The 55,896-nt window shown below is 44.7% G+C and carries 40 protein-coding genes (1 of these 40 running past the window's edge); 28 read left to right on the plus strand and 12 right to left on the minus strand.

The features are described 5' to 3' along the window. The 9 genes from HJG39_RS07300 to HJG39_RS07340 form a co-directional block, all read left to right on the plus strand. On the plus strand, positions 1-1,624 hold the 3' portion of the coding sequence (locus tag HJG39_RS07300; protein ID WP_268408233.1) for a non-ribosomal peptide synthetase. It extends 1,658 nt beyond the left edge of the window; the window shows 1,624 of its 3,282 coding nt (coding positions 1,659-3,282); the start codon falls outside the window, past its left edge; the stop codon is at positions 1,622-1,624. Further along, positions 1,624-8,979 (plus strand): type I polyketide synthase, encoded by a 7,356-nt coding sequence (locus HJG39_RS07305; protein ID WP_268408234.1) that lies wholly within the window; start codon positions 1,624-1,626, stop codon positions 8,977-8,979. Before HJG39_RS07300 ends, HJG39_RS07305 begins: the two co-directional genes overlap by 1 nt. Before the next feature lie 69 nt (positions 8,980-9,048). After that, positions 9,049-10,305, plus strand: coding sequence for an ABC transporter permease (locus tag HJG39_RS07310; RefSeq protein ID WP_268408235.1), 1,257 nt, complete (start codon positions 9,049-9,051; stop codon positions 10,303-10,305). 18 nt (positions 10,306-10,323) lie between these two features. Next, entirely contained in the window at positions 10,324-11,577 is a 1,254-nt protein-coding gene (locus HJG39_RS07315) for an ABC transporter permease (protein ID WP_268408236.1), read from the plus strand. A 34-nt stretch (positions 11,578-11,611) separates the two neighbouring features. Beyond that, positions 11,612-12,391 (plus strand): ABC transporter ATP-binding protein, encoded by a 780-nt coding sequence (locus HJG39_RS07320; RefSeq protein ID WP_268408237.1) that lies wholly within the window; start codon positions 11,612-11,614, stop codon positions 12,389-12,391. Continuing rightward, a complete protein-coding gene (locus HJG39_RS07325; protein ID WP_268408238.1) occupies positions 12,384-13,229 on the plus strand; it encodes an outer membrane lipoprotein-sorting protein in 846 nt (281 codons plus the stop codon). Before HJG39_RS07320 ends, HJG39_RS07325 begins: the two co-directional genes overlap by 8 nt. Before the next feature lies 1 nt (position 13,230). Then, positions 13,231-14,604 carry a hypothetical protein gene (locus HJG39_RS07330; protein ID WP_268408239.1) on the plus strand — a complete coding sequence of 458 codons (1,374 nt, stop codon included), beginning with the start codon at positions 13,231-13,233 and terminating at the stop codon, positions 14,602-14,604. Positions 14,605-14,637: 33 nt separating this feature from the next. Continuing rightward, the gene (locus tag HJG39_RS07335) at positions 14,638-15,354 is read left to right on the plus strand and encodes a thioesterase II family protein (RefSeq protein WP_268408240.1); all 717 of its coding nucleotides are present in this window, start codon (positions 14,638-14,640) and stop codon (positions 15,352-15,354) included. Positions 15,355-15,457: 103 nt separating this feature from the next. Further along, on the plus strand, positions 15,458-16,213 hold the full coding sequence (locus HJG39_RS07340) for a class I SAM-dependent DNA methyltransferase (protein ID WP_268408241.1): 756 nt from the start codon (positions 15,458-15,460) through the stop codon (positions 16,211-16,213). Positions 16,214-16,281: 68 nt separating this feature from the next. Here the strand turns inward: HJG39_RS07340 and HJG39_RS07345 are convergent, their stop codons facing one another. Next, positions 16,282-18,126 (minus strand): IucA/IucC family protein, encoded by a 1,845-nt coding sequence (locus HJG39_RS07345; RefSeq protein ID WP_268408242.1) that lies wholly within the window; start codon positions 18,124-18,126, stop codon positions 16,282-16,284. Positions 18,127-18,447: 321 nt separating this feature from the next. Here HJG39_RS07345 and HJG39_RS07350 point away from each other — a divergent pair, with 321 nt between their 5' ends. From HJG39_RS07350 to HJG39_RS07385, 8 genes are read left to right on the plus strand one after another with little or no spacing between them, the layout of a single operon-like run. Continuing rightward, the gene (locus HJG39_RS07350) at positions 18,448-19,722 is read left to right on the plus strand and encodes an MFS transporter (RefSeq protein ID WP_268408243.1); all 1,275 of its coding nucleotides are present in this window, start codon (positions 18,448-18,450) and stop codon (positions 19,720-19,722) included. Then, positions 19,719-21,953, plus strand: coding sequence for a TonB-dependent receptor (locus HJG39_RS07355; RefSeq protein ID WP_268408244.1), 2,235 nt, complete (start codon positions 19,719-19,721; stop codon positions 21,951-21,953). Before HJG39_RS07350 ends, HJG39_RS07355 begins: the two co-directional genes overlap by 4 nt. Positions 21,954-21,985: 32 nt before the next feature. Continuing rightward, complete coding sequence (locus HJG39_RS07360) at positions 21,986-22,768, plus strand: ABC transporter ATP-binding protein (RefSeq protein WP_268408245.1); 783 nt, start codon at positions 21,986-21,988, stop codon at positions 22,766-22,768. After that, positions 22,765-23,832 carry an ABC transporter substrate-binding protein gene (locus HJG39_RS07365; RefSeq protein WP_268408246.1) on the plus strand — a complete coding sequence of 356 codons (1,068 nt, stop codon included), beginning with the start codon at positions 22,765-22,767 and terminating at the stop codon, positions 23,830-23,832. Before HJG39_RS07360 ends, HJG39_RS07365 begins: the two co-directional genes overlap by 4 nt. Further along, complete coding sequence (locus HJG39_RS07370) at positions 23,829-25,814, plus strand: iron ABC transporter permease (RefSeq protein ID WP_268408247.1); 1,986 nt, start codon at positions 23,829-23,831, stop codon at positions 25,812-25,814. The genes HJG39_RS07365 and HJG39_RS07370 overlap by 4 nt, the downstream gene beginning before the upstream one ends. Beyond that, a complete protein-coding gene (locus HJG39_RS07375; protein WP_268408248.1) occupies positions 25,798-26,448 on the plus strand; it encodes a nitroreductase family protein in 651 nt (216 codons plus the stop codon). The genes HJG39_RS07370 and HJG39_RS07375 overlap by 17 nt, the downstream gene beginning before the upstream one ends. Further along, positions 26,441-29,206 (plus strand): GNAT family N-acetyltransferase, encoded by a 2,766-nt coding sequence (locus tag HJG39_RS07380; RefSeq protein WP_268408249.1) that lies wholly within the window; start codon positions 26,441-26,443, stop codon positions 29,204-29,206. Before HJG39_RS07375 ends, HJG39_RS07380 begins: the two co-directional genes overlap by 8 nt. 11 nt (positions 29,207-29,217) lie before the next feature. After that, a complete protein-coding gene (locus tag HJG39_RS07385; protein ID WP_268408250.1) occupies positions 29,218-30,543 on the plus strand; it encodes a lysine N(6)-hydroxylase/L-ornithine N(5)-oxygenase family protein in 1,326 nt (441 codons plus the stop codon). 419 nt (positions 30,544-30,962) lie between these two features. Here the strand turns inward: HJG39_RS07385 and HJG39_RS07390 are convergent, their stop codons facing one another. Both HJG39_RS07390 and HJG39_RS07395 read right to left on the minus strand, forming a co-directional pair. Next, complete coding sequence (locus HJG39_RS07390; protein ID WP_268408251.1) at positions 30,963-31,421, minus strand: MarR family winged helix-turn-helix transcriptional regulator; 459 nt, start codon at positions 31,419-31,421, stop codon at positions 30,963-30,965. Positions 31,422-31,654: 233 nt separating this feature from the next. Beyond that, on the minus strand, positions 31,655-32,617 hold the full coding sequence (locus HJG39_RS07395) for an MBL fold metallo-hydrolase (protein WP_268408252.1): 963 nt from the start codon (positions 32,615-32,617) through the stop codon (positions 31,655-31,657). Positions 32,618-32,859: 242 nt separating this feature from the next. On the opposite strand from HJG39_RS07395, the gene HJG39_RS07400 reads away from it, so the two are divergent. The 11 genes from HJG39_RS07400 (at position 32,860) to HJG39_RS07450 (ending at position 46,207) form a co-directional block, all read left to right on the plus strand. Then, positions 32,860-34,563, plus strand: a complete 1,704-nt coding sequence (locus HJG39_RS07400; RefSeq protein ID WP_268408253.1) for an FAD-dependent oxidoreductase — start codon at positions 32,860-32,862, stop codon at positions 34,561-34,563. Positions 34,564-34,566: 3 nt separating this feature from the next. Continuing rightward, complete coding sequence (locus tag HJG39_RS07405) at positions 34,567-34,791, plus strand: DUF2783 domain-containing protein (protein ID WP_268408254.1); 225 nt, start codon at positions 34,567-34,569, stop codon at positions 34,789-34,791. A 70-nt stretch (positions 34,792-34,861) separates the two neighbouring features. After that, positions 34,862-36,166: a homogentisate 1,2-dioxygenase gene (hmgA, locus tag HJG39_RS07410; RefSeq protein WP_268408255.1), complete on the plus strand. Its 1,305-nt coding sequence runs from the start codon at positions 34,862-34,864 to the stop codon at positions 36,164-36,166. Positions 36,167-36,368: 202 nt separating this feature from the next. After that, positions 36,369-37,997 (plus strand): response regulator, encoded by a 1,629-nt coding sequence (locus tag HJG39_RS07415; protein WP_268408256.1) that lies wholly within the window; start codon positions 36,369-36,371, stop codon positions 37,995-37,997. 91 nt (positions 37,998-38,088) lie between these two features. Beyond that, complete coding sequence (locus HJG39_RS07420; protein WP_268408257.1) at positions 38,089-39,912, plus strand: ABCB family ABC transporter ATP-binding protein/permease; 1,824 nt, start codon at positions 38,089-38,091, stop codon at positions 39,910-39,912. 8 nt (positions 39,913-39,920) lie between these two features. Then, a complete protein-coding gene (locus HJG39_RS07425) occupies positions 39,921-40,160 on the plus strand; it encodes a DUF3820 family protein (protein WP_268408258.1) in 240 nt (79 codons plus the stop codon). Between the two features lie 562 nt (positions 40,161-40,722). Next, positions 40,723-42,207, plus strand: a complete 1,485-nt coding sequence (putP, locus tag HJG39_RS07430; RefSeq protein WP_268408259.1) for a sodium/proline symporter PutP — start codon at positions 40,723-40,725, stop codon at positions 42,205-42,207. Positions 42,208-42,228: 21 nt separating this feature from the next. Continuing rightward, on the plus strand, positions 42,229-43,341 hold the full coding sequence (gene proB / locus HJG39_RS07435; protein WP_268408260.1) for a glutamate 5-kinase: 1,113 nt from the start codon (positions 42,229-42,231) through the stop codon (positions 43,339-43,341). Positions 43,342-43,399: 58 nt separating this feature from the next. Then, positions 43,400-44,305, plus strand: coding sequence for a mechanosensitive ion channel family protein (locus tag HJG39_RS07440; RefSeq protein WP_268408261.1), 906 nt, complete (start codon positions 43,400-43,402; stop codon positions 44,303-44,305). 14 nt (positions 44,306-44,319) lie between these two features. Continuing rightward, entirely contained in the window at positions 44,320-44,739 is a 420-nt protein-coding gene (locus HJG39_RS07445; RefSeq protein WP_268408262.1) for a hypothetical protein, read from the plus strand. A gap of 91 nt (positions 44,740-44,830) precedes the next feature. Beyond that, the gene (locus tag HJG39_RS07450) at positions 44,831-46,207 is read left to right on the plus strand and encodes an alpha-amylase family glycosyl hydrolase (RefSeq protein ID WP_268408263.1); all 1,377 of its coding nucleotides are present in this window, start codon (positions 44,831-44,833) and stop codon (positions 46,205-46,207) included. A 129-nt stretch (positions 46,208-46,336) separates the two neighbouring features. Here HJG39_RS07450 and purF read toward each other — a convergent pair whose 3' ends face one another. The 9 genes from purF to HJG39_RS07495 form a co-directional block, all read right to left on the minus strand. Beyond that, positions 46,337-47,866, minus strand: a complete 1,530-nt coding sequence (purF, locus tag HJG39_RS07455; protein WP_268408264.1) for an amidophosphoribosyltransferase — start codon at positions 47,864-47,866, stop codon at positions 46,337-46,339. Positions 47,867-47,881: 15 nt separating this feature from the next. Then, the gene (locus HJG39_RS07460; RefSeq protein WP_268408265.1) at positions 47,882-48,370 is read right to left on the minus strand and encodes a CvpA family protein; all 489 of its coding nucleotides are present in this window, start codon (positions 48,368-48,370) and stop codon (positions 47,882-47,884) included. Positions 48,371-48,441: 71 nt separating this feature from the next. Then, positions 48,442-49,005: an SPOR domain-containing protein gene (locus HJG39_RS07465; protein WP_268408266.1), complete on the minus strand. Its 564-nt coding sequence runs from the start codon at positions 49,003-49,005 to the stop codon at positions 48,442-48,444. 175 nt (positions 49,006-49,180) lie between these two features. Continuing rightward, a complete protein-coding gene (gene folC, locus HJG39_RS07470) occupies positions 49,181-50,431 on the minus strand; it encodes a bifunctional tetrahydrofolate synthase/dihydrofolate synthase (RefSeq protein WP_268408267.1) in 1,251 nt (416 codons plus the stop codon). Then, on the minus strand, positions 50,428-51,282 hold the full coding sequence (gene accD, locus HJG39_RS07475) for an acetyl-CoA carboxylase, carboxyltransferase subunit beta (protein ID WP_268408268.1): 855 nt from the start codon (positions 51,280-51,282) through the stop codon (positions 50,428-50,430). The genes folC and accD overlap by 4 nt, the downstream gene beginning before the upstream one ends. 212 nt (positions 51,283-51,494) lie before the next feature. Further along, complete coding sequence (truA, locus tag HJG39_RS07480) at positions 51,495-52,283, minus strand: tRNA pseudouridine(38-40) synthase TruA (protein ID WP_268408269.1); 789 nt, start codon at positions 52,281-52,283, stop codon at positions 51,495-51,497. A 92-nt stretch (positions 52,284-52,375) separates the two neighbouring features. Beyond that, on the minus strand, positions 52,376-53,134 hold the full coding sequence (locus HJG39_RS07485; RefSeq protein ID WP_268408270.1) for a metallophosphoesterase: 759 nt from the start codon (positions 53,132-53,134) through the stop codon (positions 52,376-52,378). 505 nt (positions 53,135-53,639) lie between these two features. Beyond that, entirely contained in the window at positions 53,640-53,906 is a 267-nt protein-coding gene (locus HJG39_RS07490; protein ID WP_268408271.1) for an acyl carrier protein, read from the minus strand. Between the two features lie 342 nt (positions 53,907-54,248). Next, positions 54,249-55,896, minus strand: a 1,648-nt coding sequence (locus HJG39_RS07495) for a FimV/HubP family polar landmark protein (RefSeq protein WP_326849247.1), incomplete at its 5' end; no start/stop codon positions are given.

Here is a 55,896-nt window from a genome sequence, read left to right on the forward strand (position 1 = left end):
GCAATATGCTGGCGCGGCGTGGTTGCCACTGGATATTAAAGCCCCCGCCGAGCGCTTAGCCTTTATTCTGGAAAACGCAGAAAGTAAGTTAGTGATTAGTCATGGAGACTACGTAAGTGCGTTGCCAGCCAGTGTTAGCCGCATATTAGTTGAGTCGCTGTCTGATTCCGAAAATGCATCGGATGCAGGTTTTCCCAAAGCGCTCACACCAGAAAGTCCGGCCTACATCATGTATACCTCTGGCTCTACCGGCCAGCCAAAAGGCTGTACCGTTATTCAGAAGAATATTGTGCGTTTGGTGAAAAACACCAACTTCGCAACCTTCGATGAGAAGCAAGTGATTTTGTCGACAGGTGCGCCAGTATTCGATGCCACCACCTTTGAATATTGGGGCGCGTTATTAAATGGCGGCAAGCTGTGCATGTACGACGACAGCGTGATTTTAGACGCCAGCCGTTTAAAAATGCTGTTTGCCATGGAGCAAGTCACTACCATCTGGTTAACCGCAGCACTCTTTAACCAGCTTGTGGATACCGATATCACGTTATTCTCCAACATTAAACAACTGTTAGTTGGCGGCGATGTGGTGTCATTGGTTCACACCCGCAAGGTGCTAGAAGCCAACCCGAACATACACATCGTTAACGGCTACGGACCTACAGAAAACACCACGTTCAGCGCCACTTATCACATTGCCGAACCGTCTGAGTTCCGTTTCCCTATCGGAAAACCTATCAATAACTCCACCTGTTACATCGTGGATGAGCAACTCAACTTGCTACCACCGGGCGCTTATGGCGAGTTATGCGTGGGTGGTGATGGCGTAGCCCAAGGCTATATCAAACGACCAGAATTGAATGAACAAATGTTCGTTGATAACCCGTTTGAACCCGGTGAGCGTTTGTACCGTACCGGCGACATTGTACGGTGGCTGCCCGATGGCAACATCGACCTTCAAGGTCGCAAAGACTTCCAACACAAAATTCGCGGTTTCCGTATCGAGCTTGGCGAAATTGAATGGGCCATCAACCGTGTTGAAGGCGTTACGGAATCCATCGTGATGGTAAAAGAAGATGAAAACGCAGGTAAACAGCTTCACGCTTGGTTTGTCAGCGAATCGCCCACCATCGACGAAAAGAAAGTGCGTCAGAAGTTACTTCAGCAATTGCCGGGTTACATGGTGCCGGGCCACATGATGCGTTTAGACAAATTCCCGCTCAATACCAACGGCAAAGTCGACCGTAACCAGCTTCGCGAAATGCAAGCTGTGAAACTCAGTAACGACAACGCGGTTGCACCAAGAAATGATATTGAGCGTTCAATTGCTGACATTTGCCAACAGGTGCTTGGCCTTGACCAAATTAGTGTGTTCGACAATTTCTTTGATGTCGGCGCAGACTCGCTGAACCTGATCACCATTAACAACCGCTTGAAAAAAGCGCTTGAAAAAGACATTCCGGTGACAGCCATGTTTGAGCACACCTCGGTAGCGCGTCTTGCAGACTATTTAAACCCGAATGAAGAAGCACAAAAACAGCAGCAAGCAGAAGAAGCGGAAGGCTTAAATAACGCCCGCAAGAACCTAATGAAATCCCGTAAACTACAACGAGCGATGGAAGATTAATGGCTATTAAAACTCACCGCACAGGCTTTGAAGTCGCCGTCATAGGGATGGCTGGCGCGTTTCCGGGCGCAAGCTCCATAGATGAATTTTGGCAAAACTTGGTATCTGGCCAAGACTGTATTGATGTGCTCACGGATGAGGAATTATTGTCGGCTGGCGTCGAGCCCTCGTTATTAGAAAACCCAAACTATGTGCGCGCCAAAGGCGTGTTCCCGAACCTCGATAAATTCGACGCAGATTTCTTCGGCTATACTCCGGGTGACGTCACCATGATGGACCCGCAGGTGCGTATGTTGCACCAAGGTGTGTATCACGCCTTAGAAGACGCAGGTTATGCCAACGACACCCAAGGTAAGAAACGCAATATTGGCCTGTTTGCTGGGGCATCCGGTAACTTTACTTGGGAATTAGACACCTTCTTGCAAGCCACGCAATCCGCCGCTGGGCAATTTGCCGCGTTGCAATTAAACGACAAAGATTTCCTTGCGACGCGTTTGGCCTACAAACTGAATTTACACGGCCCTGCGATTTCCATTCATACTGCGTGTTCCACCTCTTTATTAGCGGTAGATATGGCGTGCCGTCATATTTATACCGGCGCTTGTAATATGGCGGTTGCCGCTGGCGTGGGTTTAACCCTGCCAAGCAAAAATGGTTACGGCTATGAAGATGGCATGATTAAATCCGCCGACGGCAAATGCCGCGCCTTTTCTGAAGACGCCAACGGCACCATTGAAGGCAATGGTATGGCGGCCATCGTGGTGAAATCCTTAGAAGATGCCGAAGCTGATGGCGATCACATTTATGCGATTATTCGCGGCAGTGCAATCAACAACGACGGTGAGCGCAAAGTAGGCTACACCGCGCCAAGCGTTGAAGGCCAAGCAGAAGTCATTCGTCGCGCCTTATTCTTAGCGGAAGTTGAAGCGGACTCAATTAGTTATGTTGAAGCCCACGGCACCGGCACCAACTTAGGCGACCCGGTAGAAATTGAAGCGCTGAAAAAGGCTTTCCGTACCGATAAACAGCATTTTTGTGGCATTGGTTCGTTAAAATCCAACATTGGTCATATGGACACCGCCGCAGGCGCAGGTTCTTTCATTAAAACCGTGTTGTCGTTACAACATAAAACCATTCCACCTTCCATTAACATCACCGAGCCGAATAAGAAAATTGATTTCAGCAGCGGGCCATTTTATCTAGTGGATGAAACCACTCAATGGCAACGTTTAGCGGATGCAGAAAACCCCACAGACCAATTACCGCTTCGCGCAGGTGTTAGCTCTTTCGGAATTGGTGGCACCAACGTACATGTGATTTTAGAAGAAGCGCCAGAAAGCCAATCTGGTGAATTCGACAAGCCCTTGCACGTACTGTCGCTGGCGGCTGCCGACAAAGACGGCCTAAGCCGTATTCAGCAGCAATTAGCCGACTTTTTACAGCAACACCCAGACACCAACCCAGCGGATTTATGCTGGACATGGCACGCTGGCCGTGGCGGTTTACCCGTACGCCAAGCCATTGTTTTTAACGATGTTGCTACGCTGAGCGAATCGCTGAAAAGCAATCAATACAACCCCGAACTGATGGCTAAAGATCAGCTTACTCAAGCAAGAACCGCCTTTATGTTCCCGGGACAAGGCACGCAATACGCGGCCATGAGTCAACAGCTTTATCATGCCCTGCCTGAATACGCAGCAGCATTAAATAGCTGTTTAGAAAGTTGCGACGCTCAAGGTTTGCCAGTGAGAGCCTTGTTATTGGGTGAGGCCAACGATAATAGCAAAGCCCAGATAGACCAAACCCACATGACTCAAGTGTGTTTGTTCGTGGTGGAATATGCCCTAGCCAAAACGCTAATGGATTACGGCGTGAAACCGGATGTGATGATTGGTCACAGCTTAGGAGAATTTGTTGCCGCGACCCTTGCAGGCGTATTCACCTTAAAAGATGCCATTGCCACAGTAAGCTTGCGCGGCAAGCTAATGCAGTCGATGGATGCGGGAGCAATGTTGGCGGTGAACTGCGACGAAGCCACGCTAACACCTTTCCTTGAAGAAGCCCTTAGCGAGAAAGAAGCCCTTAGCGAGAAAGGAGCCTTCAGCGAAAAAGGCGGGCTTAGCGAACAAGTGAATTTAGCGGCAGTTAATGGACCAAAACAATGCACAGTAGCCGGCACGTTCGCCGGTATTGAAGCATTTTCGCAGCAACTATCCGAAAAAGACATTAAAAACAAAATCCTCAACACTTCCCATGCGTTCCACTCTTTTATGATGGAACCAATGCTGCAAGAGTTTGGCGATTTTGTTGCGGCGTTGCCATTAAACGCGCCCAGCATGAGTTACTACTCTAACGTGACCGGAGAGCTAATTAGCGCTGAACAAGCCACCGATGCAAGCTACTGGCAACAGCACATTCGCCAAGCCGTGCGTTTTCATCAAGGCATTGCCCAAATTTGCTCGGACCCAACCACCCTATTGATTGAAGTGGGTCCGGGTACGGTGCTCACCGCCTTTGCCAAACAAGCTGCTGGCAAGCCCATTCGCACTATCTCTACCTTAGCCTCAGCTTCGGTGAAAACAAGCGCAAATGAAAACGCCGCTAATGACCTGCAACTTTTTGCCCAAGCTCTTGGTGACATTCAAGCCAATGGTGTTAACGTGGATTGGAAGGTATGGTACGGCGTTACCGAAGATACACCAACCAAACGCCAAAAACTGCGCTTGCCACTGTATCCGTTTGCACAACGAGAATTCCCTATTGGGCGAGGCGATATTGGCACCTTATTAACCAGTTTAGACCTTGACGATAGCGCCGCCTCAACATCATCGGCAAAAATGACCGTGCCAACGGAAGTTGCAGGGCCACATAGCTTTACATGGCAAAAAGCCCTCGCACCGGTGCAACAATATAGCGAAGGCGTGCAACCTTGTTTGTATTTCCAAAACGATAACAGCAAACCTGCGTTAATTAGCGCTATTGGCGGCTTGCGTGTATCCCATGTGATGCATGGCATAAACCCAGAGTTGGGCGATTTATCCCTTGGTAACAACAAATACAAGGCCGATTTAGATTCACCCGCGTCTATCAGACGTTTATTGACGCTATTACGTCGCCTAGATGACATTCCCGACTTGTTAGTCACCCTAACCGACTTAAGCAAAACGCCATCACTCACCGCCATGCAGCAACGAGCGAGCGCGTTATGTAAGGTGTTGAAGGAAGATTATCCAAATCAGACATTTACGCTAATGCTGTTGGTACAATCAAAATCGCCACTGGATGAAGCGAGCGAGCAATTGGTGGCGCTATGGCAGCGTCAATTACAAGCCAGTTTGGAAAAAATCAATGTGCGCGTCGTTTACGTGCCAGCGGATACTAAACCCGCATTAATTCAGGCAATGGCGAAGAAGCTAGAACGTGAAATTTTTGATGAGCAAGCACAAAACGCCATCATTCGCTTGACCCTGCGTGACCGCTATTCCTATGAACTAGCCGCTGATGACCACTATCGAGTTGGCAACCTGCGTTTCAACCGTCAGAACATGGCATTGTTAATACCGCAAGGTTATCCCGTTGAAACTTTGCAGCAACGGTTACAGCTTGCCTCTGGCGCAGCGATCACTCCGGTTGAGTTAAGCTTAAATAAACCCATTACCCCGGCAATTACACAGTCGCTAGAGCAAATTACTGCGGGATTGCGTGATACCCAGCTTTCTTGGCAAGAGCATTACCAACTACCAGATTTAACCGAAGCGCATCACTTAGTCGATGAATATTGTATGTCGTGGCTTTCCAGTTTCTTGGTCGCGACTTCTCGCTTAAGCGTGGGCGATAGCGTTGACCGCGAAATGCTTATTCAGCGCTTAGATTTGCCTGAGCAATTGCATCGTTATGCCGACTACTTCATCCACATGTTGCAGCAAGATGGCTTTTTAACGCCAGCGGCGGCTGAAACAGATAGCACTTTGCAAACCTACACCTTAACCAAAGCCTTGGATGAGGTGCGCCCGGCAGATGAAATCTTAAAAGACATTCAACAAATCACGCACCTTTTCGACGGTCAGCTTACGTTATTGCGTCACGCAGTTAACAGCTATGTGAAAGTGCTCAATAGCGAAATCCAGCCCATTGAAGTCTTGTATCCTGATGGTTCAAACCAACTGATCCAAGACACCTACACAGGCTCCATTCAACAGGTCGAAGATGAGCTTATTATGAGCTTGTTTGAAGATGTGTTTAAACGCTTGATTTCCGGCGTTAATAGTATCCGTATTCTTGAAGTCGGTGGTGGCTGGGGCATGGCCATGCGCCGCATTATGCCGATGATGGCGAATGTAGGTCATGTAGAGTTCTGGTTCACTGATGTTGGTAGCACCTTCCTTGCCGATGCCAAGCAATTCGCCATGGAGCAAGGTTACGACAACATGACCTTTGGTGTGTTCGATATTACCAAACCGGCGAAAAACCAAGGTTTACCGGAAGGTTACTTCGACCTAATTTACGCTTATAACGTGGTTCATGCCACCAAGCACATTGGTCAAGTTGCCACGAATTTAGAACAGCTATTAAACGACCACGGTGTGTTCTGTTTGCTTGAACGGACTAACACACGTCGCTACGTTGACTTAGCGTGGGGCATGGCTGACGGTTGGTGGCATTTCGACCAAGACGAGCGCGCCCTTTCGCCGTTGGTTTCACTGCCGCGTTGGGAAGAAATTCTTGCTGCTGTGCCATTTGAAAGCGTGGCGACTTACCCGCGTGATGCAGCAACCCAGAACCGTACCGATGTAGGTTTGATTATTGCACAAGCGAAGTCAGGCCCAGAGCGTCAGATCAATCAAGATAGTATTTGGCGCAACGCCCCAAGTGCGCTTGTTACCAATCAATTTGAAGGTCGCCAGTTAGATCATGTGCTCGTATTAGACACCGTATTGGCGGGTTATACCGACGCCTATACACATGTGAATGGTCATCCGCACCCGGGTTGGTTGGCTTATGAAAATTACTTTCAACAGGCGAGTCAGTGGTTGAAATCACAGCAAGGCCATGCCACTCACGTCGCGATTTTATCCGATGGGCAACTAGCCGAAGGCGCCTTCCATAACGATACCCGTTGGCATGCTGCCGATAAATTCCGCGCCTTAATGGCATCGCAAAGCGAAGGACTAACACCCGGGAATCAATACCTTGTGCCCTTCAGTGAAGCGTTAGAGCCAGCGGATGCATCACCGCTTTGGCATCATGTGCCTTCCGTGAGCGACTTGCAGCATGCTTTTGCAGCCATGGATAGCGACTGGATTAGCGCCTGTGTACAACCAGCGCAATGCAGCATGATGCGCTTGCTTGAATCAGAGGATGCAGAAAGCGCCAACGCAGAATCCGAAGACACAGGTGTGTCAGGTGGCAAATCCGATTACGTTACCTTATTGGTCGACTTAATGAAGCCGCTATTTGGTTTAGACCACATCTCTGCCGAGGACGACTTCTTTGCCCTAGGTGGCGACTCGCTTAAAGTGGCACAGCTAACCACGGAATTAGAAAAACACGGCATTAAAATTATGCCAAACGAAGTGTTTAACTTCCCGAAAGTGTCGCAACTTGCTAGCTATTTGCATCAAAATTATGGTGCTACATCGCGTCAGGTTGAAACCGATGAAGAATTGATTGCTCACCTTCAACGCCAACTCGGTTTGCAAACCAGCATCAAGCAATACACTTTGTTAACAGATGCGCCAGCAGATACGGAAAGCGCCCATGAAGCGCCTATAGAGCGTGATATTCGCGTGCTGTATTTGGATGACAAAGACCTCACTGCCAGCAATCACAAAGGACAAGCGTTGGTCGATGAAATCCTTGCCTTGCACCTAGATAAACGCTTGCAACCGGACTACGTTTTCCCCGCGTCTAAAATGTTAAACAAAGACGGCAGCAACAGCCGCTTCCAACAAAGCGAATTTGATGCGCATTTTGCCATGGTTGATTTGTCTCAACCGCAATTACAGCAGTTAGTACAACAAGTGAAAACCGCACAGCGCCGCTTGAGCATGTCGATAACCAATCAACCTGTGGAAATGGATTACGCGATTAGTCCGTTCCAGAAAATGTATTTGAAAACCGACAACCGCGTGTCTTTATACCAAATTGAATTGGATGAAATTCCAGACCGCGAATTGCTCAATCAAGCCTTTGTGGATGTGGTACGTCGTCAAGGCTTAATGCGCAGTAGTTTGCAGCGTAACTTCATGAATAAGCACCGTTGGTTACAGCATCAAACACCATCGTCATTAGCCTTGCCATACTTGGATTTATCACATCTTTGCCTTGAAGCGCGCGAGCAAGTCATTGAAGCGTTAATGGCAGCGGAATACGAGTCCGATTTCGATAGCGAAAACGGCATCATGTTCCACGTTGTCTTGATTAGGCATCAGCTAAACCAATGCACCTTACTGTTTAATTTGGATCACTCCATTTTCGACAACATGAGTGGGCAGGTATTACGCCGCCAATTAGTGAACCGTTACCGCACTTTACGCGCAGGCTCTACTGCATCAATGCCGCCAGTACGTAGTTTTAATGAATACCTGACACAAATTAACGCTGGTCCGTTGGGCATTACGCCGCAACAAATGATCGAGCTATTCGAACTAGACAAATACGGTGAAAGCCGCATCGTGGTGGAAAACCACATTGTGGCTAATCGTCAGCCGAAGATATCGCAACTGCAATACAAAGTGCGCTTAGCTGACTGGAATATCGGCGACGATGACGAAGTGGCTTTTGAAGTCACACTGTCGTTACTCAGCTACGGCTTAGCCCGTTATTTCAATATCGAACACGTGCCCATGAAGTTGATTTATCAGGGCCGTAAATACCATGACCTGCCCTTCTTCGATACGTTGGGGCTTTTCGTGGATGTGGTGCCGCTGCTCATTGATACGTCGGGCACGCCATCACAAATGATTGAAGGCATGAATAAGAAGATTCAAAGCCTGAATCGTTACAACATTAGCTTCATGAACATGGTGTTAAACCTTGGCATGTTAGTGAAATGGCGTGACGTTGTGGGTCTGACCAGCCCGAAAAAGCTATCGCAAAAAGATCCGATGATCTTGCTCAACTATGCCGGTAAAGCCGGACAGGAATACCGCAAGATTATCGACTTCGCGACTAGCCAGATGCTCGATTCGCCCGGAAAACTGGATTACGCCAGCTTCTATGCGATTGCGACATCAGATGATGAGCACATTGTACTGGATATTTTATGTAACTTTGAGGCAGATATGTCCCGCTTTACCGAAGTAATGGACGATGCCCTAAAGACCGTATTTTCAGATTCAACACCACTGGAGTAACCATGAAATTAGCAACCTACGGAACCTGTGTTCTGTATCGTCCTATAACAACAACAAACGGAGACTAACATGCTACTTAGCTTGTCAATTAGGAATCTCTTTCGACATCGTTGGCGTTTCTTGATCAATATTTTAGTGGTAATGGTCGCCAGTTGTTTGCTTGTCGTTGCCTTAGGGCAAATTGGCGGAATTAATCGAACCTTGACGCAGAGTGTTACTAACACCTTAACTGGTCATTTAGTGATTAAACCTGAGTCTGCTCCGGTAGATTTCTTCCAATTTACCTCATCGAAAAAGTTACCCGTGATTGCCACTGATGATGTCGGCAAGGTGTTATCGTCAATTAAAAGCCAGCCTTTCGTTGAGGCGGCATCGGAACGCGTCCGTTTTGGTTCACTCATTGGTGATGATAACCAATCTGAACCCGCCATGATCATTGCGGTTAACCCAGAAACGGAAGGCTTGGTATGTACCGACTTAACCGACATTATTGCGCCACTTAAAAATGGTGAAAATGCGGCTATTTCGAGCTATTTGTCCAAGAAAACGCGTTTGAGCAAAGGCGAAAGTATTGTGGTATTTAGTGAGACGCCAAACGATTCATTTAATGCGGCGGAATACACCTTAGCGGATATTGTGAATACCCCTGTACTCATCGATGAATTCATCAACAATGTGTTCTTTATTAACATCGATACTGCACATGAGTTGCTGTATTTGGATGGTGAAGCCACGGAAATTGTGGTGCGCGTTAAGCCAGAATTCCAAGACAAAGAAACCATTGGCGCACTGGCAAAGCAATTAAATGCAAGCTTAGCGAACGACTTCCCAGAGTTAAAAGCTTATGCCTATTTCGAAGTGGAAACCTCAATAGAAAATATTTCCGTTATTGCAGAAGGTATGGGTGTCATTCAGGTGGGCACCATTATCCTAGTTATGCTGGTGACGGTGCTTATCTTAACCAGCATTACCTTGCATGAGCGTCGCTTTGAAATCGGCACGTTAATGTCGATTGGAATGACGCCGGGCAAACTAACCACCATGTTTATGCTGGAGGTGTTCTTGAAAGTTGTGATTGGTTATCTCGTTGGCTTCTTACTGGGCGTCGCCATTCTTTCAGGCATTAACCTTGCCGGTGGTATTCAAGCTGCGAACCAAGTTGACCAATATATTTATGGCGGAAAAGTGATGTTCCCTGTCATTAATATTAGCGGCAGCTTATTAGGTGGTTTGCTCGTGATTGGTGTGTCGATGCTTGTCACATGGACCACTTGTCATAAGGCCGGACGTCAAAATCTGGTTTCACTTCTTAGTAACAAGAAATAAGCAACGAGGACACTATTCATGAATGCTATTTGGTCCCTGGTTTTTAAAAGCCTACTCCGAAACGGAGGCCGTAACTTGTTGCAAGCGGGTTTGATCTTCTTCGCTGCGTTTGTCATGGCATATTTTGCCCAGTTCTTAGCCGGCGTTACCCGTAACTTTACCGATAATCTTGTTGAACTTGCGACGGGGGAAATTTACGTTTCATCCACAATCAACAAAGAAATTGATCAAAACGTGTTTGACCGCGAATACAAATATTTGCGCGTACCAGCTCCATTTTTAAACGAAGTTAGCAAATTAGAAGGGGTGGAAACCATTCATCCACGCATCGATTTGCCTGTACGTTTGAATCTACCGGATGACACCGTGACCTTTAAAATGGCGGCGTTTAATCCTGAAAATGAGCCTCGTTTAGTCAACAACTTCTCCATCACCGAAGGTCGTATGGTGGAAAACGACGCGTTTGAAATTATCGTGCCACAAGATTTAGCGCGTCGTCACAATATTAACGTGGGCGACTCCATTCCGCTGTTAGCAGGCACGGTAAATCGTCGTGTGAACTTGGTGCAGTACACTGTGGTTGGGAAATTCCTCACTAACAGTTTGTCGGCATGGTTTAACAACTACGTTTACACCAGCTTGCAACCTGCCCGAGTGTTACTCGACGACGAAAACGTGATGACGCGCCTTAACATTCACCTTGTTGAAGACGCTGAACGCGAGGTGTTGATGCCGCAAGTTAACGCTTTGGTTGCTCAGTATTTAGATAACGACAGCAATCCCGAATTAGATGCCACATGGTGGGAAGATGGTGCTGAATTCTTTAGCTCTTTGGTATTTGGTATTGAAGCTGGCTTCTTTATCATTGTGGGTATCATTATGACCATTTTAGGTTGTAGTATGGGTTTTGCCACTGTGATGACGGTCATCGAGCGTACCAAAGAAATCGCTACATACGGCGCATTAGGCGCACCGCCTAAAATGATCCGTAAAATCTTCATGATGGAGAACGTGTTGTTGTCCGACCTTTCTTCACTGGCAGGTATTGGTATTGCGGTTATCGCTTACTTGCTAACGGTAGATGTGGGAATTCCCATTAATAATCCGCAATTTGAAGCCTTTATTGGTGCCTCGCATTTCTACCCGGCGCTGGATATTGGTGGCTTCATCTTGCCCTTTATTATCTGCAAATTAGTGACGGCACAAGTGAGCTTTTTCATTGTCACCAGTGCCGCCAAGAAACCTATTACTGAAGCCATTGCTGACCGATAGTCAGTGCAGCAGAAAAGCATTTTCGGAGAAAATCATGGAAATCAAACTTACTAACGTCAGCAAAGAATACGACTTGGGTGCAACCAAAGTAAAAGCCCTTAAAGACATCAATTTCACAGTCGATTCGCATGACTTCATTACCATCGCAGGCCCATCCGGCAGCGGTAAAACCACTATTTTGAACATGTTGGGTTGTTTGGATACGCCCACATCTGGCATCGTGACTTTTGATGGTGTGGATTCCAGCAAATTAGACTTAAAACAACAGGCATTACTCAGAAACGAGAAGATTGGCATCATTTTCCAGTCATTTAACTTAGTGCCTGTACTCAGTGTGTATGAAAACATTGAATTGCCCACCTTAATTGGTGAGAAGCCACAAAAACGCAAAGACACCAAAGATTGGATCATGCATTTGATTGAATCCGTTGGCTTAGGCGACCGCGTGAACCACAAACCAGAAGAGCTTTCTGGTGGTCAACGTCAACGTGTTGCCATTGCCCGCGCTTTGGTGAATCGCCCACAATTGGTATTAGCTGATGAGCCAACTGCCAACTTGGACTCGGTAACATCAATGCGTATTTTGGAACTCATGCGCGAGTTGAACCGTAACGAAAACACCGCGTTCGTATTTTCTACCCACGATCCAGACATCATCGAACATTGTGACACGGTTGTTCGCATGCGTGACGGTGCGATTTTGTCTGAGGAAGATGTTCATCAGCGCAAAGATGTCAGCCAAACCACCATTGTGGATGGTATCGCACAGGTGCCGGAATCGGATTCCGAGAATAAGGAGGAAAATCATGCGTAAATCCCTATCAGCTATTGCTTTATCGCTGGTATTCGCTTTAAACCCAAGCTACGCACAGCAAGCAGATGCCGCGCAAACTGCGACTCATGAAGCAAGCTCGTCAATGGCAGAAAAGCAGGACATGAGCTCGGAGAGCATGGGCGCCAAAGAAACGGCGGTGGTCTCAGAGGAAGTGCGCGAGTTGTTCCACAGTTTAGAGAAAAACAGCTTCCCACCTTCGGCAATTGCCACTATGAGCCTAGCCAGTTTTAAGGGCGAGAAAGAATCGAAAAGCTTGTCGATGGAGTTTTTCGCTAAAGGCGATAACGTGCTTATCGAAATCCTGTCGCCTCGCGTAGATAAAGGCAAATACATTCTTAAATCTTCCGAAGATTTATGGATGTACTTTAGCAAAATCAATCGTTCGATTCGTATTGCCGCGCGCGATAGTTTTATGGGAACCGATGCGAATAACTACGACTTGCTTGAGCTCAATTTGGTAGACGATTACGACATCGTATCGCACACCGATGAAATGCTAGATGGTAAGCCGGTTATTCGCGCCGAGTTACGTGCGCGTCCTGATACCGAAGGTTATTCACGAATCGTGAGTTACATTGACCCCATCAACAAAACCATCATTCGTAATGACTGCTTTGCGATTTCCGACACCATGATTAAATCCATTGCGTATTTTGATCATCAAATGGTAGGAGATTACAAAGTACCGATGAAGACCACTATCCAAAACCATTTGGAGAAAGGTCGCCACAGCGTGATGACATTCGACTCGGTTAACGCGTCTGACGACATTGAAGAGTTTATGTTCAGTTTAGGTTACCTCGAATCATTGGAATAACATGGGACATAACGTAATTCAAAACTCCCGCCGCTTAGGTCAAACATTGTGCTCGCTGGTTCTTACCAGCGCAGCCCTTGTGAGCCTAAGCGCAAATGCATTACCTCGCCCGGGAGCAGGTGTACGGGTGGATGCCGAGCTAAACCTTAACTTCGGCACGGAAAACGTGAACAGCGACAGCATATTCCTTACTGATAAGGACGGCTTTAATACGGTCAACGAAATTATTGGCACCAAAATTAAAATACGCCCAGATCGCAAGACCACCTACATTTTCGACGCTTACATGCTGAAATTCGATGATGGCGTATTTAATACCGATGGCAGCTTTCACACTGAAAGCGAATATGATGTCACCTATAACCAGCTTTTTGTGGCGCATCGTTTTGCTGGCAATATGAAAGTTACCGTAGGTCGACAACGCATATTATGGGGGCATGGTTTAGCTTATGTTCCCTCTGACTTCATTAATCCACCGCTTGATCCTAGCGGCTTGGATTTAACCAACGCCAAAGGCGTAGATTCTGTTTCATTAGATTGGTTCACCGCTGGCAATAGCTATACGCTTTTGCTAAATCTCGATAACAGTGCAGAACGCACTGGCATTGGTGCAAAATGGACCAATAACACCATTGATGGCTTCGACTTCAACGTGGTGTACTACAATTCCGAAGAAACCGGTAACGCCGCTGCGATTTCCTTTTCCGGCGACCCTTTAGTCTTTACCGGAGAGAGCAAAGGTGAACTGTCCACCACCGTGAATATCGCCATGCGCGAGCGCTCTCAGTATGCACGCCCGACGACACAAACCTTCGTTGGCGATGCTTTTAGCGATCCGACAGGCATGGGCGCTATTAGTAATAGCATCACCTACCCCGCACCGGGCGAAGTCAAAGACGACAAAGGCAATTGGCTGACCTACTTAGTTGGCATGAGCTACGAATTGCTCGAGAGCCACTTAACCTTTAGAGGTGAGTATTACTATATTCAAGACGCCTACAGCAAAGACACTTTGCGTGACATTTACGGCGCATTAGACGACCCCGCATCACCGCAAGGCTTGTTGTCGGCTAACTGGCTCAACTCCCTTGCTTACGGGCGTAACCAGCATCGCTATTTTGCCTTTACCTTAAGTCAGGATGCCCTTACAGAAGGCTCAGGCAATCAATTCACCGATAACTTCGGTTATAGCGTCAGTCTGACTCGCGGTTTAGAAGACCATTCTACCCTCGGCTCTATTAATCTAAATTCTCGTTATTTTGAAAACGCAGAAATCACCTTAGACATTCTTTTACCCTTTGGTGATGATGACAGTGAGTTTGGCAGTATGTCTTTTAATTGGCGTGCGGATATTGGCGTCAACATCAGCTTTTAATGCGTAAATTAATAACAGGAAGAATAGCGTTCAATGAGTACGGCTAACACAATCAACTTTTTTGCGGTCCCTTACGCTGGCGGCATTGCCGAATCCACTTATGGAAAGTGGCAGGTGCCATTAGGTGATCGTTTCAAAGTCATTCCGTTAGAGCCGGCGGGTCATGGAAGACGCATGAATGAGCCGTTCACCGATTCCATGCAAGCCACCGTTGATGATTTATTCCCACGCATTAAACCTTTGATTGAGCAAGGGACACCTTGGGTTATTTATGGTCATAGTATGGGAACCATTATCGCCTATGAGCTAATTCGTCGCGTTATTGACGAAGGACTACCGCAACCTTTAGGACTCTATATTTCGGGCAGAAATGGCCCAGAGCACAGATACACAGAACCGGATTACCATATTTTAAACGATGAGAAATTGGCCGAAGAATTAAAGAAAGTCGACGGCTCTCCTAAAGAGCTATTCGAATTTCCAAGTTTACTTCAAACCTTCCTTCCCATTATTCGCAACGATTATAAAGTTATAGAGAACTACCGTCACAAAAGTCCAGCCATCCAAATAGATGGCTTTATTACCGCCTTTTTTAGCGACAACGACAAATTAGTGTCCCGAGATGTATTTGAACACTGGGGCAACTATTGTAAAGGTCGTTTCAGTGTCCATGAATTTGAAGGTCATCACTTTTTTATCCACGACGATTACCCAAAGATATGTGAACTGATAAAAGCAGATTTACTGTAGTTCAGGGTACGCCTTTGCAGTACCAATAAAAGTTTACCCTGATAGATAAACGTGCAGCGCATACCGTTTTAGCGTTTGTACACTTTTTCAGGAGAGTTGTACCATGTCAGATAATTTCGAATATCCAGAATACGATATTATTGCCTCAATGTATGAAAAGTATGTGGAAGGCAAAAGCCTCAATATGCTTCCCGCCATTGAAAACTTTGTTCTATCCAAAACCCCCGAAGGTAGCCGCATTTTAGATGTCTGCTGCGGCACCGGAAAAGTCACAGAAGTATTGCAACAACGCCATTACCAAATGACCGGATTCGATGGGTCTTCAAAAATGGTTGAAGTGGCCTCAAATAAAGTCCCTGATGCCGATTTTTTTGTCGCTGATGCCCGCAATTTTAGCGTAGACGAACCGTTTGACGCCGCTCTTTGCATGTGCGACAGCCTTAACCACACAACAAAACTTAATGAACTTGAGATGATATTCACCAATGTCGGTCAAGCATTAAAGTCCGGTGCCACTTTCTTATTCGACTTGCGAATGGAAGCCGGGTTTGAACATTATTGGGGACAAGATAGCAACGAGCTCAACTTTAACGTTGTAGAAGATGAAGTCGTATGTACATCTCATACCACTTACAATAAAGAAACTGGCGATGGTCGATTAGTGATTACCTCATTCCATCGCAAAGGCGACTTATGGCAGCGTCATGATTCCATCATCGATCAGAAATGCTATTCCGAAGAAGAAGTCAGAAACTGCTTAACCAATGCCGGCTTCGACAATATTTATATGTTCAGAGTAAAAGAAGACTTTGGTGCAGATGAAATTGGTCGCGCCATTTTTGTTTGCAATAAAGTCTAATACCGTGATTTTAGCGCCCGAATATGCCAATTTTTCAGGCGCTACATTCTCGCTTTAACGCCCTGAATTTAGGCGAAATCAACCGCCCTTAGCGGATTAGCAATCGGCTCACCTAATTCTGGCAGTGGGCGCTCGTCGCTGTCGTCATAACCGATTTTAAAACGCACGCGGTTAATGCATACCTTCTCGATTTTCTCACTCAATAAATTGAATAATTCAAAACGCGCCTGCAACTGCGGATGATCGCTTTGGTACTGGCGAATTTCCTCTGCAAGCCAATGATAAAACATCTCTTCACTCACTTTATGTTGGGCTAACAATGGTGAGACAAAACGCAAAACAGTCACAAAGTGTCCGGTTAGTAAATCATGAATAAGATAGTGCGATGGCAAACGCGTTACGTTGTCCTGAATATCTTTATCGAGGGATTCCAATTCAGGGAATGCTTTGTCGACTAAGCGCAAATCACCGTGGAAATCTTTAATAATGCAACCAACGGGGCGATGCTGTTCATCCAGCACCAACGTAATGTTCTGACCATGTGCTACCAACGCCACGCCATAACGACACATTAAATGATATAAAGGCACAACCACATGGCGGAACATGCGTCTTAACCATTGTTCAGCCGATAAATCGGACAAGCTAATCAGCGCATCAATGCAGCTCTTACCTTGGGCATCAGTTTGCATTAACGTTGCCATCGACATCGGGCGCAAACCATCGCCAATTACCGACTCGGCGCGCTCGCGCCAGATACAGCCTAGCATTTCTTTGTATCGATACGCGCCTTTCTCCAATTCCGCTTGTAAAGGTTGAGAGCAATAAATACCAGCCACTTCTTGCTGTACATGTAACCCCAGCTCAGACAGTAATGGGTCGGTAGACACTTGCTGTGCTAACCAGCGGCTTAAACGCGGACCATGTACGATAAAATCGCCGGGGATCCCGCGATAACAAGAGGTGTTCAAAATGGTGATAGCGGTTTTAATATCAAACTCGCCTTGCTCGCTCGGACTTAGCGTGCGAATAGACTGCTGAGCAATCCAATCGCCGGTTAACACGCCCAAATCAATCAAATCACCACGAGCAAACAAACTGGCATACTGTGTTAACAAAAAGCGATTAAATTGCCACGGATGCACAGGCGTTAGCCAATAATCATCGGGATTGACCTGTTTACCTTCAACTTGCTTGTGTTTTAACCGTTGAAGGCAGTGCTGCCAGCTACTTTTGCCAAACGTACGTTGCCATAAATCCGATTGTGATAAATCTTCTCGAAAACCTGTGCGGCAATGCGCTTTATGAATCGCTAAGCAATGCAATTGGATCCTTTGACCAGCTTCGGGTGTGTATCGGTCTAACTCGTCAATACCCCAACCTAAACGCCCTTTATTGGCCACCGCTTTAGGATGTGCTTTTAAATATTGCTGCCTTTCTGTTTCTGATATTTGCACCAGCGCTTCGGCAGAAATACTATCGAGCTTTTGCAAATACACACAATCAGCGTACAGCGTTTGCTGCACTTCTTCTATCAAACCAGACATATGAATATCTTTCATTTTCATAAAGGATTGAATATCAAGCAGCAAGCGTCCTGCCTCAACCGGATGCTGATCAGCATTAACCACGCTTTCAGGTTCAACAACAAACATGCCCCAAATCGACCGCGTTGCTACAAAAAACCAATCTCGATGAGGCGTGACCAATCGGTAGTATTGAGGGACGCCTAACGCAGACTCAAACGCTGGCGTACTTGCATCGGTTTCCCCTTGTGTATCAGAAAAGGCTTTTTCGAAAACGGCTTTTTCAACCACCTCATAATTAAGCACTTCTTCGAAATGTAATTCAGATAAAATTTTTGCAGCCAGTAAACGATTCGCCACAGACCACTTATCAAACACAACAGACATATTTTCCACTATGATATTTCGCCTTTAGGTTTTGAATATCCAACTTGAACCTTTCTTGCATTGCTCGCACTTTTTTTGATCAAAAACGGCAAACACAAAAAACGATGCTAAGCTTATACCGTTAATTTAGGTTAATTAGCCGATATAAAGCTGTAAAAGGAAAGCATCTTCACGCATTTTAGCCCTAATTTTGCACAAAATATGTGCAGTTCTATTACCAATCCTAGGCTAGAAAAAATTTATGCCCCTAATGTATTGACTTTGCCTTAGAAGATCAATTGTAATATGAATCATTCTCATTTACGTTAGTAAATTAATTTCATGTTCTATGCTATTCATCTGCTTGTACTGGGTGCAAACCAGACCCTTTTGCTCGCGTTGCTTCCGCAAGTGGCGAGTTTATTGGGCTTTGGCAGCGATGCTAACGAATGGGGAATGCTCATCCTTATCATGAATTTGAACCTACTAAGTTATTGGTTTGGTTCAGGTTGGTGGGGTAAAGCCATTGGTGTAATTGGCCTAAAAGACGCCACTCGCATCGCATCCATCGGATTAATTGTGAGTACAGTGCTGTTTGTGTGTCTTATTTTCTTTACACCTTCGTGGTTGATACTCATTGCTGTTACCCGATTAGCCACAGGTTGTTTCACCAGCGCATTTTTACCAATAGCACAAACCAACCTCGCACTGGCACATCAACAAACGACTCAGAAAAGCGATGCAAAATCAGGTAATACAAGGGTTGCAGCGCTTTCTAAACTCAGTAGCCATATTACAATTGGTCGATTTATTGGACCTATTATTGTGTTACTGCCAATTCCACTATATGCACTGTTAATTGCCCCGGCCGTTATCACTTTGTTAACCCTATTTATGAAGGTGCCTATTACCGACAAGAATACGCAAAGGCAAGCAAATTTAATTCCCGCAGAGACTCAATTAAATGCCTTTAAAAAAATCAACAAATTCGGCATTAGCGCAGCATTATTAACCACCGCTTTGGTTGCCATTGTGCAGCTTATTCTTTTGCCGTTCATCACCCAATTAGGGTACTCAGAAGTGGAAGCGAGCCAGCATTACGCCAAATTACTGTTGTTTATTAGTTGCTTGGTTATCCTGTTTCAACGCTGGATGCTTCCCAAACTCGCTAAACGTGATACACAAGAAACATGGTATGCCAAATTGTTGCTTTTATCGGTGGTTGCTGGCAGTGCTTGTTTGGTGTTTTTACCCAACTCATGGTCCTTTTTACTGTTGGGTTTAGCGCTACTGGCATTGGGTATTGCCGGTCTGCCCTCTTGGTACACGCACCAACTCATGCAACAACATGAACACCGATTACCGCATAGCCAGATCAGTGGCGTTACCGCGCAATCTCACACCATTGGGCATCTGCTAGGTACAGGACTTGCCGCCTTTATTTTAAGTAGCCCGTTCAGCATGCACTATTTACTCCTGCCGACAGCCATATTACTTGCGATATGCGTTATTCAACTCAAACGCGTATCCGCACCCGAGCTTTGCGAACCAGAAGAAACGGCTCCAGCACTGAAAGCATCGGAATTACATCACCCTCAACAGAGAAACAATACATGAACGCCCTGAATCGCATTACGCTTGGTATTTGTTTAGCAACCTGCTCAACACACTTAATTGCCGATGAAGTCACAGAGCAGAATGACAACCCGTTAGAAACGGTAACGGTTACCGCCACTCGCGCGCAAACCAGCATTGCTGATGTCGCGGCAACCGTTTGGGTGATAGATAACGACCAAATCGCACAGGAAGTCGGTACAGGTGCAGACTTAAAAAACGTCTTGGGACGCCTGATCCCCGGCTTCGACTTTGGTAGCGAAAGTCGCACCAACTTTGCCCAAAATTTACGGGGTCGCACGGCACTAGTAATGATCGACGGTGTCTCGTTGAACTCAACGCGTCAAATTAGCCGTCAATTAGAAAGTATCGACCCATTCAATGTTTCTCGCGTGGAAGTGCTTTCCGGTTCCACTTCTATTTACGGCGCGGGTGCGGCTGGCGGTATCATCAATATCATTACCAAAAAAGCCCAAGGGCCAGAATGGGAAGTGAGTGCCTTAGCGGGTGTTTCTTCAGGCTTTAATAACAGTGAAGATTTAAACCGAAAACTGGCGCTTTCTGTGGCGGGCGGCTCAAACAACATAACTGGCAGATTAGCCGCTGCATGGTCAACTACGCGCGCTAACTTCGACGCCGATGGCAATCAAATCTTGCCCGACATCACCCAAACCGACACCCAATTTAACGATACGATTGATGTGCAAGGTAACGTCAATATTCGTATCGACGAGAAGCAATCGTTGTCGTTTGTTGCCCAATATTACGAAAGCGAACAAGACTCAGATTACGGCACATATTTGGGGCCAAACTTAGCGGGAATTCTGGGCTTTCCAGACTTCATTGAATTACGTGATGGTTTATCGCTAGAAGAACAACCAAAAACCGAGCGCGACTTCTACAACGTGCAGTATCACAACGATGAATTCCTTGGTCATCAATTATTGATGCAAGCTTATCATCGCGAGGAGTCCTTAAGTTTCTTCCCGTTCCCGTCAATTTTCAGAGTCACGGGTTCCCCTTTCCCCGGCGAAAGCTACCCGATTTTTGCTTCTTCAGTGCAAGAAACCGACATTTCTGGTGCAAAAGTGGTGTTAGTGAAAGACATGGACGACTTACGCATTAGCTATGGCGTGGACTACGACACCGAATCTTTCACCGCCATTCAGAACATTTTCGATTTGAACTCAGCCTTGGCGTCCGGTGGTTTAGTGTTCGAAAAAGCCCAAGTATTGCAGCGCTATCCCGACATAGACAGCGATCAACTGGCCTTATTTGCCCAAACAGAATGGCAGGCAAGCGAGCAATGGCGCTTAACCGGTGGTTTCCGTTTTCAACGCATTGAACAAGAAGTGGGCGACTTTACTGGCTTGCTTCAACAAAACTTGTTCGCCAGTGGTCTATACCCTTTCGCACCAGATAGCATCCCCGGCGGCGAAACAGACTACGATGAATGGGTTTTTAACGTTGGCGCAGTCTATGCCATCGACAAAAACCAGCAATTTTGGGCAAACGTGAGTCAGGGCTTCGATATTCCTGATCCAGCTCGCTACTACGGACAAGGCACTTACTCCGGCCCTTACGGTGAAGGCCCTGTGCTTATCGACAGCATTAACATTGCACAAAACCCCCTTTCTGGCATTAAAACGGATTCCATTGAGTTTGGCTGGCGTAAAGCGGAAAACAACTATCACTTCCAATTGAGTGGGTACTATTCGTTGTCGGATAAAACCACCTCGTTTAACCGTGCTACGCTTGCTATTGATGTGAACGACGATGAGCGCCGTATCATGGGAATTGAAGGCCAGTTTAATTTAGATATTACGGATGAATTCTACGCCAGTGTGCAAGGGCATTTCCTGCGTAGTGAAGTAAAAACCAATGGGGACTGGAGCGATTTAACCGCGGAAGAAGCCAGCCCAAACACCGCATCAGTTCGATTTGGTTATGAGGATGACGTATTGGGTTTAGAGCTATTAGTACAAACCATGCGCGACTATAACGACGATAATAACAACGAATTAAACGGTTACACCTTGGCGCATATCAATGGTCACTACCAACTGGGCGAAGGCAAACTAAGCTTTGGTATTCAGAATTTATTCGACAAACGTTATGAAACGATTTGGAGCCAACGCGCGCAAATCTTGTATAGCACGCTTTCTGCACCGGCGTTATTTACCTACGGTGGTCAAGGAACTCGTGTTGCTGTGAGTTACGAGATGCAATTTTAAGCTCCCATAGTAAAAATAAAAGGAACAGCTTCTTGATTCACTTTGACAACATTCAAGTCAACATTAATAAAGCCGCTATTTTACACTCCGTTAGCGGTCATATACCCGAGGGCGCAATCACTGCACTTATCGGCCCCAATGGTTCGGGAAAAAGTACCCTACTGTCGGTATTAAGCGGCTTACGCGCCCCCAATGGCGGCCAGTGCTTTATTGGTTCAAAAGAAAAAAAGGCTGACTACAAACGCTACAGCCGTGCCGATTTAGCCAAGCAAATTGCGTTGCTACCGCAGCGTAATCCTGTGCCAGCAAGCTTATCAGTGTCGGACTTAGTGGCGTTTGGCCGCCATCCACATCGTCCTTGGTATCGCAATTTAAGCAGTGAAGATAAAGAGCTGATTGATTGGGCGATGAAGGAAACCGGGATTTGGGATTACCAAAATCGCGCACTCACCCAGCTTTCTGGCGGGGAATTACAGCGTTGTTGGTTAGCGATGGTATTAGCGCAAAACACGCCTGTGCTGATGCTGGATGAACCAACCTCATGGCTGGATATTTCTCACCAAATCAGTTTATTGAAAATTGTTCGCCGACTTAACAAAGCGCACGGCAAAACCGTGGTTTGGGTATTGCACGATCTTAACCAAGCCAGTGAATTTAGCGATCATGCGATTTTATTGAATCATGGCAAAGTGGTCGCTCAAGGCACAACAGATGAAGTGATTACGCCAACCTTGGTTTCCGACGTATATGAAACCAAAGTGAAATCTCATCAGTTGGGTGACAGCCATATTCTTTGGCCGGAGTACAGTGCATGAAGTCTCGCGTGTTTACTCATGTTGCCAGTTTCATTGCACTTATGACCAGTGCAATGTGTGTTTCTGGGTTGGTTCAAGCTCAAACACAAATTCAAGATGAGCAAAAAGTCCGCGTATGTTTGTCGACTTGTGTGGAATTAGCGCAGCCTGCCAAACGCGTCATTGCCCTAAATTGGTCGGTCATTGAGATGCTGTTGTCACTTGAAGTAGAACCTATCGGCGTGACTCAAGGTAACGGCTATCGCAAGTGGCAATCGAATCACCCTGCACTGCCTGAAAACGTAACAGAAGTGGGTCGTCGCCAAGAGCCGGATTTGGTCAGTATCGCTAAATTAAAACCCGACTTAATTATCGGCTACAACTTCCGGCATGCTCGCTTACACTCTGCATTAAGCCGCATTGCCCCCACGTTGCTGTATCAACAATTTCCACAAAAAAGCGATGACGTGCCAAGTGATGCGCAAAACGCCTCCAATCCCCACGCGAAATTCTTGTATTTTGATGCGGTTCCAAGCATATACAGCGGCATTGCCAAAGCGGTTGGCAAAAGCCAACTCGCGCAACAAAAGCTGGCCAATATGGAGTCAGAAATCAATAGCCTGAAAAACACATTGCATAGTGCAGGTTTTGCAGAATATCCGGTAAGTTACGCCAAATTTGTGGGCATGGGTTATGGCTTGCGTGTGTTTGGTCCGCAAAGTGTCGCGGGTACGGTCGCACAAAAAATCGGGTTAACCTACCGCTGGCAGCGCACGCTTCCGGGTAAAGACTTCACACATTTGCAACTAGAACAAATGAGTGAATTAGCCAATTCCCATATTATTTTGGCCGACAATCAAACCAATAATGATCGTATGTTAACTTCGCCGGTTTGGTCTGCTTTGCCTTTTGTTAAAGCCTCGTTGATTTCCCAAACACCGGCATTGTGGAGCTTCGGCGGCCCGGATTCTATTTTGCGTATGGCACATGCCTTCACCGATTCCTTGCTGGAATGGAAAGCCACGAGAAAAACAGATAACCAACAAGCGCTAACCACAAACACGCAACAGGGGGCGAGCGAATGAAGCACTCTCTTCCTGTTTTGTTAGTCATGATAGGTGCGCTCGGTTTAGGCATTTGGGGCTATTTAGCTACGCATCCGAGTATTCCCGAGGCAGAATTACTCAGCGTAATGATGCAATCCATTTGGATCCCAACTGCCATTATGGCGATATTTACAGGTGCCTTGTTTGCCAGTTCAGGGTTATTAATTCAAACCACACTGGATAACGACTTTGCTTCGCCGTCCACTATTGGCATTGCCTCTGGTGCCTTACTTGGCGCGGTGTTAGTGCGCATGTTACTACCCGATGCCACCCTTTACGCCGTTTGGTTAGGCGCGTTCAGCGGCGCGGCATTTTTATCGATTCTAGTGCTATTAGTCAGCCGCTTAATTGGCGGCGGCAAATTGCCAGTGATTTTAATCGGCATGGCATTAGGGCTTGGTGCTGGGGCGATTGCTTCTATCTTCCTAATTTACTTTGAGCATCAAACCGATGGCTTGTTCATTTGGGGCAGCGGACAAGTGCTGCAAACCTCCTCCAGCGCATTAGAAGCTACCGCCCTACCGATGCTGGCATTGTTGTTTGGTTCATTGCTAATTATTCCTAAACTATCCTTGTTTGTACTGGGTGACGACCACGCCAAAAGCTTAGGGTTAGCGGTGAACCGCTGGCGCTGGCTTATTTTATTTTTGGCGATTGCACAAGCTTCATTAGCCACAGCGTTAGTGGGTATGATTGGTTTTGTTGGACTTATGGCACCGCATTTAGCGCGCTACCTTGTACAGTACAGCAAACAACTTGGTCAGAGCACTCGCCAACAAATTGCCAGCCACACGTTATTTCCACATTGGTTATTTACCTTGGTGGTGGGTGCAATGTTGGTATTGTTCGCGGAATGGTGTTCTCGTAGCTTATTGTTCCTAGGTTATCGCCTGCCCACAGGTGCCTTTACCGCTCTGTTAGGCGCACCGTTTTTCATCATGTTGTTGTTACATCGTAATGGTCGAGCGCTGGCGGCAACAGAAAGTCAAAGCATAGGTATCAAGCCGCTGCTAAAAACCCGAGCCGGCGTGACGCTTAGCGTATTATTAGCGCTATTAATTGCCAGCATTTATTACTGGTTGCCGCAAAGCAGTGCCGATGAATTCTTCCAAGGTAGCCATACGTGGACACAACACCGCATTTTGCTTGCTGGTTTGGCTGGTTTTGGCCTTGCTTGCGCAGGGACACTGCTACAAACCTTATTCCGCAATCCAATGGCAAGCCCAGATATTTCTGGCGTCAGCGCCACCTCGGTATTGGTCATCGCCTGTTTGTTAGTGCTATTCCCGGCAGCTAATCAACTCGCCTTGAGCGTGGCTTCACTAATTGGCGCAGGGATGGTGGTCTTTTTGCTGTCTAAAGGCTTAAAACATCAATTAAGCGTGTCACAAGTGGCGCTGATTGGTATCACCATTACCGCCTTTGCGGGTACAGCAACCCATATCTTGTTGACCTTTGGTAGCAGCACGGCCTCGGTTACTTTGATGTGGTTAACGGGCACAACTTACGCTGCATCTATGGATCAGTTAATACCATTAATCAGTATTCTCATTATCGCTGCTTTGGCAATTTTGCCCTTCCTTCGCGACTTAGACATTCTCCCGCTTGGCGAAACCATTCCCGGCGTGTTAGGCATTCCCGTGATAAAACGCAACCGCTGGTTGCTTGGCGTCGCGGCTCTAGTTACCGCTGTCTGTGTTGCCAGCGTGGGTGCCATTAGTTTTGTTGGCTTATTGGCTCCCCATTGCGCTCGCTTACTGGGTTTATATCGACATTCACATTTATTGCCCGCCGCAGGCATGACCGGCGCAATATTACTAATTTGGGCCGATGGTTTAGGTCGTACTTTACTTGCTCCCAATGAAGTTGCTGCGGGCCTTGTGGTTTCTATGCTCGGCAGCCTTTACTTCTTATTACTGTTGCTTATCGGATACAGGAAACACAATGACCGAATTGCTTAATTTCCTAACAGAACGTGTGTCTTACCACGTTCATGAACTCACTCAACCAGCGCCAAACAAAACGCAGCTTCAGCAAATTCTGCGCGCTGCAATGGCAACCCCAGATCACGGCAATTTGACGCCTTGGCACTTCGTTGTTATTGAGCAACACCAAATCAGTAAATTCATTGATTATCTGCGCACAGCGTGGCTCGCTAGTGATGAACAGGTTGACCCACAACAAGCTAAGCGTTTAGCCAATTACTTAGAGCAAGCGCCCTGTATGATTTTAGTATCGGCGGACATTCAGTCGCACAAAGCGGTTTCCGATCAAGATCAGTTGTTTTCCGCGGTTGCCTGTTGCCAAAATATTCTATTGGCCGCCGACGCAACCGGTTTTGGTGGCGTTTGGTACAGCACAGATGCGGTTGAATTACCCAATGTACGACACATTTTGGGCCTAGAAGAAAACCATAGCCCAGTAGGTTTTCTAGTATTAGGCACACCAACCAATACCCGCGCGAAAAAGCGCAAAGACCCACTACATTTTACTTACGAATGGTTGGGTTCAAATCATCTCCAAAGGTTTGAACCCGATCCCGAGCAAACCAACCAACCCAATATTTCTGCTTTAAAAGAGATAAATAATGACTAATGAATCTACTCATTACCTAAGTCATCAAGCATTTTTTAACAGCTTATTGTTGGAAACCGACTTAGGGGACGTTGTTACACAATCAACGGGTAGCAAAGTATTGGTGCAAATAACCAATGGTAAAACACTGCATTTGCCATTGGCTTATTTGTCGCCAGCTAAACGCCATCGCTACACTGGTGAATGCTGGCTATCGGACAACGCTGTTAATCAAGGCGAGCCCAAGCGCATTGATTTTGTTACCGCCATTAACCTCGTGATGCAACACCACTTCGATGATATCGATATGGCTGAAAAAGACCGCTTTTTAACGCGCGTATCGGCCTCCGATGCGTACGTTAAGCGCGCTGAAGCATTCCGATTAAATCCCAAAGATGTGCCTAACCGCAATGCCTTTATTGAATCCGAGCAATCGTTAACCGGTGGGCACAGTATGCATCCTGCACCAAAAAGCTGTGAGCCACTTAGCGAAGACGAGCAACGCCAGTATTTGCCCGAATTTGGGCAACACTTTGCGATTCAATGGTTTGCAGTGCAGCGTTCACACCTAACCGGTGATGCAGTAAAAGGCGATTTAGCTTCTACGTTAACTCACTTTTTCAATGAACAAGTGCCAGCACAAGCACAACAAGAGCTGACGGCACTAGGTGACGACTGGTTGCCGTTACCAATGCATCCGTTACAAGCTCGTGCGTGGCTGGCATCCGAAGATGCACAAGCGTTAACCGATGTGGTTAAGCCGCTTAGCATCACATCAGAAGGCTGGACGGGCACCTCCTCTTCACGCGCTATTTATCACCCACATTCAGAGTGGATGCTAAAAGTGTCGTTTCCGGTGAAGCTCACCAATTCATTGCGCTTGATGAGTGCTGGAGAGGCGAATCGTGGCATCCAATTCAGCAAGTTGCTGCAAACGCCCGCAGGTATTGAGCTTAAGCAACGTTTGCCAGATACGGTTTTTGTTGAAGAGCCCGTATGGGCTTCCATCACCAATCACCAAGGCGAAAGCATTGATTTATCCTTGGTTTGCTTTCGTGAAAACTGCTTTAAAGAGGCGGCTGAGAGCCCGTCTGAATCAAACCAAAAATCGTTAGCGCAAAGTAGCTATTTATTAGCATCTGCAAATCAGGTTTCTGCTGCAAACGCGCAAACACAAGTGGGTCGATGGGTGTCTGCTTTTGCAAAAGAAGCGAAAATGACACCGCTGGCAGCAGCAAAAAGCTGGGTAGCTCAGTTTATGGATAAGGTGATTCATCCGCTGTGTATTGCCCGCAGTGACTACGGTATTGTACTGCTCGCACATCAACAAAATGTGCTCCTAAACATTCAAAAAAATCAGCCGGTTGGCGTGATTATTCGTGATTGTCAGGGAATGGGATTAACTGATACCGCCTTAATTCGCTTTAAAGAAGTCTTCGACAAAGAAGACGCCGAATATTTTATGACAGCGCAAGCCCTAAACCCGTATCAAAACTACTATGTGGTGGGCAACACTTTACTGAATACGCTGTCAGCGATTGCTGCAGACTTACAAGTTGAGGAGGCCGAATTATGGCAACTTTGCCAGAGCAAGCTCGATAAATGGCGCTTAGCGCGTCCACAAGATATTTCGTTTTACGACTATATGTTGGATTCGCCTAAGATAAGCTGGAAGCGCAATTTCTACTGTTTTGCTGGCAACCTTAACGAAAACACCCTGCCTGATCCGGCGCAAATTTATTGCCAGATTGAAAACCCACTGCATCTGGAAATTGAAACCACTCGGGTTTATAAAACCTTGCCCGATAAACGTGAAATCGTCATTAAAGACACATTTTCAAGCAACGACGCATTGTCGTTTACCTTTAGTGAATTAGGCCAAAAACCTGTCAATTTTGAGGCGAGCAAAACCGGCAATCAAGTCACCCTTAGCAGCGCAGAGCCCATTAACGATGCCATGCTCTGCTGCGCGGCGATGGAACATGCGCTGTACAGTACGAAAGCCGAACACATCAGCTTGCACGCACTAAGCACAAGCGACTTGCAAAGTCTGGAGACTTTTTACTTGGGCGTGACTCAACATGCCAGCCTAACCTTAGCGCAATTTGTTGAAAGTTCACCAACGTGGCTAAGAAAGCCTGTTGAAATGCAAGCTACAGAAGAAGTGACAGCAAGCAATGGGATTACTCACCCCATTCGACCAAGCAAACCGAAGGGCGTGATTTTCGAACGCTATTTTTATCATTTGAATCGCACCTTAACGCTTCGAGTGCTTGATATTGAGCGTGACCTACATTGCTTTAATTATTGGCATAACGTGCCGGAAACCGCCAAGGTGTGGGAGCTAGAAGGCGCCTTACAAAGTCATCGAGAATATCTGCAAAAACAAGCCGACGATGCACATCAATACTGCGTTATTGGTGAGTTCGACGGCGTACCTTTTGGTTATTTTGAGGTGTATTGGGCGCCAGAAGATCGCTTAGGGCCACATTATCAATGCGAAAACTTCGATAGAGGCGTACACATTCTGGTGGGCAATATGGCCTTCAGAGGAAGCATTTATTTCGATACATGGGCAAAAGCCATCATCCAATTCTGTTTTCAAGATGATCCTCGTACCAATAATGTCATGGGAGAGCCGAACGCGGCGAATCATCGTGTTGTTGCCATCACCGAAAGGGTTGGTATGGAAAAGCAGTACGAATTCGACTTTCCCCATAAACGTGCCGCTCTGCTTCAATGCAAGCGTGCTCGATTCTTCCAACAATTCGCAATTTAGGTAAAGAAACAATGAGCACAAATAATCAACTTGATCTTATTGGTGTGGGCATTGGCCCGTTTAACTTAAGCATTGCGGCACTTTCAGCGACAAAGCCGCAATTATCATCGCTATTTTTTGAGAAAAAAGAAGAATTTGCTTGGCATCCCGGGCTATTGCTTAAAGATTCCAAAATGCAAACCTCATTTTTAAAAGACTTAGTAACTGGTGTTGATCCAACCAACCCCTATAGCTTTTTAAATTATTTGGTGTGCCAGCACAAATTGCACCCATTCATGGCATCAGGGCAAACCGTTATTTCGCGTTTGGAATTTTCCGACTACATGGCGTGGGCAGCACATCAAATGCCCAACACACGCTTTAACAGCCCGGTAGAAGCCATCGATTATCACGACGGCGCCTTTGTTGTCACCAGCAAAGGGCAAGAATATCGCAGCCAACATTTGGTTATGGGTACAGGTACTCTGCCCTACACGCCAAAATGTGTAGAAGGCTTTATGGGCAGCCAGTGCTTTCACGCTAGCGAGCTGGCTTTGCATAACCCCGACCTAACCAACAAGCGTGTTGCCATTATTGGCGGCGGTCAAACGGGTGCAGATGTATTCCAGCACGTTTTTGACAACAGCTTTGGTAAACCCGCGTTTATTAACTGGGTATCAAGACGCCCGAATATTGAATCATTAGATGAAGGCTGTTTCACTGATGAATACTTCATGCCGGACTATGTGAACGGTTTCTATCACTTAGACCAAAACAAGAAAGATCGTGAAGTATCGCGCCAAAAACTCACTAGCGACGGTATTACCACCGAATGCTTAAAAGGCATTTATCAGCGCCTATATCACGACAAATACGTGTTACGCGAGCCAAATTGGTGGAGCATTCAACCCAATCAAACCTTGGTGGAAGTGGACAAAACGGGTGGCGGTTTTAGGATGCAACTGACCCATGGCTTAACCGGCGCAACCTCCTTTGTTGACGCTGATGTGGTGATTTTGTGTACGGGCTTTAAACGTGGCTTACCTAACTGTTTAGCTAAGTTGATGCCGCAAGTGGAAACCGATGCCTCAGGTCAGGCGATATTGTCGGAAGATTACGCGGCAAAATGGCAAGGTTCAAACAACAACCGCATTTACATGGTTAACGCTGGCACTCGCTCTCACGGTATCGTTGAACCACAACTCAGCCTTGCCGCTTGGCGCGCTGCAAAAATTATCAATAACATTTGTGACGAGCAAATTTACGATATTTCAGAAAGCAACCATGTGTTGGATTGGGGACTATTCGAAGAACACAACCCAAGTCAGCCTGAGCAACGCATGAGCGCTATGCCTTAATTAGCGGCATTGGTTTACGAGCACTCAGGAAACATAGTTTTAGATAAGAGAGGCATTCATTGAATGCCTCTAAAATAAAGATTTTTCAAGCCGTTAAGAGCATCGTCTTTGCTTTAGTTGGCTTAGATAATAATACCACCTAAACCATCGCCTCCAGCCGCAGGGGTTTTCCAATCAAAAAGGTGTTAAAGCCTTCTTTTAGCCAACCTTTGAATGAACTGCTCAATTGAAAAGCTGGTAAGTTTTACCCAATAGCTGTGTTTAATTGTCAGTCACAGAGATTTATCGCAAACTCGCTATGGATACGTCCATGTAGGCTCCACAGGCGACTGATAGTTTGGAATAGGTATGTAGACGCAGAAAAACGAAAATAAATAGGCAGAAAGTGAGTGGCGATACAAGATAGGTAATGACAGAACTTAGTTGTCTTCCATACGCTTGGCTTGTTGCTCTAGTTTTTCTAATGCTTGCATGAAGTTACGATATTCTGAAGCACTCAAACAATCGATAAGTTGGTCTTCCCAGCTTAATGCTTTAGGCACTAATTGTTGAAATAAGTTATTGCCTTTATTGGATAATGAAAGGTAGGTGGCGCGATTGTCGTTTGGTACTTTTTCTTTAATTAATAAGCCTTTTTCATCCATGACTTTGACGGTGCGCGACACTTTGGATTTGTCCATAAAGGTGATGTGAACTAGGTCTTTTGCGTTCATGCGTCCGTTTTCTGCAAGGCGCGCCAAAATGCGCCATTCTGGAATGGAAAGGCCGAATTCTTGTTGGTAAATTTGTGAGCACGAATCGCTTATTTGGCTAGCAAAATTCGCCATACGATAAGCAATAAAGTCGTTTAGAATGAGTTTTCTGTCGTTACTCGCCACGGCGTGCCTCTATTATTTTACAAGGTTGGATGATTTATATTTTGTGATAACGATTGCTCGCTAACCCCGCCTGTTAGCAATTAGCGCTGTCGATTACCGATGGAAATTACCCCGATTCGCCGTGAACACTTCCTTGTCTCCTCTCATGTAGATTACGCAGTCGCTTCCTTGCGGCTGAGGGTCTGCTTTTCATTATCCTTCGGTAATCTCGTTTTTGCCGTCGGGCGCTGTTGCTAATCCTGCAACTGATCCCACACCATTTTGTCGCGCTCTGCTGTCCAAATGCGTGGCCAGTCAATGCCGTCCATTTCGTCCCACAAACGCTGGACATCGAATGGTAAGCAGTGCTCGAAAATGGGCCATTTTCCGTATTGTGGTGCAAGGTGCTCGTGGGTGGCTTCGAAGGCTTGTTTTAATGTGCCGCCAGCACGATGTACTTCACCCACTTTTTCAATCATGCCTAATAAAAAGCCGCGCGTTTGTTCAATGGCGGCGTCCACAGCTTGTCGCCCTTGTGCCACTTCCCCTCGCCCACCAATGAGCGTTTCGGCTTGATAAGCTTTGATTTTATCTAAGGTGCTGCTGGACCAATCGAAGTGAAACCCATCACCGGTATACAAGGCGGCAGCCGATTCCACTAAATCACCTGCAAATAGAATTTTATGTTTTGGCAACCACGCACAAATGTCGCCAGCAGTATGACCTCGGCCACAATATTCCAACACTAAATCACCGCGATCGCCGCCAAGCGGTATCACCAGTTTATCGGTAAAAGTCAGGTCGGGATGGGTTAAACCGGGAATGTCTTCTGGTTCACGAAAGAGTCGTGGCATTCGACCATATTCACTTAGCCAGTCTTCTTCACCTCGCTCATTAATTAAAAACCGCGTGGTTTCATGGGTGACGATGGTTTGTGCATGAAATGCGGATGCGCCCAGCACGCGCACGGCATGATAGTGAGATAACACAAGGTATTTTATCGGCTTTTTTGTATGTTCTCGGAGCTGCGCTAGCCAATCGGTAGCGGCTTTGGGAGTCGCTCTCGCCTCAAAGGCAATAAGAAAATCTTCTGCTTCTATCGCGCCAATATTGGGATCGCCTTCAGCGGTTAATGCATAAACGCCATCCGCTAGGATTTCGAAGGATTCTTTCTTTTCGGTTAAATCAGCAGACGACGCAAAGGGTTTCTTAGCCATAACACATAATCTCATTTTCAACTATTCTTAGGCGTTACTGTCACAACTTTCGCTACAAAAGGCAAGCAACGCGAATTAATAGCAGAATAATTTACACTAAAAGCAGTTAAATGAGAGTTAAATTCCACCAAAATAGTTGCAAGTGAAACTATATAGTGCTATTTCTAGCACCAGAGTCGCAGCTAAGACTAAACATTATTTTCTTTAATTCCATTTACACTGAAAACTTAGGTCTACGCACAATGCACACACCTCACGTTAATCCTGTTTATGCTTACCGTCATAGCCCAGACCAAGATAGTCCAACTCCTGTTCACCACCCTGTTATTATTGTCGGTGGTGGCCCATGTGGATTGGCTGCCGCACTTGATTTTGCAACACACAATATTCCGTGTGTTGTTCTTGACGACAACAACACTGTCAGCGTTGGCTCTCGCGCCATTAGTTTTGCTAAACGCACATTAGAAATTTTCGACCGCTACGGTTGTGCCGATCCCATGGTAGAAAAAGGCATTACTTGGCAATTGGGCAAGGTCTTTTTTAAAGACGACCTTGTTTACGAATTTAATTTACTCCCTGAAGATGATCACAAACTGCCCGCTTTTATTAATTTGCAGCAGTATTATTTAGAAGAGTACATGGTGAATCGCGTTGAGCAGCGCGACAGCATTGATTTACGCTGGCTACAAAAAGTCACTCATGTGGATTCGCAAAAAGACATCACGCGCATCACGGTTGAAAACCAAGAAGGCAGCTACGAGATGACCTGTGACTATTTGCTTGTTGCCGATGGTGCCAACAGTAAAATTCGCACTCAACTTGGCTTAGAAAGCAAAGGTCAAGTCTTTGAGGACCGCTTCTTGATTGCCGATGTGCATATGAAATCTGATTTTCCGAAACAGCGCTGGTTCTGGTTCGATCCGCCTTTCCATAAGAATCAATCGGTCTTGTTGCATCGCCAAGCTGATGATATTTGGCGCATCGACTTCCAACTAGGTTGGGACGCCGACCCAGAAGAAGAAAAGAAAGAAGAAAATATTCGCCCACGCCTAGAGCAAATGTTAGGAAAAGACGTGGAATTCGAGTTGGAATGGGCCAGCGTTTATACCTTCCAATGCCGCAAGATGGATGACTTCATTCACAACCGCGTGTTCTTCATTGGTGATGCCGCTCATCAGGTCTCGCCTTTTGGTGCGCGCGGCGCAAATGGCGGCGTACAGTCGGTTGAAAACCTTGTCTGGAAAATGGCTAATGTCATGAAAGGTTATGCGCCAGAACCATTATTGTGGACATACAACGACGAGCGTCAACACGGCGCCGCAGAAAATCTCATGAACTCGACCCGCTCCACGGATTTCATTACGCCGAAAAGCGAAATGAGCCATATTTTCCGTGATGAAACCTTACGACTTGCGAAAAAGCATGCCTTCGCTCGCCCCTTGGTCAATAGTGGTCGTTTGTCTAAGCCTTGCGACTATCGCCACTCACGCTTAAATACCTTTACGGGTGATGATTTTAACTTAGGTGTAGCGCCGGGTTTTGTGTGTAAAGACGCCCCAATTCAAAAGCAAGGCGAAAACGCGTGGTTGATGAACCAGCTTGGTACGCAATTTAGTCTGATGCTAAATATTGATGTACCAGCTAATGAATGCGATGCATTAAAAACGCTTATCCAAGAAGTGGTCAATGTCGAACCGAAAATACGCGTACTCATGATCAGCAAAGATGCGAAAAACGCGGTTGAATTTAGTGCGTTAGACAACGCAAAAGACATTAGCTTAATTGAAGATACAAAGTCCCTCATTCAAGAACGCTATGATTTGCACCCCGGTAGCGGTTATTTAGTGCGCCCAGACCAAATTGTCTGTGCTCGTTGGAAAACCCTTAGCATCCCATCTATAAAAGAAGCTCAACAACGTGCCCTTGGCCGCTTTATCGAGGAGTAAATCATGGAAAAACAATTAAATACCGAACCTAATTTCGTTGACCCTGACGCCTTTTATGAAGCGCTAATGGACGCGCATCGTACATTGACTCGGGAAGACAGCGAGCGTTTTAACGCGCGCTTGGTGTTGTTATTAAGTAATCATATTGGCGATATAAAGGTGCTTAAAGAAGCACTCGCCATTGCGGGTGATTTAGAACCACTTGAAGCTGACACGGCTGAGGACTAATTCGCTATCGAAACACAAAAGAACACACTAAACGCAAAACAGAAGTAAACAATAAAATAGTGGTACCCCTATGAACACAAACGCAGAATTAACCTACCTAAATGGCTTTGGCAACGAACATGAAACCGAAGCCTTATCAGGAGCCTTACCTATTGGTCAGTTCAGCCCTCAACAATGCCCGTACAAGTTGTATGCTGAGCAATTCAGCTCAACCGCTTTTACCGCGCCAAGAAACAGTAATCGACGTACTTGGATGTATCGTATTCGCCCATCAATTGCTATGGGCGATTACCTACCAATGGATAAAGGCTTAATTCGTACCGGTCCCATTACCGAAGCGGTGTGCCCGCCGAACGTGATGCGTTGGGATGCTGTCCCAATGCCCGATGGTAAAGTTGATTTTGTGCAAGGGTTAACCACAATTGCTGCCAACGGTGATGCTAAAACTCTAACAGGCATTGGCATTCACGTTTATACCGCCAACACCGGCATGGAAAATCGCTTCTTCAACAATGCCGATGGTGAAATGCTCTTCGTGCCGCAACAAGGTGAATTAATGGCTTACACCGAATTAGGCAGATTGCATGTTAAGCCCGGTGAAATTATGGTCATTCCACGTGGTATCAAGTTCAAAATTGAGCTGCCTAATGGCCCTGTGCGGGGTTATATTTGCGAAAACTACGGCGGCGATTTTCACTTGCCGGAACGTGGTCCAGTTGGCGCAAATGGCTACGCCAACGACCGAGATTTCCAATACCCAACGGCTTGGTTTGAAGATAAAGACGGCGATTACAGCCTAATCACCAAATTTGGTGGTGAATTATTCCAAGCTTCGCTCGACCATTCTCCTTGCGATGTGGTTGCTTGGACTGGCAACAGTGCTCCGTATAAATACGATTTGTCTCGTTTTAATGTGATTAATACGGTGAGTTTTGATCATCCCGATCCTTCCATTTTTACCGTATTAACCTCACAAACCAACACACCGGGTACGGCTAACTGTGATTTTGTCATTTTCCCTCCTCGCTGGATGGTAGCAGAAAACACCTTCCGTCCACCTTGGTATCATCGCAATATCATGAGTGAATTTATGGGATTAATTGAAGGTGTTTACGATGCTAAAGAAAAGGGATTTGTGCCGGGAGGTATGAGTTTACATAACTGCATGACACCACATGGACCAGAGGCAGAAGTATTTGAAAAAGCCAGCAACGCAGCATTAGCGCCGCAGCGTTACGAAAATACTCTCGCCTTTATGTTTGAATCTTGCTACCCCATTGCGCCCACTAAATTCGCGCTAGAAAGCGACATTCGCCAAAAAGATTATTTGCAATGCTGGGGAGACCTGAAGAAATATTTTGACGGAAACCGGTAACATCAAAGCTTGCTTCCAAGCAGCAATATCCTTTTTTGCCGCTTGGAAGCCCCTCTCGTTTGATATATTTATTCATACTCATCTGGCGAATAAAAACAAGTATTCCCTGCTCCCTTGCTGTATTTTTAATCTTATTCTTCAACTATCACTATAATTAAGTAGCTGCTATAGATGACAATGTAAGGTATCTAAACGTTACAGCATGGATAAAAAACTAGCCGAAAATGCCAAAGTACTCGTAATAGACGACCAAACTCTTGCCAAAGGCTATATGAAATATGCGTTGGAAGAACTAGGGTTTGAAAAACTATATTACGTAGACAAACCAAAAGATGCTTTATCACTCCTTCGCTCAAAATACTTTGAACTGGTTGTTTGTACTTATGCTTTAAAGCAAGACCACGATGGTTATTTTCTTTACGAAGAACTGAAATCCAATAACATTCTGCCAACCTCAACGGCTTTTGTATTTGTCAGTGCCGATACCAGCACGGAGTTGGTTCGCAGTATTGTAGAGCTGCAACCGGATGATTTTCTGGTCAAACCATTTACGGTTGCGGACATGAATAAGCGTTTAACCCGCATTCTGGTAAAAAAACAAGCTCTTAAGAACATCTATCATCTTATTGATAAGCGTGACTTCCCATCTGCTTTAGAAGAAGCAGAACAATTCCTGACAATGCCGGAAAAGTCTGAGTTTTTCCCTCAAGCACTAAAAATAAAGGGAGAATTGCTGTTAGCCTGCGATCAGCCTGAAAATGCACGCGATTTTTACTATGCCATTCTTAATGTTCAGGATTTCAGTTGGGCACATCTGGGGTTGGTAAAAGCTCTGTTGTTACTACATGAAGACGAGGAAGCGGAAAAGCGCTTATTGAGATTAGCATTCAAGCCAGAAACGGAATTGCTCGCCTATGATTTAATTACACAGCTAAATATTAAAAAGCAAGACTTCGACACCGCACTAGAAAGCGCCGTCACCGCAGCCAACGTATCCCCTAGAAATTTGCGTAGACATCAACAAGCCATTGACCTTTCAAGAATTACCGCTGATTTTAAAACACAGTTTGAAGAATCGAAAAAGATCGCCAAATTTGCCAAAGACTCCATTCACGATAAACCCGAGAATTACTTGAATGTGGTGCGAGCAGGTATTGATTACGCCCTGACAACTGACGCCGAAGAATCGGAAGTTGTTGCCAAACAAGCGAGCGTGTTTTTAAAACAGGCGACATCCAGCGCAAGTCGAGACAGCTTCGATGCACAAATTACCGTTGCTCACGCGCGTCTAATGTACTTACAGGACGATAAACTCAGTGCAATGCAACTTATGGAGCAATTAGATAGCGACTACTGGGACGACGCCAGTATGGACGATCTTTTAGATCACGCCAAAGCCTTCCATGAACTGGGATTACACTCGCAATCTCAATCACTAATGGATGAAATTGAAAGGCGCTGCCAAGAGGAAGACAAACAAAGTGAATTATTTTTGCAATATATCCAAAAAGAGAAAAAGCAACGCAGAGAAATCACGCAGAGTCCTCGAGATTTAAACAATAGTGCGGTGCAACACTATCAAAAAGGCGACCTTGAAAATGCCCTAAAAACCTTCCGACAAGCCTTTACTGTGATGCCTAAAAATGCATCAATTGCTTTGAATTTGCTGCAAACCATTGCGATTCAAGCGCAAGAGAATGCGATTCCTGATAGCAGCAAAGCAGTGATTCAACATTGTTTCAAAACTATCGCTGAGGGTGAATTGAGTGACGAGCAACAGATCCGGTTTGAGAAAATTAAGAACTTCCTAAACCAATACCATTATCACTAACGTGCTCTATCATCTGCTTTTATCGCTGCGTAAATGTCGTTTTTCTTGATAGAATCGTGGCAAAGTCACGATTAATTGAGACCATTCCTACATGCGCAGCAATCGATTCCCAATAGACGAAAACACCGAAATTAACTGGCGAGTATTAAAAGATCTCGTCCCTCATTTGATGGAGTTTCGTGGTCGTATCGTACTTGCTATCGCTTTTCTAATTGCGGCCAAACTCGCCACCATAGGGCTTCCCTTTATCCTCAAATACGTGGTTGATGGACTAAATGTAAAAGACACCGCAACTCAACTGGTTGTTGTCCCTGTTGCTCTCATTATTGCCTATGGCGCTTTGCGTTTTGCCGGTGTCATGTTCGGTGAAATTCGCGACACCTTATTTGGTCGAGTGACCGAAAGAGCAATGCGCAGAGTCGCATTAAAAGTTTTTACTCATTTGCATAGGCTTGATTTAGATTTTCATTTAAATCGTCAGACAGGAGGGCTCTCCCGAGACATGGAGCGTGGCGTGTCTGGTATTAGCTTTTTGATGCGCTTCATGGTGTTTAATATTGTCCCGACACTGTTTGAAATAGCCGCCGTTGTTGGCGTGCTATTTGTGCAGTACGGCTATCACTTTTCCCTTGTTATTTTTGCATCCGTTGTTGCCTATGTCCTCTTTTCGATGCGCGCAACGGATTGGCGCACACAATATGTCAGGGAAATGAATCAAGCTGACACCTCGTCCAATTCCCGCGCCATCGACAGCTTACTTAACTACGAAACCGTAAAATATTTTAATAACGAAGAATACGAAGCCAAACGTTACGATGTTGATCTTAAAGCGTGGGAAGATGCGCGACGCAAGAACCGATTATCAGTATTCGTTTTAAATGGCGGACAAGCCTTCATTATCGCCTCAGCCATGACAGGCATGTTGGTATTCGCAGGATTTGGTGTTCAATCAGGCGACATGACTATCGGTGACTTTGTACTGATCAATGCTATGACTATGCAGATTTTTATGCCGCTCAACTTCTTAGGGTTTGTATATCGAGAAATTCGTGGCTCTTTAGCGAATATAGAAAATATGTTCAAAATGCTAAACCAAGCCCCGAAGGTCGTCGACAATGAAAATGCAACAGAACTAACGGCGAAAGAAGGTAAAATTGAGTTTAAAAATGTGCATTTTCACTATCAGCCAGACCGTCCCATTCTTCGCGGCGTGAGCTTTGATGTAAAACCCGGTCAAAAGGTCGCCATTGTAGGCGGTAGTGGCGCGGGTAAATCCACCATTATTAAGCTGCTTTTTCGATTTTATGATGCCGAACAAGGAGAAATCCTTGTTGACGGACAAAATATCAAAACCGTCACTCAATCTTCATTAAGGAAATTAATCGGAATTGTGCCTCAAGACACCGTCTTGTTTAACGATACCCTGTTTGAAAATATTCGTTACGGAAACCCTAAAGCTTCGGACGACGAAGTCAAACAAGCCGCCAGACTTGCGCACCTTGATCACTTCATCGACAGTTTGCCCCAAGGTGCAGAAACCCAAGTCGGGGAACGAGGTCTAAAATTGTCGGGAGGCGAAAAACAACGTGTTGCTATAGCCCGCACCGTGCTTAAACGTCCTCCGATTATGCTGTTTGATGAAGCTACCTCATCTTTAGATAGCCATGCAGAACAAGCCATTTTGCAGGCATTGAAGGAAATTGCTCAGGGCCATACCAGCTTGGTTATCGCGCACCGCCTTTCTACGATTGTCGATGCTGATAAAATTATCGTCATGGATAAAGGTACGATTACCGAGCAAGGAACCCATCACGCTTTGCTTAAGAAAGGCGGTTTGTACGCACAGCTTTGGCATACACAGCAATCTAGCGAAGAAGACGAATCATCAAAAGACAAGGTTAATAAAGAACGTTAATTATCGACATGCAACCATTTGATATACAGAACAAAGAAGCGTTGATTAAGGCCATCAACACAGTTATGCCATTTGGCAAATATTCAGGCAGGAAGCTATTGGAGCTTCCTGAACCCTATTTAGTGTGGTTCAACAAACAGGGGTTCCCAGAAGGCAAACTGGGCGAGCAATTAGCATTAATGTACGAGATCAAACGAAACGGTCTTGAAGGCATGTTAAAACCACTACTACACCCATTACACAAATAAAACGGTACTGGAAACGCTCGGGGTACCGTATTTTCTTTCCATAAACCCAACGCAAACTGCCCAAAATAAACGCACGTTTTAAATGAGTTAATGCTTTTTAGTCTTCTTTCGACTCATTATTCACGCCAATCGTTCGCTTTGAATTCAAATTAATACGTAAAGATAGATTTTTAAACTTTTTAATTTTTATCAAAATAATCAACAACTTAATTAAAAAACACCTCCCTAAGTGACGACAAAACCACCATAAAACGCCTCAATATCACCAATATTTAATTTGACCTCAAATTATTTTCCTCTAAAATAGTTCGTGTTCGAATTATTACTTCACTAACCAATTCATAAAAGAACTTAAAAAAGGAACAGGACATGCAAACTTCTGAAGAACCTGCACTAATATCAAAAATTTCGCAATTTTATCTAAATTGCACTGACTTACTGAACACAGTAAAAACCAAGCTTTCTATCTGCCTAGCGCTATTCCCCTACCTCATGTTTGTTGGATTTCTATCTCTTTTCGTAGCTGGTACACAGAAGCAGAAGCAAAAGTCCTAAAACATTTATGAATTACCAAATTATCTCTCTTGGCATCTATTTTGTTGTCATGGTGGGCATTGGTGTGTACGCCTATTTTGCATCTAACGATGACATGGAAGGTTATGTCCTTGGTGGACGTGATGTAGGCCCACATGTTACTGCCTTATCTGCAGGTGCATCTGACATGAGTGGTTGGATGTTAATGGGCCTTCCCGGTGCAATGTTTGTAATGGGCTTTGATGCAATCTGGATTGCAATGGGCTTGTTATTGGGGGCGTTAACTAACTATATTGTTGTCGCACCTCGATTACGCACGTACACCGAAATGGCAAACGACGCAATTACCTTGCCCGACTTTTTCGCTAAGCGGTTTTTAGAAGAAAAAGGTAGCTTACGTTTGATCACTTCCATTGTGACAATTTTATTCTTTACCTTATATACCTCTGCCGGACTTGTTGCAGGAGGAAAGCTGTTTGAATCCGTATTCCAGCTGAACTATTCCTTAGGCGTCGCAGTTACCGCAGGAGTGGTTGTTGCCTATACCTTGTTAGGAGGTTTCCTAGCAGTAAGCATGACTGACTTCGTGCAAGGTTGCATTATTTTTGTCGCGCTCATTGTTGTGCCATTAACGGCTTTTCAGCAGTTCGATACTGTGAATGAATTTAACACGATTACCGCAACGGAGATTGGCTCGTTTATGTCGAGCTGGGAATCATTAACGGTACTCGGATTACTTTCAAGCCTAGCTTGGGGCCTAGGTTATTTTGGTCAACCTCATATTCTAGTGCGGTTTATGGCTATTCGTTCAAGAAACGATATTCCTACCGCTAAAAATATTGGTATGAGTTGGATGACTGTGACCATCATTGGCGCCCTTGGTACCGGTTTAGTTGGCGTTGCCTATACACAAAAATTCGATTTGGCACTGGATGATCCAGAGACAATATTTATTGTGTTGTCGCAATTGCTCTTCCACCCAGCAATTAGTGGGTTTTTGTTGGCAGCTATTTTAGCAGCCATCATGAGCACCATTTCTTCGCAGCTATTGGTGTCATCTTCGTCATTAACCGAAGATATTTTAAAAGTATTTTTTAAATCTAACTCAACCAGTCAGTCCACTCTACCGGGTCGAATTGCGGTTGTTACAGTAGCCATTGTGGCTTCCATTATTGCCCTAAACGATAACAAAAGTGTGTTATCGCTCGTTAGTAATGCTTGGGCTGGATTCGGTGCGGCCTTTGGCCCACTCATTATTTTGAGCCTGTTCTGGCGAAATATGACACGCGCCGGAGCTCTAGCAGGTGTCATTGTTGGCGCAGCAACCGTGCTTTTTTGGATTTACTTCCCGATTGAGATTGCTGGAAAAACATTGAGCCAGCACTTATATGAAATTATTCCTGGGGTCATTGCTAGTTCATTAGCCATTGTGTTTGTGAGCCAACTATCAGCAAAACCCCGTAAAGAAATTTACGTCAAATTTGACGACGTAACAGATGCTATTCGCAGCTAGCTACAGTAAGGACTATCTAGAATGAATCAGACAACATCAGATAAACAAACGATTGTAATTAAAGTAGGTAGCACCCTAATTGCACCGAATGGACGGGTTGACAGAAAGACCTGTCTACCTGCAATTTCTAGCTACATTAACCAATGCTTCGAACAAGGTATACGTGTTGTATTGGTTTCCTCAGGTTCCGTCGCTGCCGGTAAGCACTTTTTCTCTAATGAGACTCCTTCGGCCATTGAGAAAAAGGCGATGGCAGCGACTGGACAAAGTGAAATGATAGCAACTTGGGATTCCTTGTTACATAAGCCTTGCGCGCAAATATTGTTAACTCAAGCGGATCTTCAAGAAAGAACTCGCTATACCAATATCAAAAGCACGGTAAACCAATTGCTAGATAATGGCATCATTCCGATTGTAAACGAGAATGATGCTGTAACTTCTGGGCAATTTGAGGTAGGTGATAACGATAATTTGTCTGCCATGATTGCAGCATGTATTCATGCAGACACGCTTATTATTTGCACCGACATCGACGGGTTATACGATAAAAACCCGCACACACATGATGATGCACAGTTAATAAAAGAAGTGAAAACCATCACTCCAGAAATTTTGAAAATGGCTGGTGGCAGTAACAGTAATGTTGGTACAGGCGGTATGATTACCAAGTTACAGGCGGCTCAAAAAGCCACTGAACACGGCATCGATACCATTATTGTGAATGGTAAAAAGAAAGAAAGCTTCGAGGCTTTATTCGAAAAGGTCAACCCTGGGACGTTCTTCGAAGCCCAAGGTAAGCCATTACAGGACCAAACACATTGGTTAATTCACACTTCAAAAGCAGTTGGTGAGCTTATCATTAAGGAAGAAGAAGATAACAAAATTGCGGTCAATGCGCGGAATCTGGATTTCAGAGACATCGTTGAAGTCAATGGTGAATTTGCCGCAGGTGATACCGTATTAATCAAAGATGTAAAAGGCAAGAAGATTGCTAAAGCAACGTCCTTATGCAGTAGTTGCTTATTAAACTTTGTAAACGACCATCAGGACGAAAATACCATTATGGAATCGGCGTTAAAACAAGGTCCTATTATTCAAAAAACAGAGTTAGCTATCTTTGCACCGACCTTATAAGTACAATCGCTCTTTTTGACTACAATTTTAATAAATTACAGCCAAAGGAGTTAATAAGGTGTCAATAGAGTATTCGGTTCCCGAATTAGCGGAGTTAGTAGAACGTTATAAAATTCTTAGCTCCGCGATTCTGCTTTTCGCAGGGTTATTCGCGAAGCACCTTATTGTACGACGGGTTTTAAAAGTTAGTGAATTAAAAGGCGAAGATAAACGTCATCAGATCAATACATTAAAAAATGTATCTAACATTGGCTTGTTTATCCTCATGTTACTGCTGTGGTCCACCGAACTACAGCAGTTTGCACTTTCTCTAACGGCTTTCATGGTAGCATTTGTGTTGGCTACCCGTGAATTTATTCAATGTCTACTCGGTTTTGTGTATTTAGTCAGTGCCCGCCCTTTCCGTATTGGAGATTGGATCCAGATTGGCGATACAATAGGTGAAGTGGTAGAAACCAACTGGCTCAAAATTGTTCTATTAGAAGTCGATGAGCACACCTACGAATACACTGGACGCCACGTTTATATTCCCAACAATAAGCTGATTCATAATACAGTAATCAACCAAAACTTTATGCGCCGTTACGCCGTACATAACTTTACGTTAGTGACGGATTCAGATGTCAATGTGTTTAGTTTAAAAGAAGACTTGGAACAGCTTGCTAGCCAATATTGTAGCCACTTTAACGACATCGCCGAACGCTATAAAAGCTTCATTGAAAAACGCATGGAAATTGATTTAAACATGCTCGAACCCGGTGTTCGTATCACGACCAATAAATTTGGAAAATTTGAAACTGAAGTCAGCATTTTTTGCCCGACTGAAGAAGCAGTAAAGATTGAACAGCAAATTAGCACCGGATTTATGCAAAAATGGCATGAAGCCCGAAACGCGTTATACGCTTCTAACGCGAATAGTCTGAATCGTCCTGCTTGCCAAATGAGTATGTTTAATCAGATATAGCCGAGTCATAAACGATGTATGCTCAAAACCGACGCGATAAAAGCGCCAGAAATCATCGTCAAAAACGTAGCTACCGCCTCCAAAAAAGCGGTGTGAAAGATGAGTTTATTGATCGCCAAATACTCGTCTTACACGCAGCTATTGTTGATAAATTACTGAAACATCCAGAGTTGCACGCTCACGTCTTTTCTACCCTCGAACAAAGGTTAGCATCCGGCAAATTGCGCTATGGGGGTTATATGACGTGGTATAGCCTGATGGATAACATTGAAAACGAAACCTTATTCAGAAATGCGGTACTTGAAAATACGCCTCGAATGCGAAAACTGCGTCGGTCCACTCCCTTCGTTGGAATTCTCACTGAAGAAGAGCGCTCATCAGCACTCAACACCGCAGCCTGTGGTGAAGCCGACATAAGTCACTTGCTGTATTAGCCCTTATTACCACTTTTTATTAACATTTTTGTTTCAAAATGGTGTTTTTTCTTCCAAACTTATTCTCACCCAGTTTTAACGTTTAAGTATTATGAAAAGACTAGTTAACCTGCTACTCATTACATTGTTTATGACAACCTCCACTCACGCAAGTACGCCAGAAAAATACCAGCCCAAACCTTATGTTGAACTAACCCATCCTGCATGGTCAAAGAACGCGACCATCTATGAAGTCAACGTACGCCAGTACACCAAAGAAGGAACGTTTAAGGCGTTTTCTCAACATATGCCTCGGCTTAAAGAACTTGGCGTCGATATTCTCTGGCTGATGCCTATTCACCCTATCGGTGAAAAAAACCGCAAAGGCGGTAAAGGCAGCTATTACTCAGTGAAAGACTATATGGCCGTTAACCCAGAATTTGGCACCTTAGACGACCTAAAAGCCTTAGTAAAACAGGCGCATGATATGGGTATGTATGTCATCTTAGACTGGGTAGCGAATCACAGCGCATGGGACAACCCTCTCACAAAATCGCATCCAGAATGGTATACAAAGGACCACAAAAGCAACTTTCAACCAACGCCTTGGTGGGATTGGTCGGATATTATCGATTTTGACTACAACAACCCTGAAATGCGTGAATACATGACAGAAGCGCTAAAATACTGGGTAAGAGAAGCGGATATTGACGGCTACCGAGCCGATGTAGCGGGCTTTATACCAACTGACTTTTGGGACACTGTGCGCGACGAGCTTGATCAAATCAAACCCGTTTTTATGCTCGCAGAATGGGATTCCCGAGATTTACACAAAAATGCGTTTGATATGACTTATGCTTGGAAGCTAGACGCTACTATGGTTGAGGTAGCGCAAGGCAAAAAAGACGCTTCCGCACTTTTCCACCATTTTGCACACACCTTAAATGCCTGGCCCGATAACGCCATTAAAATGAACTTCGTTGACAACCATGATAAAAATTCTTGGGAAGGGTCTATGTTCGAGCGTTTTGGCCCCCATTTAAACGCGAGTATTGTGCTTACCGTCACTGCTGAAGGTATGCCACTGTTATATAGCGGACAAGAAGCGGGGTTAGATCGTTCCCTTGCCTTCTTCGAAAAAGATGAAATCATTTGGCAATCACACCCTATTGGCGCTCTTTATAAACAACTCTTCAAGCTGAAAAAAGCGAACCCTGCTTTGTGGAACGGTAATTGGGGAGGAAAGATGGTTCCTGTAACCAACTCCCAGCCGAAACAAGCACTATCCTTCGCGCGTGTTAAAAACGACAACAAAGTTTTCACTGTAATTAATTTTTCTGATTCAGAAGCAGTGGTTAGCTTTACTGAAACAATTCAGCTAGGCAAATACACGGAGTATTTCTCTCAGCAAAAAATACAGATAAAGCCCGATACTCTTATCAAGGTGCCGGCTTTTGGTTACAAAGTGTTTGTATCTGACACGAACTAACTGAAAAATTAGAAGAGGTTAAGGCATTCAAAACACATAATAAAACCCGATGAAGCTGGAACGACATCGGGTTTTATTCATTACTTTATCCAACAGTGTTAGGCGCTATAGCGCTTTCCTACTCTCAAGTTAGTCTTGATCTGACTCATCCAGAATATGCATTTCCAAATTTGTTAACTCTTCTAAATCGGAATCGTGCTTGCTGTTTTCGCTACGCGCCATATCGAGCTGTTCTAAATAGGCTTGGGTAATGTCTCCAGTTACGTATTGACCATCAAACACCGACGTTTCAAAGTCCGTTAACTGGTCATTTTCTTTAGAAACCGCGCTTTTTAGATCATCTAAATTTTGATAAATGAGCCCATCTGCACCAATTAGCTGACAAATCTCATCAACCTCGCGACCATATGCGATCAGTTCGTTAGAGGTTGGCATGTCGATACCGTATACATTAGGGAAACGAATCTCTGGGGCTGCTGATGCAAAATACACTTTTTTTGCCCCAGCTTCTCTTGCCATTTTAATAATCTCGCCTGATGTTGTACCACGAACAATAGAGTCATCCACTAAAAGCACGTTTTTGCCAGCAAATTCGGACTTGATCGCATTAAGCTTACGGCGTACCGACTTACGACGCTGAGTTTGTCCTGGCATGATGAAGGTACGACCGATATAACGGTTTTTTACGTACCCCTGACGATAAGGCAGATTCAACTCTTGAGCAATTTGGAGCGCTATATCAATGGAAGTTTCGGGAATAGGTATAACAACATCTATATCAAGGTCGGCCCATTCTTTAGCGACTTTTTGACCTAAGCTGGTCCCCATATTAACCCGAGCAGCATAAACCGACGCACCATCAATAAAGGAGTCTGGACGAGCGAAATACACGAACTCAAAAATACAAGGTACACTCTTTGGGTTCTCTGCACATTGTTGTGTGAACAACTCACCATTTTCAGTAATGTACACCGCTTCACCCGGAGCAATATCACGGATAACCGTAAAGTCTACCGCATCTAATGCAACCGACTCAGAAGCAACCATGTACTCATCACCCGTTGCTGTTTCTCGTTTTCCAATAACTAACGGACGTATGCCATTTGGGTCACGAAATGCAACAATACCGTGACCAATAATAGAAGCAACAACCGCGTAGGCACCTCGAATACGCTTATGTACGTGACTAATCGCGGTAAAAACATCATTCGCTTCAAGCTTCAAAGTGTCACACTTTTGCAGCTCATCAGCGAGGATGTTGAGCAGCAATTCTGAATCCGACGTGGTGTTAATGTGGCGTTTCGAAATCCGCAACACTTCTTCTTGCAATGCTTTTGCGTTGGTGAGATTACCATTGTGTGCCAACGCGATACCGTAAGGTGAGTTAACATAAAACGGCTGCGCTTCTGCCGAACTGGATGTGCCTGCGGTAGGATAACGAATATGTGCAATACCCACCTTCCCCGTTAGGCGTTGCATATGGCGATTACGAAACACATCCCGCACCATGCCATTGGCTTTTCGTAAATGAAACATTCCCTTGTCGATGGTAATCATCCCCGCAGCATCTTGCCCCCGGTGCTGCATCACCGTTAAAGCATCGAACAAATCCTGATTAACAGGGCCATTTAAGCCCACTATACCGGCAATTCCACACATATCTTATGCACTCATTTAACTACTAGCGATAAAACTTGAGCTGTTCTTTAAATATTCAAAGAACCACTCAATAACAATTGAAAATTCGGGTATCAACATGGACTCTTGCCAGCTTACGGAACCGGAAAACGGGGTAAAAGAATCCATAAAAAACAGCACAGCGCTGACAATTAACGCGCCACGCAGCAAACCAAAAACCGCACCTAACGCCCGATCGGTGCCAGATAATCCTGAGATATGGACCAACTGATGAACGAGATAGTTAATCAGACCACCTAAAATCAATGTCACCACAAACAAAATAGCAATAGCGACGCCATTACGCACAATGTCGTCCTGGATATTCGTAAAATAAATGGCTAAGTAGGGATAAAAGTGTCTGGAAACGAAGAAAGCGGCAGTCCACACTAACAAAGAGATAGCTTCTTTAACAAATCCCCTTGCGAGACTAATTAAAGTGGAAATAACAATGATGCCGAGGATAGTAAAGTCAATCCAATTCATAGGTGCGAGCTGTGCCTCGATTTAATGCGCGCGCATTCTAACAGATGAATCACCCCTTGTCTTTACGGATTTTAGTTCACCGTAAAAGGGGTAAGTTTTCCTTTCAATCCAGTTAGTTCTCGTAAGTGAGGCAGCGCTTTTTGTAAATTATCTTTTTCTAAATCCGGCCCAACAAATACTTTTGTTAGCAGCCCTGAACTCGTTTGTATGGGTCGAGTGAAGGTACGATAACCAGCTTGCTCCAATTTATTCTGTAATTCCCGAACATTCTTCTGATGACGAAAGCTACCTAATTGAATGATCCAACCTGCATCACTGACGTCTTCTGAGCCTACTTCGCTAGCGTCTGCCAACACTTCCATTTCGTCAGAGCCATCATCCTTCGGAATAACACCAAATTCATCAACGGGTTTTTCATCAACAATTTCAACCTTGCGAGCAACAGCTTCCTCGACTTCTTGTATGGGAAAACTCTCTGCGGGAGATAATGTTCGCATTGCAGGAGGTTTGGGAAAGTTCTCAAAATGGTCCTGACTACGTTGTTTTTCTCCATCCAGAACTTCAGGCAAAAATATCACTGCCAAAGCCACTAAAATAATAGTGCCGACTAATCTGTTTTGAAATGCAGAGGCCAAGCAATACGCTCCTTTCCATCAAACTAAAAACGGGGAACATCAAAGGCTTAGGTAAATCACCCAGATGCTTTACTCACTCTCACAAGCGATTAAATGACTAAGAGCGATAAAGTTTAACGCATCGAACTTAGAATACAATCTAAGAATACGATGCGTTGTTGAGAATGGGATTTTGCTACGAATAGCTAGGTAAGACTTGTGCAACAGAATAAAATGACCCAAAAACCAAAATACAATCATCTTCAAATGCATCTTGTTTCGCTTTCTCAAGAGCGGCTTGAATAGAGTCGAAAGTTTTAACTTTCTCTTCTCCATCGATCGCTTCTAGCAACTGCTCGGTTGTTGCAGAGCGTGGCGTAGGCAACGGTGACGCATACCAAAATGCGCCAAGGCCCTTAAATGGCGCCAAACTTTCTGCCATATCTTTATCCGCTAACATGCCAAAAACCAAATGCAAATTACCACGATGCAATTTCAATAATTTTTGTTTAACGTACTGCGTCGCATCAGGGTTATGTGCTACATCTAATACCACTAATGGGGCATTTCCGACAATTTGGAAGCGTCCGGGTAACGCCGCATTTCGACATACAAACTGTGCTGCGGAGTTATCTAAGGGCCACTCCAGTAAAGTGGCACAGGCTAACGCGGTTGAGAGGTTTTGCCTTGGAATAGAGCGCTCAATAAGGCCATTCAACCATTTTTCGCCGCAACGCCAATTCCACGTACTTTCCTTGGTATAAACAAACTCAAAATCCTGTTTTTGCCAAAGTGCTGTTACATTTAGGCGCTCGACTTCATCCAACAAAGTATGTGGTGGATCGACATCCCCTATCACAGCTAAGCCGTCCTTCCTTAAAATACCAGCCTTTTCTAACGCAATTGCTTCGCGTGTATCACCTAAATACTCTTGGTGATCCAAACCAATACTGGTAATAACAGCGAGTGTCGGTTCAACCACGTTGACTGAATCTAAACGACCTCCTAAACCCACTTCTAAAATAGCCACATCCAACTCGCTATCACTTAACAAACAGAGCGCAGCTAAAGTGCCAAATTCAAAGGGTGTAAGAGAGATATTGCCTCGAGCGGCTTCCACTTTTTCAAACGCTGCACAATGTGCCCGTTCGTCCAACATTTGGTTGTTGACTCTCACACGCTCGCGATAGTCTATAAAGTGTGGAGAGCTAAACACTCCTACCCGTTTGTGCAGGTATAAAGCCAGTTGCTCGAGGGCAGCACAGGTTGTGCCTTTACCATTAGTGCCCGCAACAGTTATTACGGTAGCACTAAATTGAATGTTGAGATTTTGGTAAACCTCAGCAACGCGGTCGAGGCCAAGGTCAATTTGTTTTGAATGTAATGTATCGAGGTAAGCTAACCACTCAGCCAAACTGGTTGGTTGAGTGGTATGTACGTTTGTCATATCGCCTGTTTCGCATAATGGAGTTTATCGAGCAATCCAAACAATTTATCACGCATTTGACGACGATCGACGATCATGTCGATAGCGCCCTTCTCTAACAAGAATTCACTACGCTGGAAACCTTCCGGCAATGTTTCTCGAACTGTCTGTTCGATAACTCTCGGACCAGCAAAACCAATTAATGCGTTGGGTTCAGCAACATTAATATCGCCTAACATCGCTAAACTAGCAGAAACTCCGCCCATTGTCGGATCAGTTAATACTGAAATAAACGGCAATCCCTGCTTACTCATTTTCGCCAATGCAGCACTGGTTTTAGCCATTTGCATAAGCGATAACAAGGCTTCTTGCATTCGTGCCCCACCACTGGCAGAGAAACAAACAAGGGGAAGATTGTGTTGTAAACAATATTCAACCCCTTTAACGAAGCGAGCTCCTACAACGGAAGCCATCGAGCCACCCATAAAGCTGAACTCAAAAGCAGCAACCACAATAGGTTGTCCTTTCAACTTGCCGTGCATAACAACAAGTGCATCTTTTTCATGTGTGCTTTTTTGTGCTGAAGAAATGCGGTCTTTATAACGCTTGGAGTCTTTAAACTTAAGCACATCTTGTGGCTCAAGCTCTGCACCAAGCTCAACTTTCTCCGATGCATCTAAGAAGTGATTAATTCGCGCTCTTGCCCCAATTCTCATGTGATGTTCACACTTAGGACACACTTCTAACAGGCGCTCTAATTCAACTTTATACAAAGTTGCATTACAGCCTCCACATTTTGTCCAAACGCCTTCAGGTACGTTACTTTTCGTTGCCGATTGGGTACGCGGCAATATTTTTTGAATCCAACTCATATGAAAATAAAGTTCCAGATTTTGAATCAATCACATCCACAACAGTGTAGATGAGTATAATTTTTCTTAATTTGCCGCAAATTGCAAGACCCAATTCAAACCATCAAGGCAATGAACTGAATAATATGCGACCAACGTGCTGCTAAAATGGTAAACTTAGCGATAATATAACGCTATTGTAACAACATAAATTTTTTGTCTGGTCTGAGAACTTACATTGACAAGAACAAAGGCCCGAGTTCCGGCGTTGGCAATGTAAACTCTTCAGGATAAGCCACCGCAACTAAATATAAACCATTTGCTTTTGCCGTTGCAGCCGCTTTCGTACGGTCCTTTTCTGCGAGTAACTGGGCGATCCACTCAATGGGCTGTGCACCAGTACCTACTTCGCATAATGAACCTACGATATTTCGCACCATGTGATGTAAAAACGCATTCGCCTGAATATCAACAATAACGAAATCACCTTTACGCGTCACCTTAACATGATGCACATTTCGAAACGGAGTCTTAGATTGGCACAATGCAGCTCGAAAAGCACTAAAGTCTTGTTCTCCTAGTAAACTTTGTGCAGCTTCGTGCATTTTCTCAGCATCTAACGGATGATAAAAGTGTGTAACTCCATGATAAAGAATACCGCCTCGTAATTGACTGTTGTAAATAATATAACGATAACGTCGAGAAGTAGCAGAAAAACGCGCATGGAAATCATCCGACACGTTTGTGGCCCATTTAACAGCAATAGTTTGAGGCAGATTAGCGTTTACACCGAAGGTCCAAGCTCTCATAGGGCGGGTATTAACCGAATCGAAATGAACAACCTGATTGGTTGCATGAACCCCCGCATCAGTGCGCCCCGCACATTGAATTTCAACCGTTTCATCAGCAACAGATGAAAGTGCTTTTTCCAACTCTGCTTGAACACTATTAACATTTCGCTGACGCTGCCATCCAAAATACGCTGCGCCATCATACTCAATTCCTAAAGCAACCCTAGTCATATCTTTTAATCTCTACTTAGATAGTCGCGGATTCTATGATAAAGCGAGCCTCAACACAAAATCGCTAAAGCGCTTAAACTAGGCGAGTATGATTACTGCTCGTAAACACACAACAGTTCTTTCACTGCTATATTATGCTCAGATGGGTAGCCAAAAGCATTATTAATGTACTTCACGCCATCTATAATGGCATGACGATTAACATGACTATGACCATAAATATGAATTTTGGAATTAAGTTGACGAATTTGCTCTTCTAACCCTTTACATCCCAGAACCGGATACACAAATCGGAAATTTTGTGGAATATAAGGAGGCATCAAGTCAATTCGGGGTAAAAAATGGGAGAAACTAATGACGGTATCGTTCTTGGTTTGCAAATGTTTGGTATTTTTTTGCAGGAAAAACTCGGTCACATCGGTTAACTTTGCATCTTCTGGCCATTTACATCGCCTGAAATCCATCCAATGATCGAGCAGCATCGCATCAGGCTCAGCGAAGCTAAAGTCATACCAGCCATGCAAAGGCACAATCGACAAACTGCCGACATGATAAGGTTCAATAGAAACGTCACACTCGACAGCAACATTGCAGACATCTTCGAACTTATCTAAGGAATGGCCTTCTCTATCTTTTTCAATCCAAAGCTCATGATTACCGGGCACAAACATAACACGATGAAACTTGGTCACGAGTTGGTCAAAACTTTTTCGAAGCAAGTCCAAGCTTTCCGTAAGATCGCCCGCTAGTATGAGGATATCGTCTTGATAGTCATATCCAGAGAGACCAAATAACCATTCCATATTCTCTGTATAATCAATGTGTACGTCAGATATTACGAAGACTCTCATTAGTACCACTTGCTTTTTGACATTGCTTTATTCATACCTGTCGACCCTCAAGAGGATAACTGGACATCCTTGAAATTAATCCCCCGAGTCTTAACATTGTAGGGGGCCGCAACTCGTATATAAAAATACACACTATAACGGACACTTCGGTTAAGTCAATTGCCTAAGAACGGGTAAATTAACTTAAATTCAAAATAAGAAATATCTTACCAAACAATTGAAAAACAAAGCGTATTAATTTCAAAAAACGGTTTTCTTAAAGGGAAAAACATCCCTGCTTTTTTCATCTTTCTAATGGCATAAGTTTAATAAATTCTGTTCACTGTAAAGAAAAAACAGCCGATATTTCAGAGAATAAGACTGACTTTGTCAATCAAATGTAAACATAAGTAAGAAGATAATTTTGTTCAAAAAGGTATTTCCGTTATATATCAATGAACTATGATTTGTGAGTAATTGGGTTTTCTATTTACATCCCTGTCTTCCACATTAACCAAGGTAACTATCAATATTGAGACAACTTATTGGCATACACTTCGCAAAGATCACCTACTGTTTTAATATTTCGCATATTCACATCGTCGTTTTCAAACGGGTTAATTGAAAACGCATCCTCTAAATCAGCGACTAAAGCTACAATCGCTAACGAACTAAAACCGAGATCATCAACAATGTCGAGGTTACTCATCAAATCAGGCGCACCATGTTCTTGCGACTGGGCAACATTAGCGATGACTTGTTCGACTTTTCGATAAATTTCAGTTTTCTTCATTTACACGCATCACCTAGCAATGAAAATTGTTTAGCCTTAAAACATAAGAATAGCACTTATTTATGAGAGCGTTTTACAAGTAATGCCAATATGAAACTAATAAAATATCATACCTATGTTAAAAATAGCATAAGGTTAAATAAATACCTATACCCTATCCTGCCAATAACTTGAATGTGCCTTTGATAAGTAGCCTTGCGTAGCATAGCTTCAAATAAGCGTTTTTAGGCTGATAATTTTTTATACACTTAAGTTGACTACTTTTCAATCAACAATATTTTACGATAAAAAGAAAGAGCCGATTAAAACCGACCCTTAAATTGTTAAATGCTTAAATTGAGTTTAATTTTTAAGCTGAGCAATTAATGCGTTAATTTCCTCAGAGTCTTTGTCAGAGGCCTTATCTAGGAGTTCCATAAGAATCTCCCGAGCCGATTCGTGATCGTCTATTTCAATATAAGCCTTAGCAAGATCAAGTTGTGCAGCATTGCCAGAATCGCTGTCGACATCAATTAAATCTTCATCTCCTGGCGCTCCTGGATAATCAGACAGCAAATCATCAAGATTTAGATCTTGTTCCGGTTGCACCTGAGACTCCGCCATTAAGCTCTCTTCCAATAAGGTTTCTACATCAGTAAAGTCACTATCCAATTCGGCCGATAGCGCTTCTTCAGTCGACATTTCCGATGTGTCTAATGGCGTCACATCATCAGATTCAGTTTCTTCGCTTAATAATGCTTCTAAGTCTAAATCTGGGTTGTCAGGTAGCTCCAACTCTTTAGGCAAACCCTCTTCGGAAGACTGAGTTTCTTCCTGATTTTCATCAATGCTACTTAGCAGATCTTCAAAGCTAATATTTTCCAATTCCTCCAACATGGAGTCATCTTCTTGTTCCTCAGCATCTTCCGTGGTTTGAAGGCTTTGCTCTTGCTCAATATCTTTTTCTGCATCGGAGAGAATTGCAGCCAATTCTTCATCTTCTTCGTGCGCGATGCCAAACTCGAGATCGTCAAGCGGAGGTAAATCGTTATCTTGACCTTGCGCTTGTTGTGAAGCCTCTATCCCATCAGCAGCAGTAGGCACTTCATCTGCATTTTCTAACCACTCATCCAGTTCTTCGTCAGAAATAATATCTGATATTTCCTCAGAATGACTCTCGTTAGTATCTTGATGCCCCTCTGAGTCTTCCAACCAATCATCTAAATCGGGCAAATCATCTAAGTCGGTTTCATCAATAACAGGCCCTGAGTCAGAGCTTACAGGCTGTTGCTTATTGCTGTGCTCATTTTCCAATTCGGGTGAAGGAGAATCTTCATCGAACGATACCGGGTTATCATTAGCTTCATCTTGCTCAGAAAACGCGGCTTCTAAATCTGCGTCCGTAATGTTATATAAGCCATCTGAAGCTTCTTCGGCTTCGCGATTTACTTCGCTTGTCGCGTCCTCCGAGGAGTCTTCTACTGCATCATTAAGTTCACTTTCAAAATCTTCTAGAGCAGCTTCAAAACCCGCTAAATCTGGCTCATCTTCGGATGATGTTTGCTCTTTAGGCTCAACTATATAATCAACCAATTCGTCATGTTCCGATTCTAATTCAACCTCTTCTGACGCAGATTCTTGCGGCATTGTAGGCTGAGGTGAAACATCGTCAACGCTTGGCGCGTCTTCACCTATGTCGTCAAAAGAAACATCTTCTTCTAATTCAAATGTTTCGGTTGTGGGATGTATTTCTGGCTCAGGTTCAACTTCTGGCTCAGGTTCAACTTCTAGCTCAGGCTCAACTTCTAGCTCAGGCTCAACTTCTAGCTCGGGTTCAACTTCTGGCTCAGGTTCAACTTCTGGTTCAGGCTCAACTTCTGGCTCAGGTTCAACTTCTGGTTCAGGCTCAACTTCTAGCTCAGGTTCAACTTCTGGCTCAGGTTCAACTTCTGGCTCAGGTTCAACTTCTGGCTCAGGTTCAACTTCTGGCTCAGGTTCAACTTCTGGCTCA

This window comes from Alteromonas sp. a30 (assembly GCF_026788005.1).
Classification (GTDB): Bacteria; Pseudomonadota; Gammaproteobacteria; order Enterobacterales; family Alteromonadaceae; genus Paraneptunicella.

Coding starts and splice junctions, on each gene's coding strand:
- HJG39_RS07305 (WP_268408234.1), top strand. CDS start 1,624: ATGGCTATTAAAACTCACCGCACAGGCTTTGAAGTCGCCGTCATAGGG.
- HJG39_RS07310 (WP_268408235.1), top strand. CDS start 9,049: ATGCTACTTAGCTTGTCAATTAGGAATCTCTTTCGACATCGTTGGCGT.
- HJG39_RS07315 (WP_268408236.1), top strand. CDS start 10,324: ATGAATGCTATTTGGTCCCTGGTTTTTAAAAGCCTACTCCGAAACGGA.
- HJG39_RS07320 (WP_268408237.1), top strand. CDS start 11,612: ATGGAAATCAAACTTACTAACGTCAGCAAAGAATACGACTTGGGTGCA.
- HJG39_RS07325 (WP_268408238.1), top strand. CDS start 12,384: ATGCGTAAATCCCTATCAGCTATTGCTTTATCGCTGGTATTCGCTTTA.
- HJG39_RS07330 (WP_268408239.1), top strand. CDS start 13,231: ATGGGACATAACGTAATTCAAAACTCCCGCCGCTTAGGTCAAACATTG.
- HJG39_RS07335 (WP_268408240.1), top strand. CDS start 14,638: ATGAGTACGGCTAACACAATCAACTTTTTTGCGGTCCCTTACGCTGGC.
- HJG39_RS07340 (WP_268408241.1), top strand. CDS start 15,458: ATGTCAGATAATTTCGAATATCCAGAATACGATATTATTGCCTCAATG.
- HJG39_RS07345 (WP_268408242.1), bottom strand. CDS start 18,126: ATGTCTGTTGTGTTTGATAAGTGGTCTGTGGCGAATCGTTTACTGGCT.
- HJG39_RS07350 (WP_268408243.1), top strand. CDS start 18,448: ATGTTCTATGCTATTCATCTGCTTGTACTGGGTGCAAACCAGACCCTT.
- HJG39_RS07355 (WP_268408244.1), top strand. CDS start 19,719: ATGAACGCCCTGAATCGCATTACGCTTGGTATTTGTTTAGCAACCTGC.
- HJG39_RS07365 (WP_268408246.1), top strand. CDS start 22,765: ATGAAGTCTCGCGTGTTTACTCATGTTGCCAGTTTCATTGCACTTATG.
- HJG39_RS07370 (WP_268408247.1), top strand. CDS start 23,829: ATGAAGCACTCTCTTCCTGTTTTGTTAGTCATGATAGGTGCGCTCGGT.
- HJG39_RS07375 (WP_268408248.1), top strand. CDS start 25,798: ATGACCGAATTGCTTAATTTCCTAACAGAACGTGTGTCTTACCACGTT.
- HJG39_RS07380 (WP_268408249.1), top strand. CDS start 26,441: ATGACTAATGAATCTACTCATTACCTAAGTCATCAAGCATTTTTTAAC.
- HJG39_RS07385 (WP_268408250.1), top strand. CDS start 29,218: ATGAGCACAAATAATCAACTTGATCTTATTGGTGTGGGCATTGGCCCG.
- HJG39_RS07395 (WP_268408252.1), bottom strand. CDS start 32,617: ATGGCTAAGAAACCCTTTGCGTCGTCTGCTGATTTAACCGAAAAGAAA.
- HJG39_RS07400 (WP_268408253.1), top strand. CDS start 32,860: ATGCACACACCTCACGTTAATCCTGTTTATGCTTACCGTCATAGCCCA.
- HJG39_RS07405 (WP_268408254.1), top strand. CDS start 34,567: ATGGAAAAACAATTAAATACCGAACCTAATTTCGTTGACCCTGACGCC.
- hmgA (WP_268408255.1), top strand. CDS start 34,862: ATGAACACAAACGCAGAATTAACCTACCTAAATGGCTTTGGCAACGAA.
- HJG39_RS07415 (WP_268408256.1), top strand. CDS start 36,369: ATGGATAAAAAACTAGCCGAAAATGCCAAAGTACTCGTAATAGACGAC.
- HJG39_RS07420 (WP_268408257.1), top strand. CDS start 38,089: ATGCGCAGCAATCGATTCCCAATAGACGAAAACACCGAAATTAACTGG.
- HJG39_RS07425 (WP_268408258.1), top strand. CDS start 39,921: ATGCAACCATTTGATATACAGAACAAAGAAGCGTTGATTAAGGCCATC.
- putP (WP_268408259.1), top strand. CDS start 40,723: ATGAATTACCAAATTATCTCTCTTGGCATCTATTTTGTTGTCATGGTG.
- proB (WP_268408260.1), top strand. CDS start 42,229: ATGAATCAGACAACATCAGATAAACAAACGATTGTAATTAAAGTAGGT.
- HJG39_RS07445 (WP_268408262.1), top strand. CDS start 44,320: ATGTATGCTCAAAACCGACGCGATAAAAGCGCCAGAAATCATCGTCAA.
- HJG39_RS07450 (WP_268408263.1), top strand. CDS start 44,831: ATGAAAAGACTAGTTAACCTGCTACTCATTACATTGTTTATGACAACC.
- purF (WP_268408264.1), bottom strand. CDS start 47,866: ATGTGTGGAATTGCCGGTATAGTGGGCTTAAATGGCCCTGTTAATCAG.
- HJG39_RS07460 (WP_268408265.1), bottom strand. CDS start 48,370: ATGAATTGGATTGACTTTACTATCCTCGGCATCATTGTTATTTCCACT.
- folC (WP_268408267.1), bottom strand. CDS start 50,431: ATGACAAACGTACATACCACTCAACCAACCAGTTTGGCTGAGTGGTTA.
- accD (WP_268408268.1), bottom strand. CDS start 51,282: ATGAGTTGGATTCAAAAAATATTGCCGCGTACCCAATCGGCAACGAAA.
- truA (WP_268408269.1), bottom strand. CDS start 52,283: ATGACTAGGGTTGCTTTAGGAATTGAGTATGATGGCGCAGCGTATTTT.
- HJG39_RS07485 (WP_268408270.1), bottom strand. CDS start 53,134: ATGAGAGTCTTCGTAATATCTGACGTACACATTGATTATACAGAGAAT.
- HJG39_RS07490 (WP_268408271.1), bottom strand. CDS start 53,906: ATGAAGAAAACTGAAATTTATCGAAAAGTCGAACAAGTCATCGCTAAT.